This is a genomic window from Streptomyces sp. NPDC004435 (genome assembly GCF_042873895.1).
Classification (GTDB): domain Bacteria; phylum Actinomycetota; class Actinomycetes; order Streptomycetales; family Streptomycetaceae; genus Streptomyces.
The window spans coordinates 45,471-90,775 of the sequence record NZ_JBIAMB010000030.1; the positions used below are offsets into that span (position 1 = coordinate 45,471).

Consider the following 45,305-nt stretch of genomic DNA (forward strand, 5'->3'; position numbering starts at 1 on the left):
GTCGCGCGGCTCGCGGTCGTGCGCCCGCCGCCACGGCCGGTGGGGCGCGCGCCCGTGCGCCCGGACCGGGGGCGACCATGAGCGGCAGGGATGGCGCGAGGGGGGGAGGCGCTCAGGTGCTCAGGCGCTCGCCGGGGCGCTCGCCTTCGCGCTCGCCAGGGCGTCCTGGGCGCTCTCTTCGACCTGCTCGCGCAGGCGCTGTGCGGTGGGGCGGGAGACGGGCTCGTCGGACAGGCCCGCCTCGGTGAGCGCGTCGCGGATCTCCGTCCACTGCGGGCGGCGCCCGAGCTCGGTGTAGAGGAGGCGGATGCGGTCGTGGCGGCGCTCGGTAAGCGCGTCCCGTTCGCTGCGCGTTCGGGGGCTGTCCGCTCGGTGAGCGTCGTCGTCCTCGGCGGTGCCCTCATTGGTGTGAGCGCCCGTGGTGAGCGCCGGACGCTCACGCTCGCCGTCGGCGTCCCCGAGGGTGAGCGCGCTCATCTCGGGGTGAGCGCCGCTCGGTTCCGGGTGAGCGTCGTGAGCGTCGGCGCTCTCTTCGACGCGCTCGATGGTGTGAGCGTCGTCGGGGGTGAGCGTGTCGGCGAGCGCGGCGGGCGCGGAGCCGAGCTTGAGCGCCATCCGCTGCTCCAGCGGAGCCTTCCACCGCCACAGCAGGCCGTACTGCTCGCGCAGGCGCGCTCGCAGCCAGGTCTCCTGCTGAAGGCGGGTGAGCGCCTCGTCGTAGGAGGTGATCTCCCACAGGATCATCCGGCGGCGAAGCCGGGCGGTGGGGATCGGGGCGAGCAGCCAGCGCGAGCGCCGCACCGTCTCCATCCTGACCTTGCCGGTGACCGCGCCGATCCTCGTGGCGTACACGTGGGAGGCGATCTCCGAGAACACCACCCACAGCAGGGTGAGGGCAGCGTGCCCGATGCGGCCCGACGCGGAGTCGGAGGCGTTCCAGTTCAGATAGACGGTCACCGCCGTCAGGACGCGGGGCACCCAGCGGATCCAGCGGAGCTCCATGCCCATCCGGATCAGGATGAGGTTGGCGCCGGTGAACGCGGGGATGGCGACGTCGATGCCGACCGGCAGCAGCCACGGCCACTCCCAGCCCCACGCGGCGGCCTTGGCCTCCAGCGCGGTGTAGGAGGAGAGCAGGCCGAGGGTGGAGACGACCGCGGCCGCCAGGACGATCCCGACGACCAGGAGCAGCTCCTGCCCGGACAGCGGCGGCACTCCGCCGGCGGGCCGGGCGTCGTTGCGGGCCTTGGCCCTCTTGGCGCGCGACTCCGCCTTGATCTCCCGGCGGCGGGCCCGCTGCACGGTGCGCTGCGTCGCCGCCTCGAGGATCCGGTCCGCCTCGGCTCGGGCCTGAGCGGCGGCGGCCTGGTCGGCCGTGGCCTGGGCCGCCGCCTCGCGGGCCGTCTTCGCGTCCGTCTCCGCCTGCTCGCGCAGCCGGGCGACGTCCTTGTCGGTGACGGACCGCAGCTCCTCGGCGGAGGCGCGGGCGTCGTCCAGGGCGCGTTCGGCGTCGCCGCGAAGGCCGGCCGCGGCCTTCGCGGCTCCGGCCCGCACCTGCGTGGCCTGGTCGTCCGCGCTCTCGCGCATCCGGTCGGCCTCGCCGCGCGCCCGCTGCAGGAGCTGTTCGGCGTCGGTGGTGGCACGGGTGCGGGTCTCGGCCGCGGTGCGCTCCGCAGCCGCGAGCAGATCGGTGCGCTTGGCCTCCGCGTCGGCGAGGGCCTTCTCGGCGGCGCGGGCGGCCTGGGCCTGGACCTCGTCGGCCTGCGCGGCCGCCATGGCGGTGACCTCCTGCGCCTGGCGGCCGGCGTCGGCGAGCAACTGCTCGGCAGACCCCTTGGCGTCGGCGAGGACCTTCTCGGCCTCGGCGGTCGCGGTCGTCGTGACGGTGTCGGCCTGGCCGCGCGCGCCGGCAAGCAGCTGCTCTGCCTTCGTCTCGGCGTCGGCCAGGACCCGCTCGGCATCCGCGGCCGCGCTGGTGGCGGCCTCCTCGCGCATCCGGTCGGCGTCGGCCGTCGCGGCGGCCAGGAGCCGGGTCTGCTCGGCCGTGGCCGCCTCGGTGATCGAAGCGGCCTCGGTCCGGGCGCCGTCCAGCAGTTCAGCGGCCCGCTGCTCGCCTTCGGCGAGGATCCGCGCGGCGTCGTCGGCGGCCAGGTCCCGCAGGTCGGCGGCGCGGTCGGCGGCGTCGGCCAGGACCGGGTCGGCCTCCTCGAACACCGGCGGCACGCTCGGCTCGGGGGCGGCGGCCTGGGCGGGGACGGTGCCCAGCGGCGCCGGCATCTTGGCGTGCCCGGCACCTCGGGGCTTCGGGGTCGGAGCGGGCTTGCGCCTGCGCCGGGTGGTGTTGGTGGCCACGGGGATGTCCTCTCTTTCCGGCGCCTCGTGCAAGAGGTCACCGCGGATCGGCGTCGGTCGGTAGGGTCGTGACCAGGCCCTCCGAGGCCCCGGCAGCTCTAATGCCGGGGACTCGGAGGGCCGTCTGCGTGAGCAGTGGTCAGCGGTGCTCGGGCAGCTCGGGCCGCTGGTTGGCGGTCGCGTGCTGCTGGGTGAGCCACGCCATCGCGGCCGCGGTCATGTCGTCGACCGTGCCGTCGCTGTTCAGCGGGGCGGTGTCGATGTCGCGCATCGCGTCGGCGGCGGGCAGCAGCCGCATGTAGTCCGGGCTCGCGAAGGGGATCGGCTGGCCCGACGCCAGCGGGGTCAGGCAGTAGGTGTTGTGGAGGCCGACCCGGTCGACACGGCAGACGAAGGTGTGGCCGGCCTGGCCGGTCCAGAACTTCTCCGGGTCGCGGTACAGGACGTACTGGCCCTGGTGGAACCCGGCGGCGGGAACGGTGATGGTGTGCTGGGCGCTGTTGTGCACGGGTCTCCTCGGTGTGCTGGTGGGTGGGTCCGGGCTGTCCGGCTCCCCTCGGCCCCGTCCGTCCGGCACACGGGCCGGGACGGGCGGGGGAGGCAACCGACAGGCAGGAAGGGGTCACTTGACGCCGATGAGGCGGAACGCCGCGAAGGCGGTCATGCGAGGGTGGGCAGTGGCCTGGACGATGCGGTCGGCCGCGGCGATGTCGCCGCGGTTGACGGCGTCGGCCGCCGCCCGGGCCGCGTCCCAGTCGATGCCCGGCGCCAGCGTCTCGGCGGGGGCGGGGTGGTGGAGCCGGGCGCGCAGCGTGCGCCAGGCCCGGCGGAGCGGGCGCGGGCGGCGGGCCCGGGTGACCCGGGCGGCGGCGTCGCGGTGCCCGAGCTGGTGGAGGATCTGCTCGGAGTCGTAGTCGGCGGCGGTCCAGCCGTCGCGGTGGATGGTGCGCATGGTGCCTCCTGGATGACGGGCGTCGGCTCCAGCCGATGCCCGGTAGAGGGCGTGCGGAAGGCTGGCGGCCCGTCAGGCGGGCCGCCGGTGAAGGCGCGTGCGGTCAAGCGGGCAGAGATCTTGGTCGGGCTCCCGGCCGGCGGTCACGGTGGCCGGGAGCCCGACCGTCGGCGGAGCGACGCTCGGTGTCGGGTCAGCACCTCTGGCAGGACGGGGTCTGCCACCAGCAGCTGCACGTGGGGCACTGCCACAGGTGCCGCAGGGGCGCGGTCAGGACGGCCAGGAGGGTCTTCATGCCGCCGTCCCCTGTCCGGTGCGGGCGCGGTTGCGGGCGGCGCGGCGCTTCATCGCCCGCCGCTCGTTCTCCGCCAGGCCGCCCCAGACGCCCTCGTCCTGCCCGGACTCCAGCGCCCACTGCAGGCACGCCTCCATGACGGGGCAGCGGCGGCAGACGGCCTTGGCTTCCTCGATCTGCAGCAGGGCCGGGCCGGTGTTGCCGATGGGGAAGAACAGGTCGGGGTCCTCTTCGCGGCAGACCGCGTTGTGGCGCCAGTCCATCCCGGTCACCGGCCCGAGCGGACGCGGCGCAGGGCCTCGTCCATGTCCGTGTCGGAGTCGCCGTTGTTCCGTGCGATGCTGTTCTGCATAGGTCCTCCGCGTAGGTCCTGGACAGCCTCGGGGGCGCAATCCCCGGGGCTGTCGTTCGTTTGGCGGGTCGTACGACCGGCCACGACCAGCGGCCACCCCTTTGGTGCAGTAGGGGGTGGCCGTTGATCGTGGGCGTCCGTCCGGGGCCGGTGGGTCAGGCGGCGGCGTACTCGGGGCGGCAGCCGGAGCGGATCGTCCGGCGCAGCCGGGCGGCGTGGGGGAGCAGGACGTCGACCAGGCGCTCGCGGACGCGGGTGGTGATCGAGGGGTCGGCGGCGAGGATGTCGCGGCTGGCGTCGACGCGGGCGGTGATCTCCGCGCCGTGCGCGAGGGCGAGCTCGTGGCGGCGGTCGGGCGGGACGGTCAGGACCGCGGCCGCGTACCGGCGCATCTCCCGGGCGGTGCCCGCGGGCTCGTACATCTCCAGCGGCGTGCCGAAGGCGGCGTCGAGGTCGATCTCGGCGTCGTCGAGGTCGACGGGGAGCGGGACATCGAGCTCGTCCAGGAGCGCGAGCGTCTCGGCGTCGAACAGCTCGCTGGTGCTGGGCTGGTGGGACGTCAGGGTCAGGGTGGCGGGCATCGGGATCTCCAGGGTGCGGTGAGCGGGCAGGGACGGGAGCAGACGGGCCCGGCCTCGGCCCCGCGCGGTGCGGGAGCCGAGGCCGGGGCCGTGGATGGTGGTGTGGGTCAGGCCGCGAGAGCGGTCTTGCGGCGGCGGGCGCCGAGGGCGGGCTTGCGGCAGCGGGCGGTGTACGCCGCGGCGGTCTCGCCCGGAGCCGGGGCGGGCAGCTCGGCCCGGACCTTGGCCACCAGCTTCGTGTGCTTGGACTGGTCGGCCGGGGTCAGGGGGCGGTGCAAGAGCGTGGCCAGGTGCGTGTAGGCGGCGCGGGCGAGGTGCTCCTCGAGGACGTCGCTCGCGGAACGGCCCGGAGCGGCGTCGGCCAGGACACGCAGGGCGCTGGCGGCCAGGGCCCGGACGGAGCGGTCGTCCCCGGCGTTCTGCCGGGTCATGGCCGGCAGGGCGCCGGCGGGTCCGTCGACGGCCCGACCACGCGTGGTGGGGAGCGCGTCGGCCGGAACCGCACGGGCGGCGTCGGCCCGGCGGGCAGCGGGCACCGCCCGCTCCCACTGCGCTCGTCGGTCGGCGGGACGCTCCTGCGGCCGGGCGACCTTGAGGGTCTGGACGGTGGCGCGGCGGTGACGGGTCAGGTCGACCGCGAGGCGCTCCTCGCGCGCCCACTCCTCGTACTGGCGGCTCCAGGTGTCCGCGTTGACGTCGACGTCGACGAGGCGGTTGCTGGAGCTGCAGCGGATCGCGTCGGCGACGCCGGCCTTCCCCTTGTGGTGCGGGACGAGCTTGAGGAGGTAGGTACCGCGGTGGGGGGTCACGGCCACCCAGGTCTTGCAGGTCGGGCAGACCAGCGAGATGCGGCGCTTCTGAGTGGACTCGACCCGCCGCATGTCGATGTGACCGGGCGACAGGGTCGACAGGACGATCGGGGCGAGGGGGCTGACGCGGGAGGTACGGGTGCGGCCCCGGCGTCGCTGGGCGGCCTTGGGCATGGCGAGCTCGGACATGGCGACTCCTCGGCAAGAGAAGGGGAGGGGTGTACGCGGGGCGGATGCCTTCTCCACCCACCAGGCCGCGAGCCAACGGCCCGCGTCCCGGCGGATAGACAGCGCATCAGCGCTGAGGTCGTGCAGCAGTTCCGCCGGCCTGGGGGGTTTGGTCTTGGCTACCGCCTCCGGCCACCTGCCCACCTCCGAAGAGACGAGCTGCGGAACTGCGATGGTGCAGTGGTACGTCCAGCAGGGCGGCTTCTTACCGCACCACCACCCTTGCTGGCTTACCTAACTTAGCTGATAAAGTGGGGTAGGTGTCAAGCACTTGGTTGAGGAAGCTATGGAAGCTAGCTAAGACGAGGGGGTCGACCTACGATGTCGCTCATGAGCAACGAGGCCGTGCAGCCGTACCAGCGAATCGTTCAGGATGTCCGCGACAAGATCCGCTCCGGTCGCCTGACTCCTGGGACGAAGCTGCCGAGCACACGGGAGCTCGTAGAGGAGTACGGCGTCGCAGCTGGGACCGTCCAGCGAGCCTTGACCGAGCTGCGCACGGCGGGCCTCATCTACTCCCATCAGGGCCGCGGCTCTTTCGTCGCCAACGCTGCCTCCGCTGGCGAGGACTCGACTGCTCGATCCATCAAGGCACTTGAGGAGCAGGTCGCCGATCTCGTAGCCCGCCTCGAACGAATCGAGAAGAGCCGAGGCGACTGACGTCGTTCCTCGCGTGCCGTTCTGCATGTTCGTCCCTCCTTGGCCGGTCCGACTTCGTTAGCAAAGTTGTAGGCCCGACCGCGGAGCTGGTTCTAGGTCTGACATGTGTCCAGCCGCTGGACACACCGATAGGAGACATGGAGGGGGATCAGCGTGGGGCAGAAGCCGAACGTTCTGACCCCGGAGGCATCGCCCCTGGACCGCTTCGGCTACACAGTGCGAGACCTCCGCGAGCGGCGCGGTCTCAGCCTGCGCGGCCTCGCGGAAGCCACCTTCTTCTCGTACTCCAAGCTGTGGAAATGGGAGAACGCGAAGCGCGCTCCGAAGCACCGCTCAGAGGTCGAGGAGTTGGACCGTGTGCTCAACGCGCACGGCCTTTTGATCGAGCTGTGGGAGCGCATCGCCTCGGATGATTCCCCTCGGGATCATGTGTCCGTTTCAGGGCTCCATGTGTCCGAATCATCCGTGGACCTGGCCATTGCCGCGTCCCAGCGGGCAACGTCGGACGATGAGGGGATCTTTGTCCCCGCTCGTCTACGGGATGGATCGGTGGTTTTCGTGGCGCTGGATCGACGCGCGATGCTGCGTGGCGGGATGGGGCTCGGTGCAGCTGCTGCGCTGGGCGGGGTAACGCCGGCGGCCGCCAGCTCTCTGCCGAGGCTGACACGCTCGGCCCGGTCGGCTTCCGCCTACAGCGGTACGCCGGTGGAACACTTCCAGCGCGCGCGTCGTCTGCTGATCGACAGCGACAACCTCCTCGGCCCCGGCCGAGCCATCGCGGCCGCGCTCCAGCACATCGAGGACATCAAGCAGCTGCGCCAGGACTCGAAGGGCACGGACCGCCACGCCCTCATGGAGCTCCAGACGCAGTACGCGGAGTTCACCTCCTGGCTCTACCAGGACCTGGGCGACTTCAACAACGCGCAGTTCTGGCTCGACCGAGCGTTCCAGTGGAGCCACACCGTCGGAGACGGTGACCTGACCTCGTACGTGATGGCCCGCAAGGCACAGCTCGCCGGCGAGATGCGCGACCTGGTCGACGTCGTCGACCTCGCCGAAGCCGCGCAGCGCATGGCGCGGCCCCGCAGTCGACTGGCCGCCGTCGCCCGGACCTACGAGTCGTACGGGCACGCGTTGCGCGGTGAGCCGGTCGACAGCGAGCGCGCGATCGATGATGTGCGCAACGCTCTCGATCGCGTCTCCGGCGACACGACCCCCTGGGGCGTGTGGCTGAACGAGCAGTACGTGGAGGTGCACCGGGCGCAGGGCTTGGAGGTACTGGGCAAGCACGCGGAGGCCGCCGAGGTCTTCACCAACGCCATCAAGGCACTGCCCGACGGATACCACCGCGACCGCGGTGTCTATATGGCTCGGGCCGCCGTGGCTCACGCCGGTGCCGGCGCGCCCGACCAGGCCGCTACGGTCGGTCTCCAGGCCTTGAGTATCGCCAACGACACGGGCTCGGGCCGGATCGTCCGAGAGCTCGCGCGTCTCGACAAGGCTCTGGTGCCCTGGCAGCGACAGCCCGAGGTCGCGGAGTTCCGCGCGCACTTCGACGGCACGCTCGCTCACCAATTCTGATCAGAACGGATCACGCCACCTATGACCACACGTCCGTACGTCATCCTCTCCGCCGCTATGTCAGTCGACGGCTACCTGGATGACGCCAGCCTCGAGCGACTGTTGCTTTCCAACGCCGACGACTTCGACCGCGTGGACGAGGTCCGGGCCTCCTGCGACGCGATCCTGATCGGCGCGACGACCATGCGGAAGGACAACCCGAGGCTGCTGGTCAACTCCGAGAAGCGCCGCGCGAAGCGGATCGCGGAGGGTCGGTCTGAGTACCCGCTGAAGGTGACGGTGACCGCCTCCGGCAACCTCGACGCGGACCTGAAGTTCTGGCACTTCGGCGGTCAGAAGCTGGTCTTCACGGTCGACTCCACCGTGGACGAGGTGAAGGCGACGCTCGCGGACCTCGCGGACGTGGTCAGCGTCGGCCCCAAGCTCGACTGGGGCCTGCTCCTCGACGAACTGGGTCGCCGCGGCGTCGGCCGACTCATGGTGGAGGGCGGCGGCACGATCCACACCCAGCTCATGGCCCAGAACCTGGCCGACGAGGTCCACCTCGCCATCGCCCCGCTGCTGGTTGGCCAGGCCGACGCCCCGAAGTTCCTGGGCCCCGCCGACTACCCGGGCGGGACAACCGCCCGGATGAGGCTGCTGGAGGCCCGCGCGATTGGCGATGTCGTGCTGCTCCGCTACGCCCCGAAGGAGCGCAGCTGATGCACGCTCCCGACCGAGACCAGGACCTCCGCTGGATGCGGCGCGCAATCGGCCTGGCCTCGCTGTGCCCCCCGGCCACCGGGGCGTACTCGGTGGGCGCGGTCATCGTTGCCGAGGACGGCACCGAGCTCGCGGCCGGCTACTCGCGCGAGGCCGATCCGCGTGAGCACGCGGAGGAGGCCGCCCTCGCGAAGCTCCCGGCGGACGACCCGCAGCTGGCCACGGCGACGATCTACTCGTCCCTGGAGCCGTGCTCCCAACGGAGCGCGGACCGTACTCCGTGCGCGCAGCGGATCCTCGAGGCCGGGATCCCGCGCGTCGTCATCGCCTGGCGCGAGCCGTCCTTGTTCGTTGCTGACTGTGTCGGAGTCGAGCTGTTGGTCGCTGCTGGCGTGACGGTGGTTGAACTGCCCGAGCTCGCAGATGCTGCTCAAATGCCGAACCGCCATCTCGGTGACGGCCACACCAGGTAATCCGTGCTCACCCGCGCAGGGGTGAGGCAACTGCAAGGCCACTCAAAGGCAAACGGAGGGAGGAAGTCGTGCAGACCGATCCTCGTAGGCGAGTCCGCGAGGCGCGTACCGCGGTGTACCGGCTGTACGACGCCGAAGAGCGCCTTCTGTATGTCGGCATCACCATGGCCCTGAAGCAGCGCTTCGCCGATCACCAGCGCCAGAAGTTCTGGTGGCATCTGGTCCAGAGAAGAGACGTCAGGTGGTACGACGACCGCGCTGCCGCCGAGGCTGTCGAAGCTGAAGCGATTCGGACAGAGAGCCCCAAGTACGACGGCACCAGCCGCATTGCCGACTGGGTCCATGCCCGCCACCTACGCCCGAAGGATCCGTTCTGGCGGCCAGTCGCAGAGTCAGTTCTCGCGCGTATTCAGGATGGAACCTACCCAGTGGGTAGTCCACTGCCGTCGCCGCGAGCACTTGCGTCGCTCTATGAGGTCTCGGAATCGTCCACGGGATACGCCCTCTCCGTGCTCTACAGCGCCCGGGTCGTTGGACCTCATCCCCAGCACGTAGTCCGTCCCCTCTCAGACCACCGGCCGTTGAAGGGACCTGATGCCCCGTCCGCAGATGAACACGACAAGGACGGTCTGCCTTCCAGCTACGGGGCTGGACTTCACTCGCCAGCGCGCAGCACTCCCCTTGCGGCAACAACGCCTGCCACCCAGAGATCAAGTGGTGTATCTTTTCGGGAAACGTTGAATGAGATGGAGGCTGTGATGTCGGATCCGCTGCGTCGAGACGATGCCCTAGTGGATGCCGACACGCTGCCCCCACCCCACGTTCGGCAGCAATTGCGCATCGCCGCGAATCTCACCCAGGAGGAAGTCGCCGAGGCCCTCGGCGTCAAGCGGCTCGCCGTCGTGCGATGGGAAGCCGGCCGCACGCAGCCCCACCGCAGCAACCGACTGCGGTACGCGGAGTTCCTTCGCAGCCTGGCCAAGGAGCACCCGACCGTTGCCACGGGAGGTCCGCGTGAGGACTGACCTCGGTCCCGGTTTCGGGTACGCCGACTCCGCCTCTGTTATCGAGGGGGTCGGCGTGACGTAACCGCCATGGCCGCGCTGCTTCGGCGGACTAACCATCCGCTCGGCCGCGCCGGCCTCGTTCTGACCGGACTCAGTGTCCAGGTCAACGCTCAGTCCCGGTCCTACCCGGTCCTGAGCTTCGGCTCATCGAGCCAGATACCCATCGCACCACAGGCCACTAACCACGGCCACCACAGCCGCGCAGCACCCGCTGTGCGTGTCCCGCAGGGCCCCCACCACAGGGGCTCTGCAGTCCCACCGAGACGAGAGGAGAAATCTCCCCCTGCCGTTCGGTGTCCGCCCCGCTTCGCGAAGAAGGGGGCTGCACCCTCATCCGCTCGCCGGCCGTCCCGTGTGAACGGGGTGGTCCGACTCGCATATGGAAGCTGGTGTCTTCGCCATAGTGCCCGATCTGGTGTCCCCTGAAAAGTCGAGCGCCGCCCGTTTCGATGCGGTTCGCGCGGTTCGCGCGGTTCGTGTGACGAAACGGGCGCCCGCAATCCTCCTCTTCATGCCCTTTGGGCAGGAAGAGGGTCTTTCTGTAAGAAGCCACAATCCGGCCGGGTCTGCCCGGTCGGTGTCCGTCCGCGTCCGCAACGACTTCGCCGGTGGCGTCCTCGAGGGGGTCGTCCCGTGTGGCGGGACGCGATCCGAAGTTGTTGTCCGCCGTGCGGGAGTGCGGGGGGTAATCCGCGCTGAGCGGACTCTGTCCACAGGTCGTCCGGTCCAGGCTGCCGAGATGATCGTTTTCACCGCTGTGCTTACGTTCCGCCTTCCGATCGCTGCGGGTGCTCGATGAGCGCCGTGGCGGCGGAGGCCGCTGTGGTGGTGCCCGGGCCGCGTGTGGCGTCCGACGTCGTCGAGGTGCGCACGCTGCCTGATCTGTTCGTGCCGGAGGCATCGCAGTGGCTGTCGTCGTCGGCGGGCCGGCGGGCGCTGGACGGCTACTCGTGGATGCAGTCGGTCCACTGGGTGGCGGGGTCGGGGCTGTACAAGCCGCGGCGGCATCGGTCGCACGGCCCGCGTGCGTTCGGGCCGACGACCGTGCACGTCGCCCAGGAGCTCGCGGCCCTGTTCCCGTGCCGTCCGGGGATCGAGTACCTGGTGCGGCGCACCGGACTGTCGGAGCGGTCGGTACAGAACCACCTGCAGATCCTGCGGGAGGCCGGGCTGCTTGCGTGGATCGTCAAGGGCACGCGGGTGCGGGGGGAGCGGGCGCAGGCGTCGGAGTTCGCCCTGATGGTCCCGCCTGAGTTCGACCGGGCGCTGGGGATCCGTACGGCTGGTGAAGGGACGGGGCGGCGGGTTGTCGGGATCGCGGAGGCGGGCCGGAAGCTGATGGCGAAGCTGGCGACGCGGGCGGCGCGGAAGGTCCGCCGGCCGCGCCGGAAGCCGTCGACGACGACGTCGAAGCCGGTCTCGAAGGCTCCTGCTGGGGGCGCTGGGGAGGGTGCTGGCGGGGCTGCTGAGACGGTTGTTTCAGGGGGGTCGCGTTGCACCCCAATGGGGGGTGGTTCTCCTGGTGGCTCTTCTGCGGGTGGTACTTACTCCCCCCCTGAAAGCAAGCTCGCAAGCGGGGCGAGCAAGTCCCCCACCCCGAAGAAGGTCAAGGCAAAGGCCGCCGGTGGGCGGAAGCCGAAGCGGTCGCTGAACAAGATCGGCCGCCGGTTCCAGCTGGCCGGTGAGCTGACCCGCCGGGTGGAGTGGCTGCGTGGCTGCTCGGTGCCCCGGATCGCCTGGGTGGCGCGGGAGGTCGCAGACGCCGGGTGGACTGCCGACGAGGTCCTGGCCTGGCTGGAGATGCGCGGCACCGCCGAGCGTGTCCGCCGGGGCTCGGGCCTGCTCGCCGTCCTGCTCGCGTCCGCGACGACCGTGCTGGACACCCCCGCCAAGCGCGCTGGTGCGGTGGAGCAGTGGCACCGGGCGGAGGAAGCCCGGCGCCGCCACCGCATCAAGCGGGTCCGCGCCTCGCGGGAGCGGAACGACGGCGGCTGGCAGGCCCCGGCGAGCCGTGCCGTACGGCGCGAGGTCGAGGCCGCCTTCGACCAGCTGCTCGCCCCCGCTCCCGTCGAGGTCGAGGAGGGCCAGGGCCTGGTCCTCGACGGCACGGAGCAGTTCGAGCTCGGCGACGAGGAGCTGGCGCCGCTGATCTCGGCCATGCGCGAGGAGCTCTCCTACGGCCGCACGGACCTCGTCTCCGCCGCCATCGAGACCCTCGGCGCCGAGGAGGCCGCCCGCGTCCTGGGCGAGGACCTGGTCCGCCGCGCCCTCCAGCTCGAAGCCCTCGCCCGCAACACCTCCATCCGTTTCGGCACCCGGTAGAGAGGCCGCCGACCATGCAGATCTTCCGTGCTCCGTCCGATCCCGAGGTCCGCCGGCTGGTCGAGCAGACCGTCCACGACCTCCTCCCCCAGCAGTCCGACGACGTCATCGTGCTGACCGCCGACACCCCCGCCGGCGTCGACGACCTCGCCCCCGAGGAGGCCGCCGCGCTGCGGACCGCCGCCCGGACCGCCCTGATGTACGGCGACACCGAGCTGATCACCTCGCTCGTCGACGCCTGCGGCCGCGACAGCGCCGACCGCCTCTACGGCCCCGGCCTCGTCACCTACGCCCTGGGCCTCGCCCACGCCAGCCACCACCTCACGATCGACGGGACCCAGCGATGACCGACACCCTCACCCCGCCGCCCGCCCCGACGGCCACGCCCTCCTCCGCCGCGCCGTCCGGTGCGGCCGGAGCTCCGGGGGCGGGCGCCGATCTGGCCCGGATCGCCCTGCACCAGGCCCGCGCCGCCGCGAGAGCCCGCGGCCAGGCCACCCGCGCGCCCCGCCGCCGGCCCCGGCCCAACGCCGCGCTGCCCGACCGCCGCGACCCGGCCGGGTTCGCCGCCGTCCTGCAGCACCTGATGGCCGAACGCGCGTGGGACATGCCCGCCGCCGGCGGCACCGCCCTGGCCCAGTGGCCCGGCATCGCTGCCGCCGTCTCCCCGACCCTGCCCGCCCACGTCCAGGCCACCGGCTACGACCCCGAAACCGGCCGCCTCGACCTGCGCCCCGACTCCCCGGCCTACGCCACCCAGCTCCGCCTCCTGACCGCCCGGATCATCGCCACCGCCAACGAACACACCGGCGCCTCCGCCGTGCAGGCGCTGCGGGTCCTGCCGCCCGGCGCCATCGACACCACCCCGCCCCCGGCCACCGACCGACCCACCCCCGGCGCGGCCGCTGCCCCGGCCGGGCCGGTGAAGACCAGGGAGACCGCGTCGGCCGGCTACCGCCTCGCCCTCGAAGCGCACCGCGCCGCCGTCGACCCCGCCCACCAGCGCCCCGCCGCACCCGACGACGGAGACCCCTCCCACATCCCCGCCGACGCCCAAGCGGCCTTCGCCGACTACCGCACCCAGGCCCGCGAGACCGCCTCCGCCATTCAGGACGCCGCCATCCGCCGCGCCCGCGCCGAACGCACCGCCGCATGAGTCCAGCACGGGCGAAGCGGCCTTGCCGCCGTCCGGGGCGTCCAGGCCGGGTGCGCCCTCGTTTCCGCAAGCAGACCTTCGACCACCACACCAGGAGGAACCGTGTCACACCCGCAGCCACTCACTCCCGAGAACAAGCTCGCCGACGCGAAGAAGCAGCTGGGCCTTCCGCTTATCGTCGTGATCTGCGGCTCCACCCGCTTCATGACCGAGATGGCCGAGGCCGATGTGCGGGAGACCCACGCCGGGAAGATCGTCGTCAAGCCGGGCATCGACATGAAGTCGCCCCACGCGCTGTGGTCCGACCCGGTCGAGGCCGCGGCGCTGAAGGTCCGGCTCGACGACCTGCACCGGGCTAAGATCCGGCTCGCTGACGAGGTGCTCGTGGTCGGGGACTACATCGGGGACAGCACCCGAGCGGAAGTCGCCTACGCCCGATCGCTGGGCAAGCCCTTGCGGTTCACCCACCCCGAAGTCGACCCCGACGTCTGACCGCCCGCGACCCGGCGGGCCGACCTCGCCGCGCAACAGGAAGCCGCCGTCTTACGCCGGGCCCGCGCCGAGCGGGCCGCTCGGCTGGCCGGGACGAAGGCCGTCGTGCAGCAGTCACCGACGTTGCGGACGACGGAGTGAATACAGAGATCGGCTGTGGACCCAATGGCCGCGGTGGGAGCATGAGTTGGGACGAAGGGTGGGCGTATGCGGGGTGACCGGCGGCAGATCCAGACGGCGGTGCTGGGCAGCGCGGACTCGGAGGAGCCGCTGATGCTGCCGCTGGAGGCAATCGAGCTGGACGCCTTCCGCCGTCGGCATCAGCTCGACACGTTCTGGTGCGGTCTGCTCCTCGGCGGATGCGGATCCCAGCTGACCACGAAGCTCTACACCGACCGGGTCTGCCACTTCTCCCACCATCCCAGCCCCGACGGCCAGCCCCACATCTGCGGCCGCCGCGCCCGGGGCGTCTCCAGCGCCGACCACCTGTACGTGAAGTCCGCGGCCGCCGCCTGGTTCCGGAACAGAGGCGAGGAGGCCGACATCTCCTTCGCCCAGCCGGACGGGGCGCCGGTCGGCTCCATGGTGGACATCACCTCCCGGCACCGCCGGCTGCGCGTGCACCTGGACCAGGCGGTGGAGCCGGTGTGGGACGACGACGGCATCGAGCCGGTGCTGGGTCTGTCGGTGCCGGTCGACCGGGACACCCTGATCCGCCGCTGGTACGTGCACCGGATCCGGCTGAACAGCGAAGGCACCACCCGCCGGGTGCAGATCGGTACCGAGGCGTTCGCACGGCCCACCGAGTGGTTCGCGCTGGACACGTGCACGATGACCGAGCGCGGCCTGTCGACGCCGGCGGTAGAGAAGATCATCCATTCCCGTACCAGTCGGCCCGCCCCGGCCTGGGCTTCTAGCAGGGCATACAAGTTCCCGGATATCGAGTTGCGGAAGCGGGTTCGGGACGTCGAGTCGCAGGCGCGGGATTTGCTGCGCGAGCTCGCCTATGCCCGTGAGAGGGAGGCCGTCGTCGTCGTGGCCCGGCTGTCTGACCAGATCGCCGAGGTCACCGGCGTCAAGGAGGAGACGCAGGAACAGCTGGCGACCGCCGTCGCGGATGCCGAGCGCTGGCTGGAGCAGCAGGCCGAGGTCCGCCGCAGCCTCCTCGCCGACCTGGGCGCCGCTGTTGCCGCAGGCGACACCTCACGTGTTCGGACGCTGCTCACCCACGTCAACCTGACCGCCGTCCCCGACGGCACCGAGGAGGAGATCCGCGTGACCGGCGCGGCCGCCGACCACCTCGCCTCGGTCGCCTCGGCGGCGGCCGAGCGCGTACACGCCCTCCTGCAGGACCTCCGCCGCCTCCCCCGGAACCGGCCCGAACATCAGCTGCGCCCTCAGGTACAGCAGCTGATCCAGGCAGCGGCCCAAGCCGGCCGTCTTCTCGAACAGCGCCAGCAGATCCAGATCGCTACGTGGAAGGCGCGCGCGGGCCTCGACAAGCTGGCCCCGGTCCCGGCCAGAACCGTCGTGCCCCGCACACCGGTGGAGCGGCCACAGCAGCGCCCGCAGCTGCACAAGCAGGTCGCGCGGCGGTACTGGATCAAGGCCAGCTGTCCCCGCTGCCGGGCGGGCAGCGGCCAGGAGTGCGTCGTCGACAACGGGAGCCACCCCCGTCAGGTGCGCCAAGTGCCCCATGACGAGCGGCTGAAGCCGATCATCGACGCACGCAGGGAACGGCAGAGGAACCAGCCGAAGCCGCCGCCCCCGTGGCGGGTGTACGAGGTGACCTGTCCCGACTGCGGCCAGGGCGCTGACGCCCGGTGCACGACGACGGGCGGCCCGCACCGCTCACGCGTCGAACGGGCCAAGGAGTTCACCCGCCTTCGAAAGCCCCGACCCGAGACCGGCACAGAAGCGTGACCTGACGAAGGCCCCCGGAGGTGATCCGTACGGCCCGGCCGGGCCCACGCGGGCACGATCCGCGAAATCGCCTCGCCTCGTGCCCGGCCTGGGGCTGCGGTGAGTCAGCGTGGGATGAGTTCGGGCATCGAGGAAGCGGCGGTGTGCGGCCACGTCACCGCGTCGGGGACCCGGCTGTGACCGGCGTGACCGTGTTCTGCCCGGTGGGCCGCCTGGACGCGGTCCAGAAGCGCGGTCAGAGCTGGCGGCTCGAAGGTCGCGCGGGGGCCTTCGGCCAGTTCATGGATCAGGGCGCTGACACCCTTGCATCCGAAGGTGCGGTGGGCGTAGTCGATAGCGGCGAGCAGCAGGGCCTGGCAGGCAGTGATGTTGGCAGCTGCCACGGGGCTCAGTGCCTGGCGGGTGAGGTCGTCGTCGTCCAGGGCGAGGCGGCCGCAGTCACAGAACCCCATGCGCCGGGCCACAGTGAGGGAGACCTCCTCGGGGAGGAGGTCAGCGATGGCGTCGACAGCCACGAACCCGAAGTCGAGCGCGACCTGGTAGGCGTGATGGCACACGGTCGGATCGGCGGCGAACTCACCGGTCAGCGGGGCATGGGGGCGGACGACTGGAGGTCGCGGCGGGCGGCGGCGAGAGCGTGAGGACGGCATACCGCGTTCAACAGCTCCGGGGCAGGGACGGACACCGTTGTTTCACCCGTTCGGTCCACCGCGCGCGCCTCGCCTCTCTCGTTGAGCAGCCCGGACGGGCCTGGCTCCGGGCCCTAGACAGGAAGTGACGACATGGCGGTCAGCCGTACGAGGAAAAAGAAGAAGAACCGCAACAGGACCACTCCTGTGTGGGAAGGCCGCTCCGTCTACGCCATGGGTGACGGGGCCGCCGCAGCCGGCGGCCCGTCGGCCACGAACATGGCCGCAGGGCATCGGGCAGCTGAAGCCGACCGGGTCTGGTTCGACAGGCACCCTGGTGCTTCGGTGCGTGTCCGGCAGGCGCTGCCGGACGAGTACGACCACCGGCCGTTCGGTCCTGAGCCTCTCGCCCCGAACGAGAAGATCGCCGTGGTCGTGGTGCAGGCCGCCCCCGGCCGCCGGACCCGTATCCCGTACCAGGTCGTCACCACCCCGACGGCCGCCGCCGCAATCTCTCCTCAGCAACTCGAAGAGATCCAGGCAGAGTGGGAGAGCAGCGATCAGATCGCCCCCATGACGAACCAAAGCGGCCAGGTCATCGACGCGCTCGGCCTGATGCGCGCCCTCCAGACACAAAGCTGAGCCAGTTCCTGGACGCGGTCGGAGGCCACGTCGGCCTCGTGGGCCGGAACGAGCGCTGAGTACCGGGGCGCTAGGTCTCCGCAGCCGCGTGCGGCGGTGTGGACCGTATGGGTCTGGTGGACCGGGCAGGGCCTGGCATCGAGGAGCAGGCCGGCCAGGTGGCGGAGGCGGCGTGCGAGCTCGCGGACGCCACAGCTGGATCCGGCTGGAGCATGATCGCCGCCGACTTGGCCGCCGCGCTCGCTCAGGTCGACCAGGGGGTCGCCGAGGTGCTGGCTGCGGTGACGGCCGCGACGGCCTCGGTCCGCCGCCGCTTCGGCCTGTCCACCGAGCCCGATCCGGTGCCAGCCGGGACGGAGTGGGTGTCGGACCCGGGCCCTGCCCGCCGTCCTCGGCCCAGGCGGCGCGCTCTCGGGCCCGGATTTCAAGGCATCCGTTGAACCGCACGGTGGCCTCGGGCCTCCTGACGTGCCAGGATCCCGATCAGCAACGAGGGGAGCGGATGTGGCGGGGAGCGCGGCAGGGCCGGGTGTGGTGGTGCGCGGTGTCGAGGGGCTGACCATCGAGGAGGTTGAAAGGCTGCTGGGCTGGATCTTCCCCCACCTTGATCCCAACCTCTTGGCGACTGTGCAGTTCGCCGCGGGAAGGGTGCGCGAGCAGCTGGAACGGCGGGATGCCGAAGCCGTACCCGGCTGGCCGGTGCTGTCCAACCTGGCGCAGAGCTGGCAGTTCCTGCGGACAGTCGCGCGCGGGATCGCCGGCGGCGAGCTTCCGGACGACCGGACCGTGATCTGGCTGGGGACGTTCGACTACATCCCCCGAGCCACGGGCGCGGGGCCAACGGCTTCAGAGACGATGCTGTGGGGATGAGAGACACCGGCCGGAGCACGGCGGGGTGAGCTGCAGACGCGTGGGAGTTCAAATATTGACGCCTGGAGTTCAAAGCCGTAAGATTTCTCCATACCCCGCCGGGTCTGCAAAGCCCCGGTTCGACGGCCCCGCAAGGGGCCGTTTTTGTATTCACAGACAGGTTCTGCACGCAGGCGAGTGAACCCCGGCTGTTCCTGGCCGGCAGTACCAGGGCCCGGGCATTACCTCGGGCTCTCGGGAGGGGCAGCCAGCGTGGCCGAGCTGATCGTCTATGTGGATGGTTTCAATCTGTACCACGGTCTGCACCAGCAGTACGGTCGTCGGTTTCTCTGGCTTGACCTGGAGAAACTCGCTCGCACGCTGCGGCCTCGTGACCAGCTCGTGAAGGTCAAGTACTTCACCGCCTCGGTCATGAACGACCCGGACGCTTTGAGCCGGCAGGACGCCTACCTCCAGGCACTCTCCGCGTACAGCGGCGAAACGGTGGAGATCGTCAAGGGCCGCTACCAGTCGAAGCGAAAGACGTGTAAGCAGTGCGGCGGCAGCTGGACGCACTACGAGGAGAAGGAGACCGACGTCAATATCGCGGTCTCCCTCGTCGCGGACGTGGCAACGAAGGCTGCCACCTCGGCCCTCGTCATCAGCGCGGACAGCGACCTCGCGCCCGCTGTCCGCAAGGCCAAGAGCCTGGCTCCCGGCACCCACATCATGGCAGCGTTCCCTCCCAAGAGGTCCTCCAACGAGCTGAAGACCCTGATGCCGGCCTCCTTCCATATCGGCCGCGCCAAGTTCGCCGGAGCCCAGCTGCCCGATCAGATCACCGACCCGGTGACGGGACACGTTCTCACTCGGCCCGCGAAGTGGGCCTGACAAGGCCCCTCGAGAAGGGACAGCCGCCGGAAGCACCTTCTACCCCTCGCCAAGGGCTGTCCTGGGCTGGCCGCAGCCGACTGTGAAGGCCCGCCTGACGGTCCTCAAAGTGAAGGCGCTCGACAGGAAGACCGACCGGAACCAGGCCCAGATCATCGAGCTGCTCACCCAGCTCGTGGGGCAGCGCTCCGCCGGCTGATTTACCCGGGTCCGGTGCCCGGCCCGCAGTCGTGTCCGGGGTCAGTTTCCGGCGAGCAGGCGATCCTGCCGGGCCTGGACGAGGCCGCGCCAGGCGGAGCGAACGTCGTCCTCGCTGCGGGTCCAGCGGATGGTCGAGAGCCCCGGGAGGGGCAGGCCGGCCATGAAGTGGGCGATGTCGGTGAAGTAGGCGAAGTCGCCGGTGGCGGTGAGCGTTCGGAGCCGGCCGATGGTGGCGGCCAGGTCCTGGTCCGCGCCGCGGACGGCGTGGTGGAAGGCGAGAGCGAGCTCCACGAACCGGTGGAGGAAGGGAAGCCCCGCGGCCTCGATGTCGGTCCGCAGGCTCTCGGCGCGTGCTGCAACGTCGCGGTCGCCGGTTCCGGCGTCCTTGATCAGGGCGACGACCTGGGCGAGGAGGGTGTTGGAGCGCTGGTCGAGCCCGTCGAGGAGCTGGTGGGCGAGCGCGAGCTCGTCGGCGGCCCGGTCGGGGTCGGCGAAGGAGACGGCCAGCGCGAGGCGGACCTGCATCATGGCGCGCTCGCCGGCGGCGCCGTGCTGTTCGGCTTCGGCGCGGCCGGCTTCGAAGGCGCGAATGGCGGCCGCGGTGTCGGCGTGGGACCAGTGAATGTCGCCGAGGACGCGGTGGTGGCGGCCCTTCCAGCCCAGGGTGGGGACGGCGGCCAGGGCGGTGGGGAAGTCGCCGGCGAGGCGGGCCAGGTTGGCGAGCGCCCGGCGGGCCTTGACGGCCAGGCGGCCCTCGCCGTCGACGACCTGCTGCATCCCGGTGCGGGCGGCGTCGTTCTGGCTGAGGTCCTTGTGGGCCTTGGCCCGGTAGTAGAGGGCCATCTCGGTCAGCTCGGCGGGCAGCAGACCGGTGTCCAGGACGGCGGTGAGACGGTCGGCGGTGCGCCGGCGGTGCTCGCGCTGGCGGCGGGCGATCGCGGTGAGCAGCTCGGCCACGGCATCGGCCGCAGTGTCCGGGGCCCCAGTGCCGGTGGTGGGCGGAGTGAGGGGTTCCCAGACGGAGTCGTCGGTGTAGACGAAGGCGGCCTCGATGATCCAGCCCAGGCCGGTCAGGCGCTGGTCGCGGGCCAGGCGCAGACCCTGGCGAAGGCACGCGACGAGGAGCATCCGGCTGGGGGCGAGGGCTGCGGCCTTTGTCCACTGCTCGCCGAGGGCGGCCAAGGCGCGGGTGGCGGCCTGGTGCCAATCGGCGGGGGTCCAGCGGTCGTCGCTGTGTTCGTCGTCTTGTACGGCGCTGCGGATCGCGCGGTGCAGGTGGTAGGGCCACAGGGCGTAGGGGTCCTCGGTGACCAGGGGCCGCTCGACCAGGCGGCGGGCCGGGGCCTGCTGGGGGAGGCCGGCGGTTCGGGTGGCGAGGTCGAGGTCGAAGGCGTCCAGCAAGGCGACGGAGCGCAGCAGGTGGCGTTCTTCGGGGGTGAGGTCGGACAGGGTACGGGCGAGGAGGGCGGGGAAGGTGCAGTCGAAGTCGGCCGCGGTGGGGGTGCGGCCGGTGCGGCGGATCTCCAGGAAGCGGCTTACCGCGAGGTCGAGGTGGAGGGGCAGGCCGTGGGAGCGGGCGGTGATCGCGGCCCGGATGTCGGCGTCGATGAGGGGCCGGCCGTCGTGGACCAGGCGGCGGGCGAGGTGGGTCTCGCAGTCTTCGGGGGAGAGGTCGCCGATCAGGAACTGCCGGGCGCCGGTGCCGGATGCTCGGGGCTGCGGCACGGTCAGGGAGGAGGGGGCGGTGGCCAGGCCGGGCCAGGCGGTGGGGCCGGTCCAGTCGAGCTGGCCGTGGAGGGCGGGGTCGGCCCACTGCAGGCGGCTGCGGCCGCCGATGACGAAGAAGACGTTCGGCATGAGCCAGACCAGGCGCTGCAGCAGCCGCTCGAAGTCCCGGTGACGGTCGGCGGTGTCCTCGAAGGTGTCGAGCAGGACCACCGGGGTGAGCCGCTTCTTCGCGGGCATCTGGTTCAGGTCCCAGGCCAGCAGGTGCGGGTAGTAGGACAGCGCCTCCAGGTCCGGGGTGGCTTCCAGCAGGGCCGCCGTCCGGGCCGCGCCGGCCAGGGCCCGGGCACGTTCCTGGCGCTCGCGCAGCGCCGACACGAGCGCGCCGGTGAGCTGGCCGGCCGCGGAGCCGACCAGGCCGGGCAGCGCCAGGGCGGCGGCGACCTCACCGACTCCGGCCTGCAGCTGTCCGGGCAGCAGGTTGGCAAAGCGGCCCGCCAGCCCGGAACGCCGGACGTACTCGTCCAGCGGCTCACCGGGATGCGTGTGTTCCCAGTAGTTGCGCAGGGCCACGTCGAAGGACGGCACCGTGCGGTCCAGGGCCCCGGCGAGCGCGAGGCGGATCGTCAGGATGACCCGCTCGAAGTCCGAGCCGGTCGACGCTGCCCTCGACAGGTCGATCCGGATGGGCAGGACCCGCTCGGTCCAGGTGGGCGCTCCCCACTGTTCGGGGCGGTCCTCGGCGGCGGTGAGCGCGGCCTCGATCTTGCGCAGCAGGGTCGACTTGCCCACCCCGCCGACGCCGTGGAAGACGATCAAGTTGGTGCGGGGAGCCTCGAGGTCCTCCACGTCGAAGGCGCCGCCGGCGACGCGGCGCAGGTGCTCCTCCAGAGCGGCGGCCACCACGGCCCACTGGCTGTTGCGGTCGGTGAACGCCTCCAAGATGTCGAACGCCGACGGGTCGTTGGAGCTGAACAGCGCACGCAGGTTGTCGGCCATGGTCCCCCCAGGTGATCGTCTGCGTCACAACCTATGACGCCCGACGGCCTCCGGAGGACACTCTGGTCGGCACGTCCGGTGCACGCCGGTGGTGGACTGGATACCGGCCACGGCTGACAATGATCCTTTTGCCGTCACCCCTGTGAAGGTTGGTTCCCGTGCACGATCCGGCATCCCCCTCCAGCTCCTCCGAGCCGGCCGGCCCGCAGGCCGCCGCCGACGTGGTGGAGGAGGTGATGGCCTGGTACAGCCGGGCGATCCTGGCCGAACGCCGAGCATCCCACAGCGATCGGGAGCGCCTGGAGCAGCTGCTTGCCCAGCGGCAGGAGTGCGTGCGCGACCGGGCGCGGCTGGAGGAAGCCGACGCCGAGGAGACCGCCCGGATCGCCGCGTCCTACGCGGCCCGGCTGCGGGAGCTCGGGGCCACCGGCTCGTAGCCGTCGCCGTCGTCAGCTCTCGGCAGGGGAAGGGCGGCCACGACCGCGGGACCGGCGAGGCGACGCGGCTGGAGGTGCGCGGGCATCAGCGCCCGCGCCAGGCGGGTGATCTGCTCGATGTCGTGGCGGTAGTGCGGGAGCTCGGCGCGCAGACGGTGCTGGACGGCCCGGAAGCGTGCCGCCTCCTGGTCGGTGTAGGGGCGCCGCTGCTCGGCGAGGAGCACGTCCGCCGCCCTGGCCGGCCGCGCCCAGGAGCCCTCGGGGGTGGGGTCGTTGTGGTAGAGGACGGTGCCGTCGCGTCCCCACACCATGACGCGGTCTACCACCGCGTTCTGCTCGGCCGCGGCCACCGCGTCGGCGAGCACCGTGAAGTGGTGGTCGTGCCCGGCCGCGGTGGTGAAGCGGCCGTGGCCGCCCAGCCGGTTCACGTCGGCGCAGCGCACCGCGGTGCCCTGCCGGGAGTCCGCTGCCCGTACGGCCAGCACCACCAGTTCCACCCGGTAGCCCGCCCGCCGGTAGGCCATTGCGCTCTGGACGAAGCCGGCCGCGCTGCCGGGGGCGATCTCGATCGTCACGTCCCCGCGCCGCTCCCGTACGGCCGCCTCTGCCATGGCCTGCCAGGCCCGGTAGTCCGCCCGGATGCGCTCGCCGGCCGTGCGCGGCTCTTCGCGCAGCAGGTCGTAGTAGTCCGGGTGCGACGCCTTGAAGAAGTCGCCGCTGATGTGCGTCGACCGGCCGCGCAGGGCCCGGCGCAGTACCCGGGCCGTGGTCGTCTTCCCGGAGCCGGGCTGACCCATCACGTACACCGCAACCGGCCGCTCCTGCGGCGTGATGTCCTCCAGGAGGTCCGGGGCGATCAGCGTGTCGAAGATCCAGCGGTGTTCCTCGGCGGACAACCGGTGGTAGTCGACGCCCGGCGCCTGCCGTCGGGTCTGGACGCCGCGCCGCAGCGGCTCGGCCAGCGCGGCCGCGCGCTCGCCATCGCGCCGCACCGCAAGAGCCCAGTCCTCGGGCAGCCGCGGATCGTGCGCCCGCCGGTCGGCGTCGGCGAGCTGGCGGCGGAAGACGCCGGTCTCCGCCGCGTTCCACGGACGTAACCGCTCGCCCAGCAGCGCCTCGCGCGCACCGGCCGGCTGCTTCCAGCGGCCCTCGGGCGCGAGCTCGTTGGCGTACAGGACTTCGCCAGCTCGGCGTACGACGACGACCCGGTCGGCCAGGTGCCCGGCCTCGATGTCCGCGAGGGTGGTGGGCAGCGCGGCGGCGCAGGCGTCGTGGTTGTCCCACCCCACATACCGGGCCCGGCCCTGATCGGCCAGGCGCAGGTACCGGTCCAGCACACCGAGCTGGGACACGGCCTCCGGCACGGCCAGGGCCACGACCTCGACCCGGTAGCCGGCCGCGCGGTAGACAGCGAGCGTGGCCAGCCACCCGGCCGGATCCGCGAGGGCCTCCTCCGCCACGACGTCGAACCGACGGCCACGGGCATGGGCTTCAAGCTCGGCCTGCCAGCGGTAGGTCTCCGGCCGCACCCGCACCCCGGCCGTCCGCACATCCTCCACGAGGAAGGCGCTGTACTGCGGGTGGAGAGCCTTGTAGCTGTCCCGGTCCACCCGCACCGCGCCGCCCCGCTGATCGAGGGCGGCGTGCACGAGGTCCATCACCAGCGTCTTGCCGCTGCCGGCCTGCCCAGCCACGAACACCACCACCGGACACTCCTGCGCCACCGCGCCCGCGGTCAGCTGCGGCACGATCACCTCGGCGAACAGCTCGCCGTACTTCTCCACCCACGTCTCCCGGCCGCGTTCCAGCTCTTCATGTCCCATCAGGTGTTGCCGTTGTGGCCCTGTGACGTCGTCCGCAGGGCCACAACGGCCGGGCCGCCTACTCGGCGTCCAGCTTCTGCCGCAGCTGGTCCAGGGTGGATCCGTCGGGCGTGTGCCACAGGGTCCATCCGTTGATGACGTTGCCGGTGACCGCCTCGGCGGCCTTGGAGGGGGAGGGGAAGGACGAGGGGTGACCGTCGACGATGAGCTGGCCGTCGGCGGTGACGACCGCGCGGCCCGACCGGTTGGCGCGGCGCTGGTGGAAGGTGAGGACGGTGTCCGGCTTCAGCAGGCCGGCCTGCATCAGCGCGGCGAGCGGCCCGTGCGGGACGACGGGCGCGGCCTTCGCGCTGTCGGATCCGCCACCGAGGGAAAGGGTGACGTGGATGGTGTCGTCGCCACTCGCGCTCGTGAGCCGGGCGATGACGGCGGGGTCGAAGTGGATGCTGAGCGTGGCCATGCGTTCTCCTGCCATCGGTGGCCCCAGGGACCCTTTTAGCTGACTTCCGCTTCGATCTTAAGCTGCACGAGCAGCTTAAATCAACTCTAGTTTTCAGTTATTCAGCAGAACTGTGTGAGGATGTGTCTCGGAGTGGCGGCACCACCCCGCCCTCGGCGGCCGGCCGCCCCGGCGCGGTCGCGGTTCCGGCCGGGCCGGTGAGGACGCGGGAGACCACATCGGGCGGCGCCTGGCCCTATCGACGATGATCCGCTCACCTGCGGCTTGTACGGCTGCCACGGTGGCGAGCACGAATGGAGCTGACCAGACCCGTGCTTCGGCGGGTCGCCGGCGCCTTCGCTGACGTGCCAGGAAGCCCGACGTTCGTCAGGGTGAATTCATCGGGTCATACGAGAGCCACCGCTTCGGTGTGAACGGGATCCAGGTGTAGGCCATTCGTGGCGGTGATGTACTCGACCGATGCCGATGTTCTTCGGCGAGATCGGGAGCCACCGATCGAGCGACCATCAGACCCTGCTGGGGCGTCTACTGTCACGGGTAGCCGATGGAGTTTTCCGGGTAGACGTGACGTATGGGTGTGTGCGCGTGGTGCCAGAAGCCTCTGGGACGGCCCCGGGCCCGGTTCTGTACGGCGGCGCACCGGCAGGCCGCGTATCGGGCCCGCCGTCACGCGGAGGCGGCCGTCCTGGCGCGGGTGGCGCTCTACCAGATCACCGACGAGCTGACCGCCCGCTGCTACGCCCTGCGGATGGCGCTCGACGAGATCGTCGAGCAGCGGGACCCGGCGCCCGGCATGCACACGTACATGGCGGCTGACGTTCCTCACCTGGCACGTGAACTGATCCGTGTCGCCGCCGTCGCCGACCGTCGAGCCGGCGCCACCTGGAGCCAGATCGGCGACGCGCTCGGCATCTCTGCTGACGCCGCCCGCGCCCGATACGGCCACGTCCGCCTGGTCACCGACCAAGCAGAAATGAGCGGCCCAATGCCGCCGGCTGGATCAACGCCCTGAACTGTTTCCCTTGGACCTGCCCTCACCCAACTGGCCGACCCGGCTCTCGATCTCACCGGAGTAGTACCGGCTTCCGAACGGCCCGGAGTCGTGGCTCTACTTCACCCCGATGAAATCAGTCAGGGCCCGCACACCTTCCCGGGTGCGGGCCCTGCCTGGTGCGAGTGTGCCTACGGCCTGGTGGCGATGACGGCTTCGATGGGGACGGTGTTGGTGAAGGAGCCGTTCGGGCTGAACTTGGTGAGCTCGCGGCGCAGGCGTTTTTCGAAGGCGGCCTGCCGGGTGCCGAGGACGGCGGGGCTGGAGTAGGAGAAGGAGGACTGCAGTCCGACGAGCTCGTCCAGGGTGCGGGTGAAGGTCTGGTCCCAGCGGGCGGTCTCGATGCGGGAGAACGCGGAGCGGGCGAGGGCGTCGTCCCGGCCTTCGGCGGGGTGGGCGGCGGGTCCGTGCTCTTGGCGGTAGCCGGGGCCGATGACGTCGGTGCAGACGCTCTCGATGATGTCGAGCCACGCCGGTCTGACCGTGCTGGCCCGGGGGCCGGTGGAGACGAGGGCGATCCCGCCGCCGGGGCGGATGAGCGTGTCGAGGTCGGCCAGGAGGCGGTCCTGGTTCATCCACTGGAAGGACTTGCCCATCGTGCACAGGTCAAGTGGGGGCAGGCCCATGCCGGTGAGGCCGGCGGCGTCGCCGCACGCCCAGGTGATGTTCCCGGCGCCCTGCGCGGCGGCGGCGTTGCGGCCTTCGCTGATCATGGCCGGTTCGATGTCGACCGCGTGGACGTGGCCGGTCCGTGCGGCGAGGGGGAGGGTGATGGTGCCCGGTCCGCAGCCGAGGTCGAGGACCGTCTGGGTCCCGTCGAGACCGAAGCGGTCGGTGAGGAGCGTGAAGAACTCCTCGGGGTAGCGGGGGCGGAAGGCGGCGTAGTGGTGTGCGGCGGAGGCGAAGGTGGTCACGGGGTGGTGCTCCTTCCGGGGCGGGTGGCGATGAGGACTTCGGTGCGGATCACCTCGTCGTAGAGGCCCGAGGGGTCGTGGTCGAGGAGGGCGCGGCGCAGGTCGCGGGTGAACGCGTCCAGCCGGTCTCCGAGCTGGGCGGGGGTGGAGTAGGAGTTGGACAGCTGGAGTCCGACGAGCTGGTCGAGGTCGCGCGTCACACGCTGGTCCAGGGACGTGAGCTCCACGTGGGAGAACGGCGAGCGGCGCAGGGTGTCGGTGAAGCGGTCCTCGGGTTCGGGGTAGGTGCCGGTGCCGGCGCGGCGTACGGGCCCGAGGTAGGCGGTGCGGATCTGGGCGATGACGGGCGCCCAGGCGGGCAGGGGCGTGGTGCCGGGGGGACCTGCGGAGGCGATGACAATGCCGCCGCCGGGGGTGATGAGCGTGTCGAGGTCGGCCAGGACGCGGGGCCGGTCGAGCCAGTGGAACGACTTCGCCATGACGCACAGGTCGACCAGGGGCAGGCCCAGAGTGGTGATCTGGGTGGAGTCGCCGTTGACCCACTCGATGTTCGTGATGCCGCGTTCGGCGGCGAGGCGGGCGCCGGCGGCGAGCATCCCGGGCTCGGGGTCGATGGCGTAGAGGCGGGCGACGTGGGGCGCCAGCGGCAGGGCGGACATGCCCGGGCCGCAGCCCAGGTCCATGGCCGCCTGGGTGCCGTCGAGGCAGAACCTGTCGGCCAGGAGCGCGAAGAACTCGTCGGGGTACCAGGGGCGGAAGCGGGCGTAGTGCTCCGCTGCCGAGGCGAACAGCGCGGGCGGGTCGGCTGTCACAGCGTGCCTCCTGCACGGGGGAGGGGTCATCGGGCGAGGGTGGCGAGGTAGGACTCGGCGGCGGTCCAAGGGGTGAGTTCGATGCCGAAGCCGGAGCGGGGCCCGTCGGTGGTGTGGACGAGCCGGCCCGACAGGTAGACGGTGTCGCCGGTGCGGAACGCCCCGGTGTACGCGCCCAGGTAGGAGCGCATGTGGGTGATGCGGCGGGCGAAGATCTCGGGGTCGTCGACGGTGGAGTGGATGACGGTGTCCACGCCGATGCCGTACAGCGCCGGCGTGGCCAGGCCCTGGACGTCGTCGGTGATGGTGGCGACGACGCTGATCGCCCCGACCTCCTTGGTGGTGACGTCGGTGAACGTGGTGTCGCCGTCCTCGCGCAGGGGTTCGCAGTTGATGTGCGCGTCGGCCCCGGCCGTGAGGCCCTGGAGCTTGCGGGTCTCCTGCCGCATCAGGACGTCGAAGGAGCTGCCCGTCATGTACTTGGCGCGGCGCAGGTACAGCCGGGTCAGCGCGTCACCCTCGTACGGACGGATGAGGTCGCGATCGGAGAAGAGCTCGCGGGCGACTTCGTAGCCGCGGAGCCCGTAGCAGACGAGGTCGACGTCGGAGCGCGCGTTGAAGCAGCCGACCAGGAACGAGCCGGTCACGCCGAGCAGGTCCGTGGCGCCGAGGTCGACGACGCGGTCGATGACGGCCTTCAGGTCCCGGCCGACGGCAAAGTCGCCGAGGAACTCAGGCGCCTGGTGCAGGACCGTCAGGGCGTGGCGGCAGGAGTAGTGCCGGGTGACGTCTGGGCGGGGCACGCCGGTAATGACGCAGCCGATGGTGTCGGAGTAGAGGTAGCACTCGGGCCGGTCGGCGAGGATCCCGAACGCTTTGGAGACGACCGTGTTCTGCCGGTAGGTGCGCCCGAATAACTGCCGGTCGCCCTTGTCGTCCGGGTAGTACTTCACGTACCCGAGGTAGTGGGTGGGCGGGTGGACGTCGCCGATGACCTTGAAGACGATGCCGTGGCGGTCGAGGAGGTAGTCGCGGTCACGCACCGCCGGTACGGCAGTGCTCAGGCTGAGCGGCGAAGTCGTCGAGGCTGGGGAAGGCGGCGGTGTCGATACGGCCGGTGCGCTCATACTGCTCGACTCCCATCGTGAACAGGGTGCGGCGGTAGTTCCACTTGGTGGCCTTGTCGGTGTTCGTGAGGTCGGCCGGCTTCATGAGCGCGAGGAAGAACAGCGCCTTGATGAGCAGGAACTCGCCCAGGTGCCGGCCCGGTCTGGTTCCCAGGACGTCCAGGGCGGCTTCGTCGAGCGTGGCCGTGTACCGCTCGCGCTGCGCCGTGGTGGCGTAGTAGCCCTTGGTGCCGCCCTTGAAGGCGATGATCTCCAGGGCCGGGTAGGTGTCGTAGCCGACCGGGGCGAGACCGTGGTGCTGCCAGTCGATGACCCCGGCGAGGAAGGCGTTGGGCAGGCCGTAGTCGTAGTGGGCCCAGCACATCGGCGTGTGGGCGAGGCGGTCCAGCGCGGTCTCCAGCACGGCGCGGGTGCGGGGTGTGTCGAGGTCGGGGTTCTCGGCGAAGACGGTGTCCGTCCACCCGGCCTGCTGCACCCAGGCGTTCAGCGCGTCGTGGGTGGCCGGCTCGGCGTGTTTGGCCTGGGCGGTAAGCAGCTGGACACCGACGGCCGCGGCTTCGTCGACGACGCTGTCGGGCATCGGCCCGTAGGCGCCGCCGACCGCCGTCCAGGCCGCGTCGTGCAGCGACGTCGTCCCGAGCGAGGGCTCCACGAAGTAGAACTCCGCGCCGTCGGCCCCGGTCTCCAGGACGGCGGGGACGGGGTAGCCCAGGGCGGCGATCCGCTGCTGGAACGCCGCCTCGCTCTGCAGCTGCCGGTCCCCGGTGCGCCGGTAGCGGGAGCGGTCCTGGTTCACCCAGACGGCGCCTTCGGCCGCGGTCCGCTTCTTGACGAACGTCCACTCATCTTCCATCGCTTTTCCTCTTTTCTCGGGAGGTATCCGGGCGTACCGTTCGGCGGCATGATCCTGGCTGTGGTGCGGCACGCGGAGTCGGTCGAGAACGCCGACAAGTACAAGGGCTTCTACCAGGACCCCCGGCCGTGGGCGGGCGCCGCTGCGCACGCCCTGTCGCGGGATGTCATCGGGTTGACGGCCCGGGGCTTTCGCCAGACGGCGTGGCTGAACGAGACCCTGCCGACAGTGGTGGGGGAGCGGCCGCACGTGTTCGTCTCGCAGTACCGGCGGGCCCGGGACACCGCCGAGCTCGCTCTGCCGGGGATCCAGGCGGAGGTCACGGGGCTGCTGAACGAGCAGCACTACGGTGACGCCACCTACATGACGATGCGGGAGCTGTTCGACACCTTCCCCGAAGGGGCGGACGACCGCCGCAGCCGCAAGCACCTGTGGACCCCGCCCGGTGAGGGCGGCGAGTCCCTGGCGGTCGGAGTCCACGGGCGGGTGACCGCATTCCTGTCGCTGCTCGCCTCCGGCGCCGTCGAGGCCGGCCGGAACGTGGTCGCCTTCACCCACCACACCGCGATCCTCGGCCTGCGCGCCGTCCTGGAGCAGCGCCCGGTGACCGAGGTCGTCGAGGAATCCCGCGCCCGCAAGCTGCCCAACGCCGCCGTGCTCGTCTACCGGTCGGCCACGGGCCGGTACGAGCTTCAGCAGGTCATCGAGCCTTCCGCGTAAGGAGAGACCGTGCGAACCGCCTTCTTCAACGGACCCGTCCAAAACGGCGACTTCACCTTCACCGACAAGCCCGGCAAGGCCGTGGGCATACACGCGGCCGCTGCCCTCAACGCCCTCCTTGGCGAGCCTGCGGTGCCCCATCTGTGGAACACGGTCACCCTCGAAGGGGACCTGCGCCACCAGACGGAACCGGCCGCCCGGGCGGACCGGCATCAGCACGAGCAGGACCTCATCCGCGCGAAGTACCCCGAGGGCGCGCTGCCCGCCGCGGGGCTGCTCACCGACGCGGACCCGGCAGTCGCCCGCCTCGCCCACGACATGATCCGTGCCCGGCTCGAGGCGGGCGTCCTGAGCGTGGAGAAGACGACCACCGTGGTGTGCTCGTCCTGCGCTCACCTGTCGGGCATCGGCTCGCCCGCCTGCAAGGCGTGCGGCAGCACCGACCTGGTCAAGAAGGTCGCGCCCCAGCTGACGGCCCGCAGACCAGCCGGCGCCCCGGTCCTCGGCCCGGACGACGTTCACGGACGGCGCCTGGCGCACCTGGAGAACATCGCCCGCAACGTCCCCGACCAGCTCATCCTCTCCCGCACCCGCGCGCACGGGATCGACCTGGCGCCCTTCGGACTGCCGGGGATGGTGCTCGACCCCCGCGCCGCTCTCCACATCGCGGTCCTGGCCGCGGCCGAGCGGCACGGCCCCGAGCGGGCCCTCATGCTGGCCACCGAGACCGCCGCCGCGCACGTTGCCGCGTACGGCCTGCCGTTCAGGAGCCACGGCGGCATCCGGCTTGGGTACGCCGTCCACGGCAAGGTGCCCTACGGCGACCCGCTGCTCGGCCGGCTCTACGAGGTCCACCGCCTGGGCGACGCGCAGCGCGCGGTGTTCGAGGAGTGGTTCCTGCCGCTGTACGCGCTGCGCGAGCGGGGCGGCATCCACCCCGGCAAGCTGCCCGCGCTGGTCAAGTTCTTCCGGAAGATCTCCCTGGCCCCTCCCGGCCCCGAGGCCGAAGGCGGTGCCGGCGATGTGCGGCGTGCGGTGCGCAGCGGGGACATGGGCTGGCTGATGGACGCGCGTACGGTGACACATCTGCTTCCCGCCTTCCCCGGCTGGGACGCCGTCGGCCGGCGGCGGTGAACCCGGCGGCCCGGCGGCGTCGCCCTTGAGAGCGATGCTGTTCCTCGAAAGTAGGGACGCCCCGATACCCTGTCAACACAGTTCGCATCTGCCCTGTCAGTGATGGTCGGTTCTCAGCACCCCACGCTGTCAATACAGTTGAAGTCCTGGCTTGACACAGGATCAGGGCGCGAGCCAGGGACGCCGCCGAGCCGGAGGGCACACATGGACGCCAGCACGATCGCAGCGCAACTACGGCAGAAGATCATCGAAGGGGAGTACCCACACGGGAGCAAACTCCCGACCGTACGGGACCTCGCGGCAGAACACGGAGTGAGCCAGCAGACGGCATCCGCCGCCTACACCGCACTGGGCGCGCTCGGCCTGGTCCGCACCGACGCCCGCAGCGGAACCCGGGTGGCGGCGTCCAGGCAGTCCGACGCCCACCTGGGGACCTTCACGCCCCCGGACCTGTCGGTCGCCCAGGCGTGGAAGCCCACCGCCCAGGGGACCGCGACGGAGGAGACGACGCTGGTACGCCAGCTCGACGCCCCGGCCCAGATGACGGCGTGGGGCATCACGGAGGGCACGACCATCGTCGAGCGCACCCGCATCCGGTCGGTCGACGGAGTGCCGGTGCAGCACAAGCTGACGGTGATGCCCTACGAGATCGCGGCCAAGGTGCCCGACGGGTACGAAGGCACCCCGCCGATGCTCACCCCCGCCGGGGAGACGTCACCGAAGGCACCGGCCAGCGTCCGCGTCGCGGACTGGCTCGGCTGGGACGTCGCCCGCACCGAGTCGGTCATCACCGCCGAGCCGATGGACGAGACCGTCTGCGCGGCCCTGGACATTCCGGCCGGGGCGCCCGGCTTCCGGATCGTCGGCATCACCCGCAGCTCCCAGGGCGAGACGGTGTTCGTGACCATCACCTCGGCACAGCTCCACCACCGCGTCACCCTGGACATCATCGGCTGATGAACAAGCCGTCCGGGCCCGGCGTTCCACCGGCCTGCCCAGTAGGACGCCGGGCCCGGACGGCACACGAAGTGCACTCGTTTTCAACCGCAGGCGGAGACCGCTGTTTCCGTACTCGGCCAGCACTGCCGCGGCGACATGCCAAGATCGGCCGCATGTTGACCCTCGGGGTACGCGGCGAGTTCTACGAGAAGGTCGGCGACCTGGGGGGAGCCGTCCGCCCTCGAACGGAGCCGCCGGCGCGCGGCCATCGGCTGACCGAGAAGAGCATCGTGGAGCGCTGCGGATTAACCATCGCCCTCACCGCCGAGGACATCGAGCGGTGGAGCGCCGTGAAGGACGCCGCGTACGAGGTCGACCCTGTGATGGAGTGCTGGCTGACGCCCCTCCACAGCGGGGACCCGCCCCGCTCGTGCAGTCCAGCCTGACGCCCCGCCGTGATTGATGGATGCTGTGGAAAACCGGCAGCCTGTACCGGATCGTGCTCCTGCCCCGCTGCACCGTGGAGACCGGGATCGACATCGTCGACGGCGAGCCGCTCACCTGCGGCCTGTACGGCTGCCACGGCGGCGAGCACAGCTGACTGGACCCGCGCTTTCGGCGGGTCGCCGGCGCCTCGCCAACGTGGCCGGCCAGCTGCTGGTGCATGCCGAGGCCGGCCTTTTCGCGGGCGGGCGGAAGCCCGGCGGGAGGACTGCCAGGCGGTCTGGCAGTGTCCCTGCGGCCGCGCGCGGCGTTGGGGACGGCATGGGGCTGGTGGATCGGGCGGGGCCCGGCATCGAGGAGCGGGCCGATCAGGTGGCGGAGGCGGCGTGCGAACTTGCCGACGCCGCGGCCGAGTCCGCCTGGAGCCCGGCTGCCGCCGACGACGTCCTGGTCGCCATCGACACCCTGGCCGCCGCGCTCGCCCAGATCGGCCCGGACGTGGGCGAGGCACTGGCTGCGGTGACGGCGGCGACGGCCAATGCCCGTCTCCGCCTGGGCCTGCCCGCCGATACCGGGCAGGAGCCGGACCGTGCCGCGACGCCGCCGGGCGTGCCCGGCCCGCGTACGGGACGCCGGCCTCGGCGGCGCGGCCTCGGCCCCGGCGCACAGGGCATCTTCGACCGGCCCTCGCGGTGAGCCGGTAGAAGCACGCCCCGCCCACTCACCACCGGGCTCACCATCGGGCTTACCACCGCAGGTCACAGGCCCGTGGTGAGCGCGCCGGGGCCGCTTTCGGGTCAGACGGTTCCGGGCGTCGTCAGGCCGGCTTCGTAGGTCCAGCTCTTCACCGGCCGGGCGGTGCCGCCGGTGAGGGAGGTGAGGGTGAGGACGGTGCCGGGCCGGCTGTAGGCCCCGAGCCACTCGGTGAACTTGCGGTCGGCGACATCGGGCCGGGACCAGACGCCGCAGATGGCCGGGCCGCCCGCACGGAAGCGGAGCTCCACCACGTACGAGGCGGCCTGGTCCTCGAGGGCCGAGCTGTTCACAGTGCCGGTCCTTCCTGTCGCACTGGTCAAGGGCGGCTTTCCGTGCGCGGCCCCGCTGGGGGTCCAGCCTGGCACACCGGCATCTCCGGCAGCCGTCGGCGGCCTGCCGGACCGTGGCGAGTGAGGGGTCCGACCTGATAGGTCGGACCCCTGTCTTCCCAGGTGGAAGAGGGTGCTGAGAGCGGAGCTGATAGGAGGCAGAGACCGGTACTTACCACGCCCGAACAGAGGGTCCGCAGGCCCCGGGCGTCCCGTGTCGCTCGAGACCACACCCGCCCGAACGGGAAACGTACGCGATTCGTACGGTGTTCGTACGCGAAACGCACGCTTCATGGTGTAGAGTCTCGGCAGGAGGTGTTTCATGTCCGAGTTGTTCGACGCGGTCGACGCCCTGCTCGCGTCCCGCGCCGCCCTGCCGCCGCCGGCGGAGCGCAAGCGGCTGCGTGCCGCGCACGGCCTGACGATCGACGAGGTGGCCATCGCGCTGAAGGTGCGGCGGGCCACGGTGTCCGGCTGGGAGTCCGGCAAGACCGAGCCCCGCCCGCCCGAGCGCGACGCCTACGCCCGGCTGCTGGACAAGCTCGCGGAGCTCTACCCCGCCGTCCCGGCCGACACGGCCACGTCCGACCCTGCTCCTGCTCCTGCTCCTGCTCCTGCTCCTGCTCCTGCTGTGGTGCCGGCGACGTTCGCCGCCCCCGCTCCGGTGGAAGCGCCGACCCTGTCCACCGGCCCGGCCCCCGAGGCTGCGGCCACGGCTTCGCCCCACATCCCCCAGGTCCCTGCCGGTCCGGCGGCCGCGCCGCGTCTGGCGCGCACGACCAGGCCGTCGTCGACGTCGCGCCGCCCGGGCGCGAAGAAGGCGGCCCCTGCCGGGACCCCGGCGGACGATCCGCGGTTCGAGAACGGGCCGCTCGCGGTCGTCGACGCCGGCGAGGACGGGCGGGTGGTGGCGTACTGCACCGGCGGCCTGGTCCTGGACGTGCCCGCCAAGTCCCTGCCGTCCCTGGTCGACTGGACCCTCAAGGAGGCCAAGCTCGGTCAGCCGAAGCTCTCGGGCCCGGGAAGGCCGGCCGACCCGCTGATCGTGCTCACCGCGGCCGCGTGCGAGCGCTACGGCCTGCCCGTCACGCTCACGGACGAGGAGAAGGTCTCCGGGCGGATCCCGGAGGGCCACAAGGTCATCAAGCAGCTGACCCGCGCGGAATGGCAGCTCACCAAGCGCGGCTTCGGGCCGTGGGCGCGGATCTACCGCCCGGCCAAGGGCTCGGAGCGGCAGTGCGTCCAGCTGTGCATCCCGTCGTGGAACGCGCTGGACACCCGGTTCTGGGGCAACGCCGGGCAGCTGCCGCCGGCGGAGCTCGCCCGCGTCCTGGGCGTGTACGCGTCGAGGGTGATGACGCCGCGCGGCTCCACGGCCGTCACGGGCCTGGAGCTGATGACCGCGCTGCACCCGCCGACCCACGCCGTGCGCGACGAGGAGACCGGCGTCCTTCGGCAGGCCGAGACCAAGACGCCCGGCTCGCTGGGCAAGGACCCGATCGACCCGATGAACTTCCCGCCGTGCGAGGTTCCCGACGGCCACCCCGCCCTCAAGGACCTCCCGAAATTCCACGTGCGCGGCGCCGACGAGAAGCTAGTCGAGGAGGCGTACGACTGGGCCCGTCCGATGACCGAAGCGGAGTACACCCTGCGCTACCTCGTCGGCATCGACGTCAACATGGCCTTCGCCGCCGGCGCCAACGGCCTGACCGTCGGCCTCGGGGAGGCGACGCACGTCAAGGCCCCCGTGTTCGACCCGAAGCTGCCCGGCTCCTGGCTGGTCGACCTCTCCCACGTCGACCTGTCCCGCGTGAAGGTCGGCAAGGAGTGGGTGAACCTGGACGGCAGCCTGCTGCCGAGCCCGTTCACTCCGAAGGGCGAGCGACCCGAGGGCCCGGCCTGGTACTCCACGCCCACCGTCGCCTACGCGGTGGAACTCGGCTACGAGGTGCGCCCCATCGAGGCGTGGGTCCGGTACGAGACCGGCCGCTACCTGGACGGCTGGTACACCCGGCTCCGTGACGCCTACCTCGCCACGATGGCCGACCTCGGCGTCCACGCCGACACCGATCCGGCCGACTTCCTCGCGGCGATGAACGGCTACAAGGACCGCGACCCCGAACTGGGACTCGTCGCCACCGCGATCAAGGCGACGGTCAAGGGCGGCATCGGCAAGCTGCGCGAGCGGCCCCGGGCCGAGGGCTGGCGGCCCGGCGAGCCGTGGCGCGCACTGTCCCGCCCGACGTGGCGGCCCGACATCCGGGCGGCGGTCATCTCCCGCACCCGGATCAACCTCCACCGCAAGATCGTCAAGCACGCCTCGTTCACCGGCCAGTACCCGATCGCCATCCTGTCCGACTGCGTCGTCTACGCCGCGAACGGACCGAGCCCGCTGGACTTCCTGCCCTACCGGGAAGGCAAGCCGCTCCCCGGGGGCTTCAAGCTCGGCGTCAACCCCGGCCTGGTCAAGCACGAGGGCACGCAGGAAGTCCTGTGGGGCGAGGGAGTCCGCGAGCAGTTCAACGCTCCAGCGCTCAACCTGGCCCGGTACATCAAGGACGGCACCGTCACCGACGAAGACACCGGAGAGTAGGAGTAGGCCACGATGAGCCTGTTCGGGGACGGCCTGGAAAAGGCGGTGCAGAAGGCGTTCACCCGCCCAGCACCCAAGTCGGCCGGCGCCCAGATGCGGTACCTGGTCAAGCAGCTCAAGGGCACCAAAGCGGTCGCCCAGATGCTGCGGATCTCCCAGCGCACCGTCGAGCGATACGTGAAGGACCAGATCAAGAAGCCCCGCGCCGACCTCGCCGCCCGCCTGGAGCGCGAGGTCAAGGCCCGGTGGCAGCCGCAGATTCGGGCAAAGGCCAGGGCGAAGGCCGCGTCCACGGGCGGCATCGTCATCGACACCCGCGCCCGCATGGGCTACAAGGCGCCGATCGGGTCGACGGACCAAGACCGCATCCGGCACCTGACCGTCGCCCTGCCCCCGCAGTACGCGGCCCGCCTCTTCGACGCCCAGGACGCCGGCGCCAGCGACGACGAACTCCAGGAGATCGCCGCCGAGGCCCTGAAGGAGGTCTACTTCCAGGACAACGGCCGCCGCGCCGGGTCCCTGGAGGAAGTCCGCTTCACCGACGTGCAGCACCTCGAGTTCGACCTGTAGACCGGCTCCGCGCACTACGCGCCTGGCCGCCGGTGTGACTGAGCGCTTCAGATGACCAGTGAGTGGCACATCTGGCCAGTGGAGCGCTCAGTCGTACAGCCAGGTCAGCCGGAGCCTGTCCTGGTCTCCATTACCTCAATCTCGTATGGCAGCGCCGTCAGCGAAGCGAGCTGCTCCGCTATCGCTTCGCGGACGTCCCCGTCCAGTGTTCTATAGACCTTGGTGACAGCGTCGGAGCGGTAGACCTCCGTGATCTCTATGGGGCCGTGGGAACGTGCGTCCAGGCTCCGTAGAACACGGCGAGCTTCATCGAGGGTTTCGCCACCCACGGTCATCCGGACAACGGTCTGAAGTGATGCCATGGCATACCTCCTGTCGACACTGAGCCACCTACTCAAGGTCCCTCACTGCCCTCTGCGCTGCCTCCCGGAATGCGCTCACCGGCCAACTGAAGCGCTCAGTCACAGCCGGTGTGACTGAGCGCTTTAGATGGCGAGTTCGCACCTGCTCAGGCGAGCTGAGTAGAACGGCCCCCACCAGCGTGGGGGGCCGTTCTGTACCGCGGATACTGATAACCCTCCGCGCGGCGTCGGGGTGGCACGGACAACGATCCCGGGATGGCTGTCTCGGCTCCTGTACCGCACCGTACCGGTGCCTCGGCCTTACCACGGCTTACTCGGTGGCCCCTCACTCGGATGGGTGCCAAGCACTCACTCAACTCGCCAGATGGAGTGCTCAGTCACATCCGGCACTGGAGCTGCCGGGGGCCAGGCGTTTCGCATCCTACGGTCAGCCGGCCCGCCGGGCACGGCGACGTTCCCGCCGCGACGGAGGCGGCGCGGTGGCGGCCTGGGCGGCCCGGCCGAACGCCGCGAGCGTCTCCTCCAGGCGCGCGATGTCCTCGAGGTTCCCGGCGGCGTTCATCAGTTCCTCGGTGGCGGTGACGAGCGCCGGGTCGGGGCAGCGCAGCAGCGGGGCGGCCGCGGCGGCGATCCGGGTGAAGGGCTCGCGCAGCGCGGCGGCGGCCTGCTTGCTCACGATCCGCTCCTGCGCCAGAAGTTCCGCCCCGCGGCCCAGACCCACAAGGCCGCTCTGCACGTCAGTGCCGCCGGCGATCCGGGCCCTGGCCGCGCCGCCCACGCAGGCGAGCCCCGCCAGCAGCATGGTCCGGCCGCGTTCGGCCAGCGTCTCCCACAGCATCTGGTTGGCGGTGCCCGCCGCCCGCAGGTCCGACACTGCCACTATCAGCGCATCGGCGTGCCCGCGCAGGGCTTCCCGCTCCCGCTCCTGGTCCTGGCGGTTGCGGGCGCGAGTGGTCAGCCACCACGTCAGAAGGGCGACGAGACCGCCCGAAACGAGCGAGCCGAGCGACTCGATCAACTTGTCCATCCACGCACACTGCCTGCTCACCGGCACCGGACACAGGTTCGTTGCCCACCTGACGCACAACCCGTACCCGCCCGTTGCCCCGCCCGGCCGCCCAGCTGGTCCGATGTGACTGAGCGCTGGCGAGGACGCCGTCCTCTTCGCTACCGCGGCCCGTGCTCCGGCGGTGGCCGCGACCGCCTCCTGGCTCGCCCATGCCTGCCCGGGGTACGCCGTCAAGCCGGATCAGCGCCCTGGCTACACTCCGGCTTCATGACGACGATCTACACGACCCAGGAGTGGAAAGGCCACGGGAGGCAGAACTACTACTGGAACGAGTACCGGCTCGAAGGCGACACCGTCGGCAAGTACAAGTGCCACCGGCAGAAGTTCTTCGACGGTGATGAGAACACCTGGCAGGAGGAAGAATCGCTCCAGGCAACATGGGCACTTGACGACCCGAGCATGCCCGAGTGGCTGAGGCAGTATCTCTGATCATCCGTCCTTCCCGGGCCGTTCCGGTCGCGCCACGCCTCCTCGGCCGAAGCCTCCGCCGTCGGCACGACGCCTTCCCGCTGCTCCCTGTGCCCCAGGGCTGCCGGTTGATCCCGGCGAAGCCGTCCGGAGGCGTCGTCGGCGCCCCTACGATGCGGTGGTGCGGAACACGAAGGCGTTCAAGGAAGCCGTTGCCCAGACGCTTGCGGAGCTGGCCCGCCGGGGGGTGACCCTCGCGCCGGCGACCGTGGAGGACACGATCGAGAAGCAGATCACCACCGTGGCGGAGCGGCTCGGGATCCAGGTGCGCTCCGCCTGGCGGTACTTCGACGCCTCCCTCACGGCCGACCGGCTCGCGCAGAGCGTGGCGTCGTACGAGGAGAGCAGCAGCGAGAAGGCCGTCGGGCAGGCCCCGATGCCGCCGATCGACAACCCGGAGCTCGCCCTGGTCTTGGCCGGGGTGCCTGACTCCCTGGCGCAGACCGGCGGCGACCTGTACGCGGTCATCATCAACGTCGCCGTCAACGCCTGGATGGCCGGCCACATCCACGGCGAGGACGGCTGCACCGGCTGTGACGGCAGCCGCGGCCCGGCCGGAAACGACTGGGAAACGAGGATGCGCACCATCACCGAGCTGCAGCCGAACATCACCAAGTGGTTCGACCGCGACGTGTGGACCCGCGCCGTCAACGACGCCGGCTACACCGTCACCCGCCGCTGACGGCAGCGCGCACGAACCGGCAGGCCACCCCCAGCCGAGCGGTTGCCGTCCGTGCGGGGTGGCCTCGGGACTCAGGCCGCTGTCCACAGGCGGCCCGTGGCCGACTGGTCCCATGAGCGATCACGACGAGCAGCAGCAGCCTGCCCCGCACCGCGGCAAGGTCCTGGAGGCCCTCGCGCGAGCGGAGCGGCAGGTGTTCACCCGGCCCGCGCCGAAATCCGCAAAGGCTCAGGTGAAATTCCTCCTCACGCGGGCGAAGGGGTCGACGAAGGCCCTGGCCGAGCGCCTGGGCGTCTCACGCCGCACGGTGGAGCGCTACCGCGCCGGGACCCTGACGACCCCGCAGAAGCGCCTCCAGGACGCCCTGGTGGAGGAGACCGAATCCGAGTGGCAACCCCAGGTCAGGGCACAGGCACGCGCGGCGGCGGCCACCTCCAGAGGGATGATGGTGGACGTGACGGCCTACTTCGGGTTCACGTGCACGGGCAGCTCGGACGACGGCCGCCAGCGCCAGATCACCACGGACATCTCGCCCACCTACGTGAAGCAGATCCTGGAGCTCCAGGAGACCGGTGCGACGGAGGAGGACCTGCATCCGATCGTCGCGGAGGCCATCACGGAGTCGTATTTCACGGAATTGGGCACGCGTGCCGATGGTCTGCGCGCGGATTTCACACAGGTCTTGAAAATAGATTTCCGGTTCTGACCCGTCCGAATTCGAGACCTGCTAGAAATATATCCGGCGGGCCGTCGCACAGCGCTCTGACGGCAGCCCGCTCCCCGAATCCGCAGCATGAATACGAGGCCGACGATGACCACGCCCTGGCCGCCCCGGCGCACCGCCCGCCGCCCGCTCGCCCCGCCCGTCGCCGCGCCCCGCGAGCCGGTCGACCTCGCCCGCATCGGCCGCCGCGCCGTACGGCGCCGGGCGAAGGGCATGGACGCCGGCGCCGTCGCGGCGGCCCTCGAGGACGCCCGCTTCGACGCACGCCAGGACTCCCGCCACGAGGACCTGGCCGACGACGTCCGCGGCCGGGCGGAGCTCGCGGAGTGGGAGCGCCTGGACCAGCTGCTCGTCGCCGCGTCGGCGGGCACCGTCTACGCCCCGGACACCGACCTCATCGTCCAGGAGGAGCTCGCCGCCGAAGTCGCGGCCGCCGCCGACCGCGAGGCCGCGCTGCGCGAAGCCGCCCGGGTCGCGGCCCGCGCCGACGAGCTCCAGGCGCTGCGCGAGCTCCACGCCCTGGACCGGACGGAGCCCCGTGACGGCGACGAGGCCGCCCGGGACGAGCTGACCCGGCGAGCCGGCGGGTACGTCCAGGCCGACGTCGACGCCTGGCTCGCCCGTGCCCTGGCCGCGCACCTCGGGCACTACCGCGACCCGGCCGCCCGCGAAGCCGCCGCCGGCCTCCTCACCCCGCCGGTCCTCGCCCACGCCGCGCTGCTCGCCGAACTCGCCCGCCTGGTCCCCGACGCCGCCGTCGACGAGCTGGCGTTCGCGGCCCGGCTCGCCACCACCGAACCCGAAGCCGCCGGCAACCTCGCCGCCTTCCTCGCCCGCGCCCGCTCCGAGACCAACTGACCGCACCACCTCGGCCTCGGCCGGGTGTCACGCTGACCCAGCGTGAGCGTGACACCCGGCCCCGGGGAGATGTCACGCTCCTCGAATGCGCCCCTTTATGTCCGCTTTGCGAGGCCCGGAGGGGTCTCTGGGACCACTTCGGGAGCCGAGCGTGACACATGAGAGTTGATCGCCCGAGCGCTCGCGAGCAGTACGGACCGTAGTCACGGGGGCCGGTTCCGCCGGAGTGGTCCCGGGCTCCCTGGCCCGGCGATACCGTGGTGAGCACTGCCAGTTCTGCCCTCTGGAGCCCTCGATGAGCGAACAGCCGGCCCCCGCCGACACCGCCGCCCGGCAGCTGGAGCCTGCGGCCGCCGACGCCGTCCGCGCGTACGCGGCCAAGACCCGCGCCGACGCCGACCGCTTTGCCGCCATCCTGGAGGACATCGCCACCAACGGCCTGCCCGACCCCGAGCAGTGCACCCCCTGGGAGGAGCTGCGCGAGGCCCACCTCGCCCGCCTCGCCTCCCAGCGCCCGGCCGTCGCCTGATGCTCCCGCAGCACGCCCGGCGCCGCGCCCGGATCGCGTTCACAGACCCCGCCGCCAAACAGCTGGAGAACCTGACCAGCGAGGCGGGGATCCACGCCCTGGACCGAGCCCTGGTCGTCGTCTCTGTCGACCCTGAGGTCGGCGAGCCGATCCCCGGCAGCGCCGCCGGCCCCCAGCTGCGCGAGTACGCCGACGAGGTCGAGCGCGTGCGCTTGTTGTACTGGGTCACGGCCTTGAGGACCGTGGTCGTGGTCGCCTACCTCGAGGTCTGACCCGCGACGCCGCGGACCAGCCCGACCGCATGCTGGTGGCGCGGCCGGCCTCGCCGCATGTTCATCGGTTGATGAGGGATCGGGTCTGCCATTTCTCATGTGCACAAGCCGGGCCACAGGGAGACGTAAGCCGAAGCCCTGGCGGGCGTCCTGCCCCTGCTCTGCGCGGGCCCTTCATGACCAGGCGCATCGCACAAAGGTAGTCCCGCCGGACAGGTCAGCCAGCATCCTGCGAAGCCCAGCGGGACTGTGACCGTGCCCGTCACGTTCTTCGCGAAGAGCACGGCCCGGACCTGCGGCCCAAAATGTTCGATTCAACACCGGACCAAAGGCGCCGACGATCGAGAGTCAGTCAGCTGCCGTCACGCCTGAGAGCGGTGGCCTGGGCCGGGCTTCGCCGTGAAGTAGTAGAGCGTAATGTCCCTAGGGTCATGAACCCGCTGTTTCATCTCACCGGTTCCACCCTCTACTAGATCAAGCTGCAGGTGGTTGCCGTTGCCGTACGAGAGCCACCCGGTGATGACGTACGGGCCCTCGCCGCTCAGAGACCAGACATGATCTCCGAATCGAACAGTTCGGTTGTCCCTTGTGCGGAAAATCGGGCTCATATTCAATGACTACCATTGCGCCCTACCCACTCGAAAAGGCTGAATCCAGCCAGGTCGGCGGTCTGCGCGGGCCCCTCCTTGTCGACCTGCTGGAGCAGGGTGCGGTGGTTACCAATCAGCTACTACCTGTTGTAATACCCCCCAATGGGGTGCAAGACGTTTTCCGCTCCGCCAGGCCGCGGCCGTCACCGGCCGAGGGCAGCACCCCGTGCTGCTCGGGCGCCGATGTCCTGCTGCTCCAGGTGGTCAAGGGTGCAAGAGTTCTGCTGCACGTTCGGCGAGGACCGCAGCGCAGCATTCGCACGACCCAGACAGCACACGGGGTGCTGCTCGGGTAGCAAGGGATGCAGCGGGGCCGCCGCCGTTTGTTCTGGTGCTCCAGAACAAACCGGTTCACCTGGTGCTACCGCCCTTTCGCTGCGAGCCGTCCGGCACGGATCACCCCAGCTGCGCCGACCGATCTGATGGCGATCGGTTTGCCCTGCGCGGGGGAACCTTTGTCCGAGGAAGGGCCCGTGGAGTCGGCAGCCGCACCGGGAACACGATCGGCGCTGCGCCCGTGGAGGGCGCAGCGCCGATGCCCGTGAAAGGGGGCCGACCGGATCAGCTGACGGCGTGCAGCGAACCGCGCCTCTTGGCGGCCGCGGCCTTCTTCGCCGCGGCCGCGCGCTTTTTGCGCTGCTCGGCGAGCTGGTCCTGGTAGGCGGCGACGGCCCGGTGGTAGTCCTTCACGTAGGTCTTGCTGTCCAGCCGGTCCGCCTTGGGCATCGCCTTGACGGCGTCCAGGGCGTCCTCGGGGGAGTTGTAGCCGGCCAGCATCGGGTTGATCTGGTAGACGCCGTTACGGACCTTCTTGACCAGCTTGGCCAGCTCCAGCTCTCGCAGCGCGGCGTTCACGCTGGGGCGGCTGAGGCCGAGCAGCTCACCGAGGGTGCCCTGGTCCATTGCGATGCGGCCGCCGGCCTCGCTGCGCGCCCGCAGCTTCAGCAGCGCCCGGTAGGCGGCTGGCGGCAGGTCCAGGTCGGCGAGAAGACCGTCGGCGTTGGTCGCCGACCACTTCAAGGTACTCACTGGGCTGATCCCTCCTCCTGGCGCTGCGCACGGGCCAGTCGGCGTGCAGCGCGTTCCTCCGCCCGCTTCTTGCGCAGTTCCTCGATCGCCTCGCGCATGTGCTCCAGCGACGGGAACCGCACCAAATCCGGCAGGCTCTCGTCCCTGCGGATCTTCGCGATCGTCTTGTCCTGGTCAACCTGCACGTACTCGGCTTCAACCAACTCCGTGCCCGGGATGAACTCCGCTACACGGTACGAGTAGGGCGGGTTGAACTGGTAGACACCACGGCGCACCTTGAAGACGATGCCATGGCTCATGACCTCCTGCAGCGCCTCGTTGGTCTTCGCACGGGGCACGTCCAGGACCGTGGCCATCTCCTCCTGCGTCAGCCGGATCTGCCCGCCGGCCTTCTGGCAGGCGATCAGCAGCAGGATCAGCCGCAGCGGCAGGGCCTCGCGGAAGTACTGCGCGATCAGGAAGAAGAACTCCATCGAGTCCATGGAGAACGCCTTGGGGCGCTCCGGGGTGTCGTAGAACTCCATCGGCTTGCGCTCGCTGCTGAGCGAGAGCTTCCGGCGCGGGTATCGGCGAGCGACCGAGTCAAGGTCCTCAACCGGCTGGACCGGCTTGGACCACGCCTGGATCTCCTCACCGAGGGGCAGCTCCGTACGGTGCGGCGCGCGCTTCGGTGCGGGACGGCGGCGCTGTGGCTCGGGTGTCACGAGGCTGCTCTCCACTTCGCTGATCTTGGATGCCAGCAGTATGTCAGCCACGCCGACATATATGTCGGCGTGGCTGACATTCCGGCGTGTTGTGTCCCCCCAGGGGGGACAGATCTCCCCCCTGCACGCGAGCGCGGACCGCTCGACGGAACGCTGTCACAGATGTCGGCCTCGCTGACGTTTCGCGCCTGAAACTGTCGGCTTGGCTGACGTTTTGCCGTCGATGTGACTACTCAGGAGGTACACATCGCAGGCGTTGTGTACCTCCTGGGGTGACAGATCGCCGGATGTGCAGGCCGCTGACCAGCGGGTTCTTGATCTGCGTAAGTATTAGGTCGCCGAGGTCGACCCGCAGGCACCGGGCGGACCGTTCGTGGTTGAGGCGGCTTCGCGTGCGGGCCCCTGGGCCCGCGCGGGCCGCGGGCGGCACCGACGGCTCTGAGTCTCGGGTGGTGCCGACCGTGACGAACAAGCACCAGGAGGCATGGCTAGCCTTCGTGGCGGGCTCCGCCCTCCGGCCCCGGCGGGCCGTTCGGCTCCAGGTACCTCCGGCCGCCGCAATTTCGACTTTCCCATTTCCGGGTTACCGTTCTGCGGCTGAGGTCCGGGCCTTCCCAATTCGTAATTCCTCGCCTAAGTGATGAGCCGAGCATCAGCGCTGATGCAGCCTCAAAAACCGCGCCTGCCCGGATCGGTCTGGGGGTGTCCTGTGTTTCCGCCAACGGTACATGCTGCATCAGCCTGATGTAGCCGCTACACTGAAGCCCACACGAACGAGCGACCCCCACCCCTCCCCATAGCCAGCCAGGCCCGCAACGCGGGCCCAGCGGTTCTGGAGGCGCAGCCGGAAGGACCGTCAGGCGGGGGAGCGCAGCGGACCCGCCGGGAGCGCTGCACGCTCCCTCAACTCCCCAATTCGAGGCCCCACTAGCCCGCACCCACCCCACCCGAGCGGCCCGGCCGCGCATCGCGCGCCCACCGGGCGCGCAGCGGCCGGCCCCACTGCCCCCAGGAGCGCAGCGGAGGGGGGCGCCCGTGCTTCGCACGGGCAGGCAACCGCGGAGCGGGTGCCCCCACTCGCGCTGCGCGCAGCGCAGGGTCACCCGCTCCGCGGG

General features: G+C 71.1%; 49 protein-coding genes. 30 read left to right on the forward strand and 19 right to left on the reverse strand.

What is annotated here, in order from left to right:
* Positions 1 to 120: 120 nt before the first annotated feature.
* The 6 genes from ACFYT9_RS36580 to ACFYT9_RS36605 all read right to left on the reverse strand — a co-directional run bounded on the left by ACFYT9_RS36580 (position 121) and on the right by ACFYT9_RS36605 (position 5,530).
* Complete coding sequence (locus ACFYT9_RS36580; RefSeq protein WP_389170868.1) at positions 121 to 2,352, reverse strand: DUF2637 domain-containing protein; 2,232 nt, start codon at positions 2,350 to 2,352, stop codon at positions 121 to 123.
* Between the two features lie 139 nt (positions 2,353 to 2,491).
* Positions 2,492 to 2,860 carry a hypothetical protein gene (locus tag ACFYT9_RS36585; protein ID WP_389170870.1) on the reverse strand — a complete coding sequence of 123 codons (369 nt, stop codon included), beginning with the start codon at positions 2,858 to 2,860 and terminating at the stop codon, positions 2,492 to 2,494.
* A 114-nt stretch (positions 2,861 to 2,974) separates the two neighbouring features.
* Positions 2,975 to 3,304, reverse strand: coding sequence for a hypothetical protein (locus ACFYT9_RS36590; protein WP_389170872.1), 330 nt, complete (start codon positions 3,302 to 3,304; stop codon positions 2,975 to 2,977).
* A 291-nt stretch (positions 3,305 to 3,595) separates the two neighbouring features.
* Positions 3,596 to 3,862, reverse strand: a complete 267-nt coding sequence (locus tag ACFYT9_RS36595; RefSeq protein ID WP_389171004.1) for a WhiB family transcriptional regulator — start codon at positions 3,860 to 3,862, stop codon at positions 3,596 to 3,598.
* A gap of 244 nt (positions 3,863 to 4,106) precedes the next feature.
* Positions 4,107 to 4,532, reverse strand: coding sequence for a hypothetical protein (locus ACFYT9_RS36600; RefSeq protein WP_389170875.1), 426 nt, complete (start codon positions 4,530 to 4,532; stop codon positions 4,107 to 4,109).
* A gap of 107 nt (positions 4,533 to 4,639) precedes the next feature.
* Positions 4,640 to 5,530, reverse strand: a complete 891-nt coding sequence (locus tag ACFYT9_RS36605; RefSeq protein WP_389170878.1) for a hypothetical protein — start codon at positions 5,528 to 5,530, stop codon at positions 4,640 to 4,642.
* 369 nt (positions 5,531 to 5,899) lie between these two features.
* On the opposite strand from ACFYT9_RS36605, the gene ACFYT9_RS36610 reads away from it, so the two are divergent.
* The 10 genes from ACFYT9_RS36610 to ACFYT9_RS36655 all read left to right on the forward strand — a co-directional run bounded on the left by ACFYT9_RS36610 (position 5,900) and on the right by ACFYT9_RS36655 (position 15,945).
* Positions 5,900 to 6,229, forward strand: coding sequence for a GntR family transcriptional regulator (locus ACFYT9_RS36610; RefSeq protein WP_389170880.1), 330 nt, complete (start codon positions 5,900 to 5,902; stop codon positions 6,227 to 6,229).
* A 153-nt stretch (positions 6,230 to 6,382) separates the two neighbouring features.
* Positions 6,383 to 7,810, forward strand: a complete 1,428-nt coding sequence (locus ACFYT9_RS36615; protein WP_389170883.1) for a helix-turn-helix domain-containing protein — start codon at positions 6,383 to 6,385, stop codon at positions 7,808 to 7,810.
* A gap of 57 nt (positions 7,811 to 7,867) precedes the next feature.
* Positions 7,868 to 8,512: a RibD family protein gene (locus tag ACFYT9_RS36620; RefSeq protein ID WP_389170885.1), complete on the forward strand. Its 645-nt coding sequence runs from the start codon at positions 7,868 to 7,870 to the stop codon at positions 8,510 to 8,512.
* Positions 8,512 to 8,985: a deaminase gene (locus tag ACFYT9_RS36625; protein ID WP_389170888.1), complete on the forward strand. Its 474-nt coding sequence runs from the start codon at positions 8,512 to 8,514 to the stop codon at positions 8,983 to 8,985. Before ACFYT9_RS36620 ends, ACFYT9_RS36625 begins: the two co-directional genes overlap by 1 nt.
* 68 nt (positions 8,986 to 9,053) lie before the next feature.
* On the forward strand, positions 9,054 to 10,010 hold the full coding sequence (locus ACFYT9_RS36630) for a helix-turn-helix domain-containing protein (RefSeq protein ID WP_389170891.1): 957 nt from the start codon (positions 9,054 to 9,056) through the stop codon (positions 10,008 to 10,010).
* A gap of 837 nt (positions 10,011 to 10,847) precedes the next feature.
* Positions 10,848 to 12,374 (forward strand): transcriptional regulator, encoded by a 1,527-nt coding sequence (locus ACFYT9_RS36635; RefSeq protein WP_389170894.1) that lies wholly within the window; start codon positions 10,848 to 10,850, stop codon positions 12,372 to 12,374.
* A gap of 14 nt (positions 12,375 to 12,388) precedes the next feature.
* On the forward strand, positions 12,389 to 12,721 hold the full coding sequence (locus ACFYT9_RS36640) for a hypothetical protein (protein WP_389170896.1): 333 nt from the start codon (positions 12,389 to 12,391) through the stop codon (positions 12,719 to 12,721).
* Complete coding sequence (locus ACFYT9_RS36645; RefSeq protein ID WP_389170899.1) at positions 12,718 to 13,530, forward strand: DciA family protein; 813 nt, start codon at positions 12,718 to 12,720, stop codon at positions 13,528 to 13,530. The genes ACFYT9_RS36640 and ACFYT9_RS36645 overlap by 4 nt, the downstream gene beginning before the upstream one ends.
* A 102-nt stretch (positions 13,531 to 13,632) precedes the next feature.
* A complete protein-coding gene (locus tag ACFYT9_RS36650; RefSeq protein WP_389170902.1) occupies positions 13,633 to 14,022 on the forward strand; it encodes a hypothetical protein in 390 nt (129 codons plus the stop codon).
* Positions 14,023 to 14,229: 207 nt separating this feature from the next.
* On the forward strand, positions 14,230 to 15,945 hold the full coding sequence (locus ACFYT9_RS36655) for a hypothetical protein (protein WP_389170904.1): 1,716 nt from the start codon (positions 14,230 to 14,232) through the stop codon (positions 15,943 to 15,945).
* A gap of 104 nt (positions 15,946 to 16,049) precedes the next feature.
* On the opposite strand, the gene ACFYT9_RS36660 is transcribed toward ACFYT9_RS36655, so the two are convergent.
* Positions 16,050 to 16,502, reverse strand: a complete 453-nt coding sequence (locus ACFYT9_RS36660) for a hypothetical protein (RefSeq protein ID WP_389170906.1) — start codon at positions 16,500 to 16,502, stop codon at positions 16,050 to 16,052.
* Positions 16,503 to 16,727: 225 nt separating this feature from the next.
* On the opposite strand from ACFYT9_RS36660, the gene ACFYT9_RS36665 reads away from it, so the two are divergent.
* From ACFYT9_RS36665 to ACFYT9_RS36680, 4 genes are all read left to right on the forward strand, one after another.
* Entirely contained in the window at positions 16,728 to 17,216 is a 489-nt protein-coding gene (locus ACFYT9_RS36665; protein WP_389170908.1) for a hypothetical protein, read from the forward strand.
* 107 nt (positions 17,217 to 17,323) lie between these two features.
* Positions 17,324 to 17,656, forward strand: coding sequence for a hypothetical protein (locus ACFYT9_RS36670; protein ID WP_389170911.1), 333 nt, complete (start codon positions 17,324 to 17,326; stop codon positions 17,654 to 17,656).
* Positions 17,657 to 17,720: 64 nt separating this feature from the next.
* The gene (locus ACFYT9_RS36675; protein ID WP_389170913.1) at positions 17,721 to 18,086 is read left to right on the forward strand and encodes a hypothetical protein; all 366 of its coding nucleotides are present in this window, start codon (positions 17,721 to 17,723) and stop codon (positions 18,084 to 18,086) included.
* A 252-nt stretch (positions 18,087 to 18,338) separates the two neighbouring features.
* Entirely contained in the window at positions 18,339 to 18,956 is a 618-nt protein-coding gene (locus tag ACFYT9_RS36680; protein ID WP_389170916.1) for an NYN domain-containing protein, read from the forward strand.
* A gap of 240 nt (positions 18,957 to 19,196) precedes the next feature.
* On the opposite strand, the gene ACFYT9_RS36685 is transcribed toward ACFYT9_RS36680, so the two are convergent.
* Positions 19,197 to 21,881, reverse strand: coding sequence for an ATP/GTP-binding protein (locus tag ACFYT9_RS36685; RefSeq protein ID WP_389170919.1), 2,685 nt, complete (start codon positions 21,879 to 21,881; stop codon positions 19,197 to 19,199).
* 158 nt (positions 21,882 to 22,039) lie between these two features.
* Here ACFYT9_RS36685 and ACFYT9_RS36690 point away from each other — a divergent pair, with 158 nt between their 5' ends.
* A complete protein-coding gene (locus tag ACFYT9_RS36690; protein ID WP_389170923.1) occupies positions 22,040 to 22,318 on the forward strand; it encodes a hypothetical protein in 279 nt (92 codons plus the stop codon).
* Here ACFYT9_RS36690 and ACFYT9_RS36695 read toward each other — a convergent pair.
* Positions 22,276 to 24,141, reverse strand: a complete 1,866-nt coding sequence (locus ACFYT9_RS36695; RefSeq protein WP_389170926.1) for a zeta toxin family protein — start codon at positions 24,139 to 24,141, stop codon at positions 22,276 to 22,278. The two genes, ACFYT9_RS36690 and ACFYT9_RS36695, sit on opposite strands and share 43 nt — an antisense overlap.
* Positions 24,142 to 24,199: 58 nt before the next feature.
* Positions 24,200 to 24,601 (reverse strand): DUF4357 domain-containing protein, encoded by a 402-nt coding sequence (locus ACFYT9_RS36700; RefSeq protein WP_389170929.1) that lies wholly within the window; start codon positions 24,599 to 24,601, stop codon positions 24,200 to 24,202.
* Positions 24,602 to 25,172: 571 nt separating this feature from the next.
* Between ACFYT9_RS36700 and ACFYT9_RS36705 the strand changes: the two genes are divergently transcribed.
* Positions 25,173 to 25,613, forward strand: a complete 441-nt coding sequence (locus ACFYT9_RS36705) for a hypothetical protein (RefSeq protein WP_389170931.1) — start codon at positions 25,173 to 25,175, stop codon at positions 25,611 to 25,613.
* Between the two features lie 170 nt (positions 25,614 to 25,783).
* Here ACFYT9_RS36705 and ACFYT9_RS36710 read toward each other — a convergent pair whose 3' ends face one another.
* The 4 genes from ACFYT9_RS36710 to ACFYT9_RS36725 are packed head-to-tail and all read right to left on the reverse strand — an operon-like array spanning position 25,784 to position 29,358.
* Complete coding sequence (locus ACFYT9_RS36710; RefSeq protein WP_389170934.1) at positions 25,784 to 26,566, reverse strand: class I SAM-dependent methyltransferase; 783 nt, start codon at positions 26,564 to 26,566, stop codon at positions 25,784 to 25,786.
* On the reverse strand, positions 26,563 to 27,378 hold the full coding sequence (locus ACFYT9_RS36715; RefSeq protein WP_389170937.1) for a class I SAM-dependent methyltransferase: 816 nt from the start codon (positions 27,376 to 27,378) through the stop codon (positions 26,563 to 26,565). Before ACFYT9_RS36715 ends, ACFYT9_RS36710 begins: the two co-directional genes overlap by 4 nt.
* A 26-nt stretch (positions 27,379 to 27,404) precedes the next feature.
* Positions 27,405 to 28,421: a hypothetical protein gene (locus tag ACFYT9_RS36720; RefSeq protein ID WP_389170939.1), complete on the reverse strand. Its 1,017-nt coding sequence runs from the start codon at positions 28,419 to 28,421 to the stop codon at positions 27,405 to 27,407.
* Entirely contained in the window at positions 28,414 to 29,358 is a 945-nt protein-coding gene (locus tag ACFYT9_RS36725; protein WP_389170942.1) for a phosphotransferase, read from the reverse strand. Before ACFYT9_RS36725 ends, ACFYT9_RS36720 begins: the two co-directional genes overlap by 8 nt.
* 48 nt (positions 29,359 to 29,406) lie before the next feature.
* On the opposite strand from ACFYT9_RS36725, the gene ACFYT9_RS36730 reads away from it, so the two are divergent.
* The 6 genes from ACFYT9_RS36730 to ACFYT9_RS36755 all read left to right on the forward strand — a co-directional run bounded on the left by ACFYT9_RS36730 (position 29,407) and on the right by ACFYT9_RS36755 (position 33,291).
* Positions 29,407 to 30,078 carry a histidine phosphatase family protein gene (locus ACFYT9_RS36730; protein WP_389170945.1) on the forward strand — a complete coding sequence of 224 codons (672 nt, stop codon included), beginning with the start codon at positions 29,407 to 29,409 and terminating at the stop codon, positions 30,076 to 30,078.
* A gap of 9 nt (positions 30,079 to 30,087) precedes the next feature.
* Positions 30,088 to 31,212 carry a hypothetical protein gene (locus ACFYT9_RS36735; RefSeq protein WP_389170948.1) on the forward strand — a complete coding sequence of 375 codons (1,125 nt, stop codon included), beginning with the start codon at positions 30,088 to 30,090 and terminating at the stop codon, positions 31,210 to 31,212.
* Positions 31,213 to 31,416: 204 nt separating this feature from the next.
* The gene (locus tag ACFYT9_RS36740) at positions 31,417 to 32,169 is read left to right on the forward strand and encodes a GntR family transcriptional regulator (protein ID WP_389170951.1); all 753 of its coding nucleotides are present in this window, start codon (positions 31,417 to 31,419) and stop codon (positions 32,167 to 32,169) included.
* Positions 32,170 to 32,324: 155 nt separating this feature from the next.
* Positions 32,325 to 32,597, forward strand: coding sequence for a hypothetical protein (locus ACFYT9_RS36745; protein WP_389170954.1), 273 nt, complete (start codon positions 32,325 to 32,327; stop codon positions 32,595 to 32,597).
* Positions 32,598 to 32,617: 20 nt separating this feature from the next.
* The gene (locus ACFYT9_RS36750) at positions 32,618 to 32,752 is read left to right on the forward strand and encodes a hypothetical protein (protein ID WP_389170957.1); all 135 of its coding nucleotides are present in this window, start codon (positions 32,618 to 32,620) and stop codon (positions 32,750 to 32,752) included.
* Positions 32,753 to 32,916: 164 nt separating this feature from the next.
* Positions 32,917 to 33,291 carry a hypothetical protein gene (locus ACFYT9_RS36755; protein WP_389170959.1) on the forward strand — a complete coding sequence of 125 codons (375 nt, stop codon included), beginning with the start codon at positions 32,917 to 32,919 and terminating at the stop codon, positions 33,289 to 33,291.
* Positions 33,292 to 33,392: 101 nt separating this feature from the next.
* Here the strand turns inward: ACFYT9_RS36755 and ACFYT9_RS36760 are convergent, their stop codons facing one another.
* Positions 33,393 to 33,641, reverse strand: a complete 249-nt coding sequence (locus ACFYT9_RS36760) for a hypothetical protein (RefSeq protein ID WP_389170962.1) — start codon at positions 33,639 to 33,641, stop codon at positions 33,393 to 33,395.
* Between the two features lie 361 nt (positions 33,642 to 34,002).
* Here ACFYT9_RS36760 and tap point away from each other — a divergent pair, with 361 nt between their 5' ends.
* Positions 34,003 to 36,273 carry a telomere-associated protein Tap gene (gene tap / locus ACFYT9_RS36765; RefSeq protein WP_389170965.1) on the forward strand — a complete coding sequence of 757 codons (2,271 nt, stop codon included), beginning with the start codon at positions 34,003 to 34,005 and terminating at the stop codon, positions 36,271 to 36,273.
* Between the two features lie 12 nt (positions 36,274 to 36,285).
* Positions 36,286 to 36,843 (forward strand): telomere-protecting terminal protein Tpg, encoded by a 558-nt coding sequence (tpg, locus tag ACFYT9_RS36770; protein WP_389170968.1) that lies wholly within the window; start codon positions 36,286 to 36,288, stop codon positions 36,841 to 36,843.
* 104 nt (positions 36,844 to 36,947) lie between these two features.
* On the opposite strand, the gene ACFYT9_RS36775 is transcribed toward tpg (ACFYT9_RS36770), so the two are convergent.
* Positions 36,948 to 37,205, reverse strand: a complete 258-nt coding sequence (locus tag ACFYT9_RS36775; protein WP_389170972.1) for a hypothetical protein — start codon at positions 37,203 to 37,205, stop codon at positions 36,948 to 36,950.
* Between the two features lie 427 nt (positions 37,206 to 37,632).
* Positions 37,633 to 38,232, reverse strand: coding sequence for a hypothetical protein (locus tag ACFYT9_RS36780; RefSeq protein WP_389170975.1), 600 nt, complete (start codon positions 38,230 to 38,232; stop codon positions 37,633 to 37,635).
* A 249-nt stretch (positions 38,233 to 38,481) separates the two neighbouring features.
* On the opposite strand from ACFYT9_RS36780, the gene ACFYT9_RS36785 reads away from it, so the two are divergent.
* The 6 genes from ACFYT9_RS36785 to ACFYT9_RS36810 all read left to right on the forward strand — a co-directional run bounded on the left by ACFYT9_RS36785 (position 38,482) and on the right by ACFYT9_RS36810 (position 41,807).
* Positions 38,482 to 38,703, forward strand: a complete 222-nt coding sequence (locus tag ACFYT9_RS36785) for a hypothetical protein (protein ID WP_389170978.1) — start codon at positions 38,482 to 38,484, stop codon at positions 38,701 to 38,703.
* A 160-nt stretch (positions 38,704 to 38,863) separates the two neighbouring features.
* The gene (locus tag ACFYT9_RS36790; protein WP_389170981.1) at positions 38,864 to 39,424 is read left to right on the forward strand and encodes a hypothetical protein; all 561 of its coding nucleotides are present in this window, start codon (positions 38,864 to 38,866) and stop codon (positions 39,422 to 39,424) included.
* Positions 39,425 to 39,536: 112 nt separating this feature from the next.
* Complete coding sequence (tpg, locus tag ACFYT9_RS36795) at positions 39,537 to 40,130, forward strand: telomere-protecting terminal protein Tpg (RefSeq protein ID WP_389170984.1); 594 nt, start codon at positions 39,537 to 39,539, stop codon at positions 40,128 to 40,130.
* A 105-nt stretch (positions 40,131 to 40,235) separates the two neighbouring features.
* Positions 40,236 to 41,006, forward strand: a complete 771-nt coding sequence (locus tag ACFYT9_RS36800) for a hypothetical protein (protein WP_389170987.1) — start codon at positions 40,236 to 40,238, stop codon at positions 41,004 to 41,006.
* Between the two features lie 295 nt (positions 41,007 to 41,301).
* Entirely contained in the window at positions 41,302 to 41,535 is a 234-nt protein-coding gene (locus tag ACFYT9_RS36805; RefSeq protein ID WP_389170990.1) for a hypothetical protein, read from the forward strand.
* Complete coding sequence (locus ACFYT9_RS36810; RefSeq protein WP_389170993.1) at positions 41,535 to 41,807, forward strand: hypothetical protein; 273 nt, start codon at positions 41,535 to 41,537, stop codon at positions 41,805 to 41,807. Before ACFYT9_RS36805 ends, ACFYT9_RS36810 begins: the two co-directional genes overlap by 1 nt.
* A gap of 1,211 nt (positions 41,808 to 43,018) precedes the next feature.
* On the opposite strand, the gene ACFYT9_RS36815 is transcribed toward ACFYT9_RS36810, so the two are convergent.
* Together ACFYT9_RS36815 and ACFYT9_RS36820 are read right to left on the reverse strand one after the other, a co-directional pair.
* Complete coding sequence (locus tag ACFYT9_RS36815) at positions 43,019 to 43,486, reverse strand: helix-turn-helix domain-containing protein (RefSeq protein WP_389170996.1); 468 nt, start codon at positions 43,484 to 43,486, stop codon at positions 43,019 to 43,021.
* A complete protein-coding gene (locus ACFYT9_RS36820) occupies positions 43,483 to 44,241 on the reverse strand; it encodes a hypothetical protein (protein ID WP_389170999.1) in 759 nt (252 codons plus the stop codon). Before ACFYT9_RS36820 ends, ACFYT9_RS36815 begins: the two co-directional genes overlap by 4 nt.
* Positions 44,242 to 45,305: the final 1,064 nt, after the last annotated feature.

Bases quoted from the DNA above. Each gene is read 5' to 3' on its own strand.
- ACFYT9_RS36590 (WP_389170872.1), bottom strand. From the start codon at position 3,304: ATGCGCACCATCCACCGCGACGGCTGGACCGCCGCCGACTACGACTCC.
- ACFYT9_RS36595 (WP_389171004.1), bottom strand. From the start codon at position 3,862: ATGGACTGGCGCCACAACGCGGTCTGCCGCGAAGAGGACCCCGACCTG.
- ACFYT9_RS36600 (WP_389170875.1), bottom strand. From the start codon at position 4,532: ATGCCCGCCACCCTGACCCTGACGTCCCACCAGCCCAGCACCAGCGAG.
- ACFYT9_RS36605 (WP_389170878.1), bottom strand. From the start codon at position 5,530: ATGTCCGAGCTCGCCATGCCCAAGGCCGCCCAGCGACGCCGGGGCCGC.
- ACFYT9_RS36610 (WP_389170880.1), top strand. From the start codon at position 5,900: ATGAGCAACGAGGCCGTGCAGCCGTACCAGCGAATCGTTCAGGATGTC.
- ACFYT9_RS36620 (WP_389170885.1), top strand. From the start codon at position 7,868: ATGTCAGTCGACGGCTACCTGGATGACGCCAGCCTCGAGCGACTGTTG.
- ACFYT9_RS36625 (WP_389170888.1), top strand. From the start codon at position 8,512: ATGCACGCTCCCGACCGAGACCAGGACCTCCGCTGGATGCGGCGCGCA.
- ACFYT9_RS36635 (WP_389170894.1), top strand. From the start codon at position 10,848: ATGAGCGCCGTGGCGGCGGAGGCCGCTGTGGTGGTGCCCGGGCCGCGT.
- ACFYT9_RS36640 (WP_389170896.1), top strand. From the start codon at position 12,389: ATGCAGATCTTCCGTGCTCCGTCCGATCCCGAGGTCCGCCGGCTGGTC.
- ACFYT9_RS36645 (WP_389170899.1), top strand. From the start codon at position 12,718: ATGACCGACACCCTCACCCCGCCGCCCGCCCCGACGGCCACGCCCTCC.
- ACFYT9_RS36655 (WP_389170904.1), top strand. From the start codon at position 14,230: ATGCGGGGTGACCGGCGGCAGATCCAGACGGCGGTGCTGGGCAGCGCG.
- ACFYT9_RS36665 (WP_389170908.1), top strand. From the start codon at position 16,728: ATGGCGGTCAGCCGTACGAGGAAAAAGAAGAAGAACCGCAACAGGACC.
- ACFYT9_RS36670 (WP_389170911.1), top strand. From the start codon at position 17,324: ATGGGTCTGGTGGACCGGGCAGGGCCTGGCATCGAGGAGCAGGCCGGC.
- ACFYT9_RS36685 (WP_389170919.1), bottom strand. From the start codon at position 21,881: ATGGCCGACAACCTGCGTGCGCTGTTCAGCTCCAACGACCCGTCGGCG.
- ACFYT9_RS36695 (WP_389170926.1), bottom strand. From the start codon at position 24,141: ATGGGACATGAAGAGCTGGAACGCGGCCGGGAGACGTGGGTGGAGAAG.
- ACFYT9_RS36700 (WP_389170929.1), bottom strand. From the start codon at position 24,601: ATGGCCACGCTCAGCATCCACTTCGACCCCGCCGTCATCGCCCGGCTC.
- ACFYT9_RS36705 (WP_389170931.1), top strand. From the start codon at position 25,173: ATGGGTGTGTGCGCGTGGTGCCAGAAGCCTCTGGGACGGCCCCGGGCC.
- ACFYT9_RS36725 (WP_389170942.1), bottom strand. From the start codon at position 29,358: ATGGAAGATGAGTGGACGTTCGTCAAGAAGCGGACCGCGGCCGAAGGC.
- ACFYT9_RS36730 (WP_389170945.1), top strand. From the start codon at position 29,407: ATGATCCTGGCTGTGGTGCGGCACGCGGAGTCGGTCGAGAACGCCGAC.
- ACFYT9_RS36740 (WP_389170951.1), top strand. From the start codon at position 31,417: ATGGACGCCAGCACGATCGCAGCGCAACTACGGCAGAAGATCATCGAA.
- ACFYT9_RS36745 (WP_389170954.1), top strand. From the start codon at position 32,325: ATGTTGACCCTCGGGGTACGCGGCGAGTTCTACGAGAAGGTCGGCGAC.
- ACFYT9_RS36750 (WP_389170957.1), top strand. From the start codon at position 32,618: ATGCTGTGGAAAACCGGCAGCCTGTACCGGATCGTGCTCCTGCCCCGC.
- ACFYT9_RS36755 (WP_389170959.1), top strand. From the start codon at position 32,917: ATGGGGCTGGTGGATCGGGCGGGGCCCGGCATCGAGGAGCGGGCCGAT.
- tap (WP_389170965.1), top strand. From the start codon at position 34,003: ATGTCCGAGTTGTTCGACGCGGTCGACGCCCTGCTCGCGTCCCGCGCC.
- tpg (WP_389170968.1), top strand. From the start codon at position 36,286: ATGAGCCTGTTCGGGGACGGCCTGGAAAAGGCGGTGCAGAAGGCGTTC.
- ACFYT9_RS36775 (WP_389170972.1), bottom strand. From the start codon at position 37,205: ATGGCATCACTTCAGACCGTTGTCCGGATGACCGTGGGTGGCGAAACC.
- ACFYT9_RS36780 (WP_389170975.1), bottom strand. From the start codon at position 38,232: ATGGACAAGTTGATCGAGTCGCTCGGCTCGCTCGTTTCGGGCGGTCTC.
- ACFYT9_RS36785 (WP_389170978.1), top strand. From the start codon at position 38,482: ATGACGACGATCTACACGACCCAGGAGTGGAAAGGCCACGGGAGGCAG.
- tpg (WP_389170984.1), top strand. From the start codon at position 39,537: ATGAGCGATCACGACGAGCAGCAGCAGCCTGCCCCGCACCGCGGCAAG.
- ACFYT9_RS36800 (WP_389170987.1), top strand. From the start codon at position 40,236: ATGACCACGCCCTGGCCGCCCCGGCGCACCGCCCGCCGCCCGCTCGCC.
- ACFYT9_RS36805 (WP_389170990.1), top strand. From the start codon at position 41,302: ATGAGCGAACAGCCGGCCCCCGCCGACACCGCCGCCCGGCAGCTGGAG.
- ACFYT9_RS36810 (WP_389170993.1), top strand. From the start codon at position 41,535: ATGCTCCCGCAGCACGCCCGGCGCCGCGCCCGGATCGCGTTCACAGAC.